Origin of the sequence: Bythopirellula polymerisocia, assembly GCF_007860015.1 — a bacterium.
Lineage (GTDB): Bacteria > Planctomycetota > Planctomycetia > Pirellulales > Lacipirellulaceae > Bythopirellula > Bythopirellula polymerisocia.
The window spans coordinates 173,015-230,685 of the sequence record NZ_SJPS01000006.1 but is presented as its reverse complement, the minus strand read 5'-3'; the positions used below and the strand labels follow the sequence as shown (position 1 = coordinate 230,685).

The 57,671-nt window shown below is 52.6% G+C and carries 53 protein-coding genes (2 of these 53 running past the window's edge); 26 read left to right on the top strand and 27 right to left on the bottom strand.

The window, feature by feature from the left end:
* The 4 genes from Pla144_RS18560 to Pla144_RS18545 all read right to left on the bottom strand — a co-directional run.
* On the bottom strand, positions 1–587 hold the 5' end (the start) of the coding sequence (locus Pla144_RS18560; protein ID WP_146452204.1) for a PVC-type heme-binding CxxCH protein. It extends 1,732 nt beyond the left edge of the window; 587 of the gene's 2,319 nt are visible here — the first part of the coding sequence; it begins with the start codon at positions 585–587; its stop codon lies off the left edge, out of view.
* Positions 584–1,369, bottom strand: coding sequence for a serine hydrolase (locus tag Pla144_RS18555; RefSeq protein WP_197530814.1), 786 nt, complete (start codon positions 1,367–1,369; stop codon positions 584–586). The genes Pla144_RS18560 and Pla144_RS18555 overlap by 4 nt, the downstream gene beginning before the upstream one ends.
* Positions 1,370–1,467: 98 nt before the next feature.
* Positions 1,468–2,238, bottom strand: coding sequence for a DUF2817 domain-containing protein (locus Pla144_RS18550; protein WP_146452202.1), 771 nt, complete (start codon positions 2,236–2,238; stop codon positions 1,468–1,470).
* A 15-nt stretch (positions 2,239–2,253) separates the two neighbouring features.
* The gene (locus Pla144_RS18545; RefSeq protein ID WP_146452201.1) at positions 2,254–2,637 is read right to left on the bottom strand and encodes a DUF2237 family protein; all 384 of its coding nucleotides are present in this window, start codon (positions 2,635–2,637) and stop codon (positions 2,254–2,256) included.
* A 180-nt stretch (positions 2,638–2,817) separates the two neighbouring features.
* Between Pla144_RS18545 and Pla144_RS18540 the strand changes: the two genes are divergently transcribed.
* Positions 2,818–3,843, top strand: coding sequence for an SAM-dependent methyltransferase (locus tag Pla144_RS18540; RefSeq protein ID WP_146452200.1), 1,026 nt, complete (start codon positions 2,818–2,820; stop codon positions 3,841–3,843).
* Between the two features lie 66 nt (positions 3,844–3,909).
* Here the strand turns inward: Pla144_RS18540 and Pla144_RS18535 are convergent, their stop codons facing one another.
* Positions 3,910–4,620 carry an ABC transporter permease gene (locus tag Pla144_RS18535; protein WP_146452199.1) on the bottom strand — a complete coding sequence of 237 codons (711 nt, stop codon included), beginning with the start codon at positions 4,618–4,620 and terminating at the stop codon, positions 3,910–3,912.
* 154 nt (positions 4,621–4,774) lie between these two features.
* On the opposite strand from Pla144_RS18535, the gene ppnP reads away from it, so the two are divergent.
* Positions 4,775–5,056, top strand: a complete 282-nt coding sequence (gene ppnP / locus Pla144_RS18530) for a pyrimidine/purine nucleoside phosphorylase (protein ID WP_146452198.1) — start codon at positions 4,775–4,777, stop codon at positions 5,054–5,056.
* Between the two features lie 64 nt (positions 5,057–5,120).
* Entirely contained in the window at positions 5,121–5,399 is a 279-nt protein-coding gene (locus Pla144_RS18525) for a SelT/SelW/SelH family protein (RefSeq protein WP_146452197.1), read from the top strand.
* A gap of 626 nt (positions 5,400–6,025) precedes the next feature.
* Here Pla144_RS18525 and Pla144_RS18520 read toward each other — a convergent pair.
* Positions 6,026–6,730: a hypothetical protein gene (locus Pla144_RS18520; protein WP_146452196.1), complete on the bottom strand. Its 705-nt coding sequence runs from the start codon at positions 6,728–6,730 to the stop codon at positions 6,026–6,028.
* 217 nt (positions 6,731–6,947) lie between these two features.
* Complete coding sequence (locus tag Pla144_RS18515; protein WP_197530813.1) at positions 6,948–8,567, bottom strand: diacylglycerol/lipid kinase family protein; 1,620 nt, start codon at positions 8,565–8,567, stop codon at positions 6,948–6,950.
* 462 nt (positions 8,568–9,029) lie between these two features.
* On the opposite strand from Pla144_RS18515, the gene Pla144_RS18510 reads away from it, so the two are divergent.
* Entirely contained in the window at positions 9,030–9,452 is a 423-nt protein-coding gene (locus Pla144_RS18510; RefSeq protein ID WP_146452194.1) for a hypothetical protein, read from the top strand.
* A 795-nt stretch (positions 9,453–10,247) separates the two neighbouring features.
* Here Pla144_RS18510 and Pla144_RS18505 read toward each other — a convergent pair.
* Positions 10,248–12,149 carry a sigma-54-dependent Fis family transcriptional regulator gene (locus tag Pla144_RS18505; RefSeq protein WP_146452193.1) on the bottom strand — a complete coding sequence of 634 codons (1,902 nt, stop codon included), beginning with the start codon at positions 12,147–12,149 and terminating at the stop codon, positions 10,248–10,250.
* Positions 12,150–12,481: 332 nt separating this feature from the next.
* On the opposite strand from Pla144_RS18505, the gene Pla144_RS18500 reads away from it, so the two are divergent.
* Positions 12,482–13,309, top strand: coding sequence for an enoyl-ACP reductase FabI (locus tag Pla144_RS18500; RefSeq protein WP_146452192.1), 828 nt, complete (start codon positions 12,482–12,484; stop codon positions 13,307–13,309).
* A 280-nt stretch (positions 13,310–13,589) separates the two neighbouring features.
* On the top strand, positions 13,590–14,627 hold the full coding sequence (locus Pla144_RS18495) for a hypothetical protein (RefSeq protein ID WP_146452191.1): 1,038 nt from the start codon (positions 13,590–13,592) through the stop codon (positions 14,625–14,627).
* A gap of 7 nt (positions 14,628–14,634) precedes the next feature.
* On the opposite strand, the gene Pla144_RS18490 is transcribed toward Pla144_RS18495, so the two are convergent.
* Together Pla144_RS18490 and Pla144_RS18485 are read right to left on the bottom strand one after the other, a co-directional pair.
* Complete coding sequence (locus Pla144_RS18490; RefSeq protein ID WP_146452190.1) at positions 14,635–16,389, bottom strand: AAA family ATPase; 1,755 nt, start codon at positions 16,387–16,389, stop codon at positions 14,635–14,637.
* An 81-nt stretch (positions 16,390–16,470) separates the two neighbouring features.
* Positions 16,471–17,103 (bottom strand): response regulator, encoded by a 633-nt coding sequence (locus Pla144_RS18485; RefSeq protein ID WP_146452189.1) that lies wholly within the window; start codon positions 17,101–17,103, stop codon positions 16,471–16,473.
* Between the two features lie 724 nt (positions 17,104–17,827).
* Here Pla144_RS18485 and Pla144_RS18480 point away from each other — a divergent pair.
* The 5 genes from Pla144_RS18480 to Pla144_RS18460 all read left to right on the top strand — a co-directional run bounded on the left by Pla144_RS18480 (position 17,828) and on the right by Pla144_RS18460 (position 21,539).
* Positions 17,828–18,676 (top strand): sugar phosphate isomerase/epimerase family protein, encoded by an 849-nt coding sequence (locus tag Pla144_RS18480; RefSeq protein WP_146452188.1) that lies wholly within the window; start codon positions 17,828–17,830, stop codon positions 18,674–18,676.
* Positions 18,677–18,801: 125 nt separating this feature from the next.
* Entirely contained in the window at positions 18,802–19,233 is a 432-nt protein-coding gene (gene arfB, locus Pla144_RS18475) for an alternative ribosome rescue aminoacyl-tRNA hydrolase ArfB (protein WP_146452187.1), read from the top strand.
* A 335-nt stretch (positions 19,234–19,568) separates the two neighbouring features.
* Positions 19,569–20,033 carry a hemerythrin domain-containing protein gene (locus tag Pla144_RS18470; protein WP_197530812.1) on the top strand — a complete coding sequence of 155 codons (465 nt, stop codon included), beginning with the start codon at positions 19,569–19,571 and terminating at the stop codon, positions 20,031–20,033.
* 169 nt (positions 20,034–20,202) lie between these two features.
* Complete coding sequence (locus Pla144_RS18465; protein WP_146452185.1) at positions 20,203–20,943, top strand: UvrB/UvrC motif-containing protein; 741 nt, start codon at positions 20,203–20,205, stop codon at positions 20,941–20,943.
* A gap of 275 nt (positions 20,944–21,218) precedes the next feature.
* Positions 21,219–21,539 (top strand): carbon storage regulator, encoded by a 321-nt coding sequence (locus Pla144_RS18460; RefSeq protein WP_146452184.1) that lies wholly within the window; start codon positions 21,219–21,221, stop codon positions 21,537–21,539.
* Here Pla144_RS18460 and Pla144_RS18455 read toward each other — a convergent pair.
* The 5 genes from Pla144_RS18455 to Pla144_RS18435 all read right to left on the bottom strand — a co-directional run bounded on the left by Pla144_RS18455 (position 21,536) and on the right by Pla144_RS18435 (position 26,219).
* Positions 21,536–23,602, bottom strand: coding sequence for an esterase/lipase family protein (locus Pla144_RS18455; RefSeq protein WP_146452183.1), 2,067 nt, complete (start codon positions 23,600–23,602; stop codon positions 21,536–21,538). The two genes, Pla144_RS18460 and Pla144_RS18455, sit on opposite strands and share 4 nt — an antisense overlap.
* A gap of 1,298 nt (positions 23,603–24,900) precedes the next feature.
* Positions 24,901–25,140: a toxin-antitoxin system HicB family antitoxin gene (locus tag Pla144_RS18450; RefSeq protein ID WP_146452182.1), complete on the bottom strand. Its 240-nt coding sequence runs from the start codon at positions 25,138–25,140 to the stop codon at positions 24,901–24,903.
* 39 nt (positions 25,141–25,179) lie between these two features.
* On the bottom strand, positions 25,180–25,386 hold the full coding sequence (locus Pla144_RS18445) for a hypothetical protein (protein WP_146452181.1): 207 nt from the start codon (positions 25,384–25,386) through the stop codon (positions 25,180–25,182).
* On the bottom strand, positions 25,367–25,681 hold the full coding sequence (locus tag Pla144_RS18440) for a hypothetical protein (protein ID WP_146452180.1): 315 nt from the start codon (positions 25,679–25,681) through the stop codon (positions 25,367–25,369). The genes Pla144_RS18445 and Pla144_RS18440 overlap by 20 nt, the downstream gene beginning before the upstream one ends.
* A 133-nt stretch (positions 25,682–25,814) precedes the next feature.
* Entirely contained in the window at positions 25,815–26,219 is a 405-nt protein-coding gene (locus Pla144_RS18435) for a PGPGW domain-containing protein (protein ID WP_197530811.1), read from the bottom strand.
* Positions 26,220–26,818: 599 nt separating this feature from the next.
* Here Pla144_RS18435 and Pla144_RS18430 point away from each other — a divergent pair.
* From Pla144_RS18430 to Pla144_RS18420, 3 genes are all read left to right on the top strand, one after another.
* Complete coding sequence (locus Pla144_RS18430) at positions 26,819–27,997, top strand: alpha/beta hydrolase family protein (protein ID WP_146452179.1); 1,179 nt, start codon at positions 26,819–26,821, stop codon at positions 27,995–27,997.
* Between the two features lie 301 nt (positions 27,998–28,298).
* On the top strand, positions 28,299–30,599 hold the full coding sequence (locus tag Pla144_RS18425) for a DUF1592 domain-containing protein (RefSeq protein ID WP_197530810.1): 2,301 nt from the start codon (positions 28,299–28,301) through the stop codon (positions 30,597–30,599).
* A 310-nt stretch (positions 30,600–30,909) separates the two neighbouring features.
* On the top strand, positions 30,910–32,226 hold the full coding sequence (locus Pla144_RS18420; RefSeq protein WP_146452177.1) for a DUF1552 domain-containing protein: 1,317 nt from the start codon (positions 30,910–30,912) through the stop codon (positions 32,224–32,226).
* 58 nt (positions 32,227–32,284) lie between these two features.
* Here the strand turns inward: Pla144_RS18420 and Pla144_RS18415 are convergent, their stop codons facing one another.
* On the bottom strand, positions 32,285–32,593 hold the full coding sequence (locus Pla144_RS18415; RefSeq protein WP_146452176.1) for a carbon storage regulator: 309 nt from the start codon (positions 32,591–32,593) through the stop codon (positions 32,285–32,287).
* Between the two features lie 371 nt (positions 32,594–32,964).
* Between Pla144_RS18415 and Pla144_RS18410 the strand changes: the two genes are divergently transcribed.
* From Pla144_RS18410 to Pla144_RS18390, 5 genes are all read left to right on the top strand, one after another.
* Entirely contained in the window at positions 32,965–34,074 is a 1,110-nt protein-coding gene (locus Pla144_RS18410; protein ID WP_146452175.1) for a M24 family metallopeptidase, read from the top strand.
* 191 nt (positions 34,075–34,265) lie between these two features.
* A complete protein-coding gene (locus Pla144_RS18405; protein ID WP_146452174.1) occupies positions 34,266–35,060 on the top strand; it encodes a tyrosine-protein phosphatase in 795 nt (264 codons plus the stop codon).
* Positions 35,060–35,860, top strand: a complete 801-nt coding sequence (locus Pla144_RS18400; protein WP_146452173.1) for a hypothetical protein — start codon at positions 35,060–35,062, stop codon at positions 35,858–35,860. Before Pla144_RS18405 ends, Pla144_RS18400 begins: the two co-directional genes overlap by 1 nt.
* Positions 35,861–36,223: 363 nt before the next feature.
* Complete coding sequence (locus tag Pla144_RS18395; protein ID WP_146452172.1) at positions 36,224–36,787, top strand: carboxypeptidase-like regulatory domain-containing protein; 564 nt, start codon at positions 36,224–36,226, stop codon at positions 36,785–36,787.
* A gap of 173 nt (positions 36,788–36,960) precedes the next feature.
* Positions 36,961–37,536 (top strand): carboxypeptidase-like regulatory domain-containing protein, encoded by a 576-nt coding sequence (locus Pla144_RS18390; protein ID WP_146452171.1) that lies wholly within the window; start codon positions 36,961–36,963, stop codon positions 37,534–37,536.
* Between the two features lie 451 nt (positions 37,537–37,987).
* Here Pla144_RS18390 and Pla144_RS18385 read toward each other — a convergent pair whose 3' ends face one another.
* On the bottom strand, positions 37,988–39,472 hold the full coding sequence (locus Pla144_RS18385; RefSeq protein WP_146452170.1) for a sulfatase family protein: 1,485 nt from the start codon (positions 39,470–39,472) through the stop codon (positions 37,988–37,990).
* A 603-nt stretch (positions 39,473–40,075) separates the two neighbouring features.
* Here Pla144_RS18385 and Pla144_RS18380 point away from each other — a divergent pair.
* Entirely contained in the window at positions 40,076–41,446 is a 1,371-nt protein-coding gene (locus Pla144_RS18380; RefSeq protein ID WP_146452169.1) for an IS4 family transposase, read from the top strand.
* A 698-nt stretch (positions 41,447–42,144) separates the two neighbouring features.
* Here Pla144_RS18380 and Pla144_RS18375 read toward each other — a convergent pair.
* From Pla144_RS18375 to Pla144_RS18360, 4 genes are all read right to left on the bottom strand, one after another.
* Positions 42,145–42,963, bottom strand: a complete 819-nt coding sequence (locus tag Pla144_RS18375) for an SHOCT domain-containing protein (protein ID WP_146452168.1) — start codon at positions 42,961–42,963, stop codon at positions 42,145–42,147.
* Positions 42,964–43,322: 359 nt separating this feature from the next.
* Positions 43,323–44,165: a transglutaminase-like domain-containing protein gene (locus tag Pla144_RS18370; protein ID WP_146452167.1), complete on the bottom strand. Its 843-nt coding sequence runs from the start codon at positions 44,163–44,165 to the stop codon at positions 43,323–43,325.
* A gap of 56 nt (positions 44,166–44,221) precedes the next feature.
* Positions 44,222–44,947: a proteasome-type protease gene (locus tag Pla144_RS18365; protein WP_146452166.1), complete on the bottom strand. Its 726-nt coding sequence runs from the start codon at positions 44,945–44,947 to the stop codon at positions 44,222–44,224.
* Positions 44,948–45,326: 379 nt separating this feature from the next.
* Positions 45,327–46,190 (bottom strand): hypothetical protein, encoded by an 864-nt coding sequence (locus Pla144_RS18360; protein ID WP_146452165.1) that lies wholly within the window; start codon positions 46,188–46,190, stop codon positions 45,327–45,329.
* 256 nt (positions 46,191–46,446) lie between these two features.
* Between Pla144_RS18360 and Pla144_RS18355 the strand changes: the two genes are divergently transcribed.
* From Pla144_RS18355 to Pla144_RS18340, 4 genes are all read left to right on the top strand, one after another.
* Positions 46,447–47,064: a hypothetical protein gene (locus Pla144_RS18355; RefSeq protein ID WP_146452164.1), complete on the top strand. Its 618-nt coding sequence runs from the start codon at positions 46,447–46,449 to the stop codon at positions 47,062–47,064.
* 287 nt (positions 47,065–47,351) lie between these two features.
* Positions 47,352–47,582: a hypothetical protein gene (locus tag Pla144_RS18350; protein WP_146452163.1), complete on the top strand. Its 231-nt coding sequence runs from the start codon at positions 47,352–47,354 to the stop codon at positions 47,580–47,582.
* A 388-nt stretch (positions 47,583–47,970) separates the two neighbouring features.
* Positions 47,971–50,253: a PQQ-like beta-propeller repeat protein gene (locus Pla144_RS18345; protein WP_146452162.1), complete on the top strand. Its 2,283-nt coding sequence runs from the start codon at positions 47,971–47,973 to the stop codon at positions 50,251–50,253.
* A gap of 9 nt (positions 50,254–50,262) precedes the next feature.
* Positions 50,263–52,002, top strand: coding sequence for an outer membrane protein assembly factor BamB family protein (locus Pla144_RS18340; RefSeq protein WP_146452161.1), 1,740 nt, complete (start codon positions 50,263–50,265; stop codon positions 52,000–52,002).
* Positions 52,003–52,250: 248 nt separating this feature from the next.
* Here the strand turns inward: Pla144_RS18340 and Pla144_RS18335 are convergent, their stop codons facing one another.
* The 5 genes from Pla144_RS18335 to Pla144_RS25600 form a co-directional block, all read right to left on the bottom strand.
* The gene (locus Pla144_RS18335) at positions 52,251–52,925 is read right to left on the bottom strand and encodes a DUF2293 domain-containing protein (RefSeq protein ID WP_146452160.1); all 675 of its coding nucleotides are present in this window, start codon (positions 52,923–52,925) and stop codon (positions 52,251–52,253) included.
* A gap of 26 nt (positions 52,926–52,951) precedes the next feature.
* On the bottom strand, positions 52,952–53,176 hold the full coding sequence (locus Pla144_RS18330; RefSeq protein WP_197530809.1) for a TfoX/Sxy family DNA transformation protein: 225 nt from the start codon (positions 53,174–53,176) through the stop codon (positions 52,952–52,954).
* Entirely contained in the window at positions 53,173–53,517 is a 345-nt protein-coding gene (locus Pla144_RS18325) for a cupin domain-containing protein (protein ID WP_146452158.1), read from the bottom strand. The genes Pla144_RS18330 and Pla144_RS18325 overlap by 4 nt, the downstream gene beginning before the upstream one ends.
* A gap of 184 nt (positions 53,518–53,701) precedes the next feature.
* Positions 53,702–54,025 (bottom strand): hypothetical protein, encoded by a 324-nt coding sequence (locus Pla144_RS18320; protein ID WP_146452157.1) that lies wholly within the window; start codon positions 54,023–54,025, stop codon positions 53,702–53,704.
* 115 nt (positions 54,026–54,140) lie between these two features.
* The gene (locus tag Pla144_RS25600; protein ID WP_391580975.1) at positions 54,141–54,326 is read right to left on the bottom strand and encodes a transposase family protein; all 186 of its coding nucleotides are present in this window, start codon (positions 54,324–54,326) and stop codon (positions 54,141–54,143) included.
* A gap of 206 nt (positions 54,327–54,532) precedes the next feature.
* Between Pla144_RS25600 and Pla144_RS18310 the strand changes: the two genes are divergently transcribed.
* Together Pla144_RS18310 and Pla144_RS18305 are read left to right on the top strand one after the other, a co-directional pair.
* On the top strand, positions 54,533–55,804 hold the full coding sequence (locus Pla144_RS18310; protein WP_146452155.1) for a Gfo/Idh/MocA family oxidoreductase: 1,272 nt from the start codon (positions 54,533–54,535) through the stop codon (positions 55,802–55,804).
* A 69-nt stretch (positions 55,805–55,873) separates the two neighbouring features.
* Complete coding sequence (locus Pla144_RS18305) at positions 55,874–56,734, top strand: sugar phosphate isomerase/epimerase family protein (RefSeq protein WP_146452154.1); 861 nt, start codon at positions 55,874–55,876, stop codon at positions 56,732–56,734.
* A 347-nt stretch (positions 56,735–57,081) separates the two neighbouring features.
* On the opposite strand, the gene Pla144_RS18300 is transcribed toward Pla144_RS18305, so the two are convergent.
* Positions 57,082–57,671, bottom strand: partial view of a glycoside hydrolase family 10 protein gene (locus Pla144_RS18300; protein WP_146452153.1) — the 3' portion only. The gene runs 553 nt beyond the window's last position; the window shows 590 of its 1,143 coding nt (coding positions 554–1,143); its start codon lies beyond the right edge, outside the window; it ends in the stop codon at positions 57,082–57,084.

Genomic DNA, 57,671 nt, shown 5'->3' with positions numbered 1-57,671 from the left:
CCAACGCCACCCGTGTTCTTGATGCGCCGACCATCGCTGCCGACAAGTTCATAGTCACCGCCAAAGTTTTCACCAACCCCGAGATAAAGCGAATCTCCTGCGATGTAGATGCCGCTGAGTGCATTGTGCGGATAATCGATATCGGTTTCGAGCTTGACGATCCGATCATTCACATCGGCGATTCCGTCCCCGTCAGTATCCCTCAGTAGATGCACATCACTGCGAGTGACGAGGTAGACCGCATTGTCTGCCCTCGCTGCCACGTTCATCGCATGGCGAAATCCGTCTGCAAAGGTTTGCCATTGATCCAGGTGGCCATCGCCGTCCGAATCACTCAGCATCCGCAACCGATCAGTCGCAGGGCCTTCATAATCTTCACTTCTCTGGTGCGTGTGCGATTCGACGATTAGCAATCGGCCTTGGTTGTCGAAGGCAATTCCAATTGGTGTGACTAATGCAGGCTCAGAAGCGACAAGTTCCAAGGTACATCCATCTATGAGCGATCGTGGCTCTGCTCCAATGGATTGCATTTCTGGTAATAAGGCAAAAATAAGACACGACAGATTTAGCAAGCGAGGGAACTTCATTCTTTCTTGTCGATACTTTCGTGAATGCACCGGGTCATCTCTGTAAACACTTCATTGAACTCTTTCTCAGAGCCTTCCTTGCCCATGAATACCGCGACATAGGGCTGCTTTGGGTACTCGATCAGCGCCCATTCGGTGGCGACCCCAGGAATGGCACCCGGTTTGGTAGCCACTGCTATCTCGGCAGGAATGCCATTGCGGATAGCTGTAGATTTGGGTTTGCGGAGAATCCCAAGAAGCTCATCGCTAATCTCTTGATTGATAAACTTCCCTTGGGCAAGCAAACACATGATTTGACAAGCCTCTCGGGGAGTAGAAACATTCTCTTCGCCTCGCGCTCTGGCATCCATATCCATCATGACCCGCTGCAATCGAGTTTGCGTTAACCCCAGCGACTCCATCCGTTGATTCACACTCGCCATTCCTACCAGTTCAATCAGCATGTTAGTGGCCGTGTTGTCGCTCAACACGATCATTAAAGTACAAAGATCTTGTGTACAGATTTGAGAGCAGCCATCAGAGAATTCGAAGAGAACGCCACTCCCTCCCGCCTGATGCTTCTTCAAAATTGGATGGGCTGCATTCCAATCGATCTTAGCTTCCTCGCGTTGGGCTAGCACTTCCATCAACAAAGGGACCTTGATCGCACTGGCTTGAGGGAACACTTCATCACTCAACTGCGAATAAAGCACCTCTCCGTCCACTCGGGCGATCTGATATCCAATTTTCCCTGGGACACTGCCTGCCAGTTCTTGCAGACGCTGTGCAATTGGCGATTGCATGATTGATTCCTTTCCAGAAGTGGAGGCTAAGACCGATAGGCAACTGAGTATCACGTAAAGCGGAAGTCGCTTATGGTGAAAGAAATTAACCGAAGAAGTCATTCGGCTTCCTCAGAGCTCTGAAACTGCAAAGCAGCAATGAGAGATTTGCCATAGACGTTCCACAACTCTTGAGGATCATTGCTGGCATCTCTGGGCAATTCCCAAGTGATAATCGGCTTTTTCATCGATTCACCAATAAAGGAGCCAAGTGAACCGGGAAGTCCTCCCAGCTTCTTTACCGGTAATGGGCCATCGCCTGCCATCGCGACGGCCAATTCGTGAGCCGGTCCATCGTAGTCGACACATGCCAGAGGCTGGTGAATGCTAACTATCCTGTCTGGGAAGTAATGAGCAATTGCCTGCAACAAAGCGCGGGACTCTGGCTCGGATAGCGGCGCCTGGCCGTGGAGCTTCACTTTAGCTTCGTCCCAGTTGCCGGCAGGAAAGTTGCGATTAAGATCCACTCCTCGAGAGTTGAATCGCTCTTTGGCCGTCATGCCATCTGGATTTGCCACGGGGATGAGCACCACCGTGTGTCCCTCAAGTTCTGCCTCGTGAGACTTTAGCCAATCGGCAAACGCAGCCAACAGAGGAGTACCAGCAGCCTCGTTGCCGTGGATCGTGGCAATCACCATCAAGACGTCCGAGCCTTCTCCGTATACCTCACAAGAAATCGGTTTACCCAATACGGAGTGGCCAATGGTCGTACGCTGGACATTTTCCTGTTCAGCATGCTGAACTCCGAATGATAGATCGGTGAAGAGGGCAAACGCCCAGCAGCAACAACTGGAGAGGAAAAAACACTTTGCGGCTTGGTGTATGGTCATGAAAGTTCCAATAACTCACTCGCCTTGTGCGGGAGCTTCAACTGAGTGTTCTTGAAGGTCCTCAAGATCGGCAAATTCAAGCGTCGATATGTGCGTCGACTCAAGCACCACCTGCGGAGCCATCCCAGCATCCAAGGCTTCTTTCCACCGCAGAGCACAGAGGCACCAGCGATCGCCTGGTGAGAGACCAGCAAAATCATAAAACGGATTGGGCGTACTGAGATCGTTGCCCACTGCCTTCGAGAATTCGAGGAATTCTTCCGTGACTTGTACACAAACTGTGTGGAGCCCCATGTCGTCCCGTCCGGTACGGCAGCAGCCATCGCGATAGAAACCGGTGAGCGGATCAAGCGAACAGGGTTGCAATTCGGTGCCGAGAACATTTTTGGGCTGAGACATGGTTGATTTCCTGGTAAGTCGGAAGAATTGTGAATACAAAGTTGGCGATCCTGCTAATTTACTCACCCAGAGCAGCCAAAGCCAGTGTTTATTCCATTCAGGGGCGATTTCATTTCAAGACAAACTGACTATGATGAGGGCCTAATTGGCTACCATCGAGTCTCAAAAAGGACCCGCATTGTGAATTTTTTGGCACGCAAGTTTCTGAATGTCTTCGAAGCAATTCCTTATGGAGTCTCCTATGCCTGGCTGAATGACAAGATTCGCTCTCCTGAGCCGCTCAACGAGGAAGCTATTTGGCAGGAAATCACTGGCCCTCTCCCGCCGGCGGTGCAATTCGTCCGCGATCATTGGCCCCTGCGGCCGCTGCGTTGGGCACTTCTCGCCACCAAAATGAAGCAGGACCATCTTCTCGGAATCTCTGAACACTATGACGTATCGAACGAATTCTACGAATTATTCCTCGACAAAAAGTACATGTTCTACACATGTGCCGATTTCAATCGAGAAGGCGAAACCATTGAAGACGCTCAGCAAAACAAAGCCGATTATATCTTGCGCCTGATCGACCCGCAGCCCGGAGAGAAAATCCTGGAACTCGGCTGTGGCTGGGGAGCCATGCTCAAGCGACTGTACGAGCACACAGGGGAGAAAGAAAATCTCTACGGGCTTACCCTCTCGCAAGAACAGGTCGTCTACAACCAACAGCATAATGGGTTTAATGTATCGTTCGACAATTTCATTACCCGCGACTACCAGCCCAATGAATTCGACGTGATCTATTCCATAGGATCCTTTGAACATGTACGGCCCAAGGAGATCGCTCCCCTCAGCAAAAAAATCTACGACGCACTTAAACCGGGTGGTCGAGCAGTCCACCATTTTTTCTGTCGCGTACCACCAAATCTCTTCGCGACTGCAATTTGCTCCCAGATTTATTTTCCCGGTTCAATCGGCAGCACCTACAACGAATGGCTCCATGCCTTTGAGGGTGCCGGCTTCCGCATTTCGCACCGCTCGATTCACGACTACCGCCCTACCCTGCGGGCATGGTTCGACAATCTCGTGGCAAACCGCGAACGGGCACTGCAGTTGGTCGATGTGCAAACGTACAATCGCTACGTGACATTCTTTCCCTCGTCCTATCGCTACTTCAACGACGGAAACGGAATGCTCATCCGCTGGGTCATGCACAAACCGAAATAAGATTTTAGGAACGGGAGGAACGAGGGAATCTGAGGAAAACTTGGATTCATGCGTTTCCCCCATTCCTTAAATCCCTTCATTCCGCTCATTTCCTCCACGAAGCATCGCCAAGAAACAAGCCGCGGAAATCCCCCCTGCCCCGAACACCATGCACATCACCATGATCTGATAACGGGCGGCAATCAGCGGCGATTCCCCGGCGAGGATCTGCCCTGTCATCATGCCCGGAAACGAGACAATGCCGACCGCCAAGAGCGAATTGGTCAAGGGAATCAGAGCTGCCTTCATCGCTCGGTGTCGGGCAGTCTCGTAATCGATTTCCAGCTTACACTCGGCCAAAAACCGCTCGGCGGCAATGCTGACTGTATTCATCGAGTTGGCGAAGATCATTCCTCCGAGTGGAATCAATTGGCGTGGCTCGAACCAGGGATCACTGTCGAGCACTCCTTGGGTAATCAAAGCGAGCGTCGCGACACTCCCCAGAACAATCGCCGCAAATGCTTTGCCGAATAGTCGTCCACGGTCTTGTTCCACAGGCCCGAGTGCAATCCAACTTGCAGCAGAAATCATTAGCGCCAAGGTGACCATCACGATGGTTGCGTGTTCTGTCTCGAATATGTAGGCGAGCACGTAGCCAACTAGCAGGAGTTGCACCAACATCCGCAGGACGGCTACCATGGTCCTCCCCGCAGGAATTGCCCAGTAGGCCATGATGCCCAGCACGACAAACACAGGAAAAAAAGAAAGGGCCAAGCGAGCGTAAGAAATGCTTTGCATAGTAGTTTTCCGATAGTACCAGGGTCCCTCACCAATGTACCCCGGACTGGTCGCTTCAGCGACCAGTAACCCCAGCGCTCAGTTGTCCCACCCATTCCCTTTCAGCTAGACTTTAGCTCTAATCACGAACCCAAAGAACTGGAGGTCCCCCCTCATGCTAAAAGTAAACGAATACTTCGACGGCAAAGTAAAGTCCATCGCCTTTCAAACCAAGACCCTCCCCGCCACCGTTGGCGTCATGGCGGTCGGTGAATACGAATTCGGCACGTCCCAAAAAGAAACCGTCACCGTAGTGAGCGGCACATTGACCGTAAAACTCCCCGGAGAATCTACCTGGAAGGACTTCTCCCCCGGCCAGACATTCGTCGTTGCCGCCAACGAAAAGTTTCAGCTAAAAGTCGCCGAACAAACCGCCTACCTCTGCACCTACGAATAAGCCCCGGACTGGTCGCTGCAGCAATCAGTTCCCTTCACACCGAAAAGCCCAGAATACGTCCCCTATGCCCACCCACCAAATCGAAATCCACTACTGCAAACAATGCCGCTGGCTGCTAAGGGCAGCCTGGATGGCACAGGAACTACTGACAACCTTCGACGAAGAAATCACCACCCTCACCCTCAAGCCGGGCACCGGCGGCATCTTCGAGGTGCGAGTCAACAGTACCCTTATCTGGTCGCGTGCCGACGAAGGCCGCTTCCCCGACATCAAAGAACTCAAGCAACGAGTGCGCGACCAGGTTGCCCCCGAGAAAGACCTCGGTCACTCCGAGCGAAGTTAATATCAGTCTTCAATTCACCTCTCCCGCTTGCGGGAGAGGGTCTTCAAGGGCGTGGCCTATTTGTTGTGCGTGCTCTCGGTAGCAGCTACTAGCGAGAAGATCTCACCCTAAAACTGGCGACTGTTAGAGCGGGACGTGCAAAAGGTCCACGCCATCGCAGGACGTGTGCAAGACATAGAGCGGGAACCGACCCCAAAAGCGCCAGCTTGAAGTCCCGCCACTCTCGCGAGAAATAAAACTTTTTCAGCTCCCCCAATCAGCGTTCGCTGGGCGTCGTCTCGTGCGGCTATAAACCAGTCGTTAACTGTGGCGGGCAGATTCCCCGACCGCACTTACGGTAGGCACCAACTGACACAGGTCACACTGTCCTGGGTTCGCCAAGATACAATCAGAGGGCGGCCCAGGGACTGTTATGTCATCCATTCGATAACGCAGCTGTGGCGGTCTGACTCACCGCACGCAGTTTCTCGAAAGGCTAACTCGCTGAAGCTGGTTCAGCCTCAGTCAGTTCGAGAAGTGGCTCATTGACAGCGGTGGCGCGTCCTCTTCGGGATAATCTGCTCCGCTTTGAACTTCGTTACTTTAGGCATTGCTGCACTACTTGTATCTGTGCCCAACCGCCGAAATTATCCATTCAACGGCAGCCTCGATTGAAGGGGGCAGGTCAAAGCCTTGTATTCCAAATGCTTTCGTAGCAATTGTCCTACAACTCCTGCTACAGCGCCACCAAGCATCAAAACACACAGCGGCCACACGAAGATGATAGAGAGAAATAGCCCAAGCCCGATCTCATTAAAATTTCTTAACCCAGGCCCGATCGCGGCAACAATATAGGAAGATTTGCTACCGATCAGCAAAAGGTACAAGATCCAACTTACGATGCAGCTGACAATCGACATGGCTGCGCCTCTTTTGGCTGCCGCTGCAGTTGTCGGGAATGGGCCAACCATCAATACGACCACGAAAGGAGCAGCGAACGTCAGCAGAAACGCAGCAATGGTTGCGGTCCAACGCAATCCCAAGACAGCATAGACTGCCGCCACAGCCGCAACTGCGGTGGTAATGATCAGCATGTCCTTTATTCGATAGCGAAATAGTCCTTTCCCAACCGAGCAGAGTAACGCAACGCCTGAGCCGATTGTAATGAGTACACTTCCAATTGCGAGCGTTGTTGCTAACAACTGCTGGATGAAACGAGCCGCATTGTTTGGTAAGAGGAACTCAACAATAAAACCGGCGAGAATCGTAAGTACGATATAGCGCAAGCTACTCAGAAGGGCTCGGTCAAGTATTTCTATTCGTCCAGGAGCATCTGTTTTCGGAGCCCTCATGTGCAACTCGCATTGTTGTGATTAGAAGAAAGACGATACATCCTACGAAAGCGTGGAAGGAGTGTCGGGGCGCGATGGGCCGGCGACGCAAGCAAGGCAGCAGTATATGAACAGCTAATGCCCAAGCCAATCGACAACACATTGATCGCTGCGGTCCACCTACCATTGGCATCGTCGAACGAAGAGCCACGCAATCGCCGACGACACACTTAGGTATCTAGGATTTCAATTCAAGCACCCACCTAATGTAATTCAAGTTGCCGGGCAACAGCAAGATGAGAATTGTGCTCCACATTAGAAGCGACTCCAGGCCAAAGTGAGTCATTCCATTTGGAGCAAAATGACGAGATCGGCTTTTTCTGAACAGAATCCAGAGAATCCATCTTCCTATCAGAAATGTTGGTAGAGCGAGCAAGACGAAAACTATAGCTGCATGGAATAGTTTGTACATGCTTCCGGTAAAAAGTAACAAGTACACAATCAACCCAAGCGGAATCGCTATGAGTGAGATGTAGAAAAGCAAGAATGCGATTGGCACCCACTGTTTTCGGTATCTCACGCCCAGTGCCAGAATTCCCGCTACTAGGGCATACCAAAAGTAGAAGTGATTGTTATTCCAGAAGGCAGTCTCGGTAAACCAGTATCCAGAACAAAATGACAACCCCAATGAAAGCGTCACATGCAACCAAAATAGACACTCGACCCAGAGCTGTCGCTCAGCGGCAGGTGAAGGAAGATTTTTGATTGTCAACGCCAGTGAGCAGAGAAGAATTAAGCTTGCTAACCCAGCGTTAAGAAAAGAGCCAGTTGAGAGATAGAACCCCAGAGCCGCGGCAGAGGAGAAGGCTATGCTAGGCGCTGTCCAGCACAATAACTTCCGTATTATCGCCTCTTTATTGGGCTCGGACATAAACAGATTCACGCACTCGTGGGTTTTAAGATTATCTACATGGATAGAGATCGCTGCAGGAATCACCTCGACCGAGAAAGGAGTCGATCCTTTCACCTCTCCATCAATATCCAATGGCTGACCGTCGTCCGCGAGAATTTGAAGCGAACGGGTTTGAAAATACTCGACGCATTCTACCTTGATATGCGAGCCATCAAAGATTTTTCTGAACAAACTGAGCAACTGCCATCTGCTGGCTTCGCGGACAACAACGACATCGAGCATTCCATCATCTGTTTTTGCCCTGGGAGCAAAACGCATCCCGGAACCTACGAAGGAAGTGTTGCAAGCAGTCACAAGTAGAAAATCGTCCTCAGTCGAGTGATCGTCAAAAATGACTTTCGCTCTCCGTCGTTTAGAGAGCAGGACTTGAGAAAGTCCTGCTAATGCGTAACGAGGTGGTCCAAGGGACCGTAGTTTTTCCGCGACACGATTCACCTCGGCGACGACATTCCAGCCAACCAGTGTTGTGCAGTAGTCAACCTGATCGCCTGAAATCACCTTAGCGACATCGAAGGGTTGCACTTCTCCTGAAAGAATGTGACCGATCGCATCCTCAACATCCTTGATCCCAAGGTGTCGCGCGACATCGTTTCCAGTTCCTCCGGGAATAATTCCCACTGGAATTGAGAGTTTCTGCTTTCGCTCCATGATTCCACTTACGACCTCGTGGAACGTGCCGTCGCCCCCGATTGCACAAATCCCCGCGTAGCCTTCCAGACAAGATTCTTGAGCGATCTGTCGGGCATGGCTTTCTCGCTCGGTCATGCGAACATCCAATTCTATTCTCCGAGGATGGAGTTGAGACTGCACCTGCTCCAGTACTGAGGAACCACGCTTTTTTCCGCTGTGCGGATTTACTATTGCGAGATATTTTTGTGAGTTCATTCTTGAGCATTCTCCTGGGAAATAAGACTTCTCCGCACTCGGCAGAAGGGTCTGGCCTGGTTTCTTGTACTCAAGCCTTGCCGTCGCGAGTCTACTCAGTTCCTTAAAGACCGATGGCATGTGCTGCTTGGAATCAGAGGGATTACCCCTGCTCGATCTGTGACATGGTTTGCGTGCCGTGGCCATGCGACTATAGCAGATATTTGGCTATGGTCTCAATGTTGCCTGACGCTAAAATCATGGCGTCGCCATGCCGAAAGGCCGTAAGAAAGCAATCTTCCTGGTCCTTCAAACGACTGAGGTATTCAGACGGACGCGAGTTGCGCCTATTTCTTATTGCTGTCGGTTGCATCATCCGATCGCAGATGCGATTCGGAGTTCGGCGCAGCGGTGGTTCCCACCGACCGTAGTTCCAGGCTGCGTAAAGCGCAGTCACACCGATGACGCTTAGCCGCTAAATTCGTGTCCAATGACGAACCGTCATGGGGATCGCTCGACCGCCGGTTAACTTCCTTCGCTGCACAGTTCCAACCAAACTCCCGCTTCCGCCGCGCGGTCGCCTTTGGTCCTCGACCCGCTGTTGGGACCGACGACGACTGCGCCGGCGGGTACACCAGTTCTCCTCCTACTTTTGTCGCTCAAGAGTTAGCAGATCCTCGTCACGAGAGCCAGCACACAAACCACGCTCGTTGCTCAATGATACTCCACCTCGTCTCAGGCAAACGTCTCCTCATCGCAGCCAGAGACGATGCCCACAAAGTGGGCCATCAACTGCAATACGCCACTGACGAAGAACCGAATTTCGGACTCCATCTGGTCCGCCAACTCCAATTGCTTGAGCAGACTACACCATACCACCTCGTCGTACTCCTCCCGCCAAATTAATGCAGCACAAAAGTCGCATGCCAGCGGACGAACCCAGCGAGGTCAAAGGCCACAACAAAAACATGGAACAGGAGCAAACGAAGGCAACAGAGAATAGGGGAACTTATTGAGAGGAACACTAATCTTCACTGATCTTCTCTAATCAGATCAGCGCAGATTAGAGAAGATTAGTGTTCAACTCTTTTTTATTGCCTCCGTTATTGTCTTGGATAACAGTTCAACTAATTTGCGGACGCTGAGAAGATTTGAATCGTTAATAGCACAATTGTCCTAGCTAGCAGCTTGCGACTCGGAACTCGAAACTACGTTGGCCCAAAAATCGTTGTAGAACCCCACCCTTCAAATCGAGATAATGGTGGTCGCAGCACAGTCTGACCGATCTTTGACATTTGAATCCATTTCCCAATGGGCCAAGTCATAGGCCCACTTCAGCGACGCTGCTGGAGATCCGTCTATGATCGACTGGCCTTCGATTGCGCGAAGCGATTTCTTTTTGTCACGAGAAGCCATAGTTTTGTGTTACAAAACTATAGGACAAACTCTATAAAACAAGGGGTATGACGAGGGTTATTTAATAAAAAAAACGGCTTTCGATAAAAAAGGCGTGACAAAACCCCCGCCGCGGTGCGCAGAAGCGAGCAAAGATGGTCGGCTTTTTGCAGCTTTCGGTGCCTTAGTCTACAGTCCGACAGGTTTGGTCATTGGGCATTGGAAATTGAACATTAAGCCAGGGCAGATGGACAACATTGCAGTTCTCCTAGCCAGTATTGAATGATGTTGGTGGAGAGAGTGACTTTAAGAATCTTCGTCGTCGTCTTCGTCTCCAATTCCCATCTCAAGTTGTTTGATCTTGCGATACAGATTCGAGCGATGGAGGTTAAGGCGTTTGGCCGCCTTGCTCATGTTGCCACCTGCATTTTCGATCGTTTGTTTGATGTATTTCTGCTGGAAGTCGCGAGTCGCGTCGGCGAGCGAAGCGTTGAAATCGAAATGCAGCGCGTCACCCCCTGCCCCGGCGTTGATAAATGCCAGGTCGTCGGCCTCGATCCGATCTCCTGATGTAAGGTAGGCCAAGCGTTCCATGAGATTGCGGAGTTCGCGGATGTTGCCGGGCCAGGGATGTTCGAGTAGTTTCTTCTTGGCCGCGGTTGAGAACTGCGGCTTGTTGCGTCCCATGTTGCGGCAAAAGTTTTCTAGAAAATGTTCGGAGAGCAAGAACACATCCTCCCCGCGTTCACGCAAGGGTGGTAACTCCAGGCTGACCACGTTGAGGCGGAAAAACAGGTCTTCGCGAAATCGCTTCTCACGCACCATTTTGCCCAGGTCTTGATTCGTGGCGGCCAGTATCCGAACTTCGGTATGGATCGATTGCGACCCACCGACTCGCACGATGGTCTTGTCCTCTAGCACCCGGAGCATTTTGGCCTGCCCGCTGAGGCTCATGTCACCGATTTCGTCCAGAAACAATGTCCCTCCCGTGGCGAGTTCAAACTTGCCGGCGCGGGTTTCATGGGCATCAGTGAAAGCACCTTTTTCATGGCCGAACAACTCGCTTTCGAGCAATGTCTCCGTGAGTGCCGCGCAATTGACGGCGATGAAGGGTTGGTCCCGGCGACGGCTGAGATAGTGAATTGAACGGGCAACAATTTCCTTGCCCGTGCCGTTCTCTCCCAGTACCAGAATCGCGAGATCCGTGTCGGCGATACGCCGAATCGTCGAGCGCACGGCCCCAATCACCGCACTTTCGCCGATGAGTTGTAAACCTTCCGCAGCTTCTTCAACTAGAAGTTGATGTTTGGAAAGTAGTTCCTGCCACTGTTGCGTGTTTTCCAAGGCGACTGCCGCGTGAGCTGCCAATTCAATCAGGCCTTGTTCATCTTCGTCGGTAAAGAGTCCTTCTTTCTTATTGAGAACTTCAAATGCTCCCATGCACTGGCCCTGGGGGCCAATCAACGGAACGCATAGCAGTGTGCGAGTATGGTAGCCAGTTTCCTGATCAATTTTGCGAGCGATCTGGTTATCGTCCATCCCGCCACCAACTCGCCGTGGTTCGCGTGTTTGGACCACTTGGCCGACGATGCCCGTGTTGTCTGCGATGCGGAGCTCCCCGTCGGCTTTAATTCCCAACGCCGGTCGGCCCACCAACATTTTGTTCGCCTTGTCCCAGAGAAAAATACTGGCTCGGTCGGCGGCCAACAGCTCGGTTGCAGCCTCGGCCATTGCCTCAAGCAGCGACTGCATACATTCGGATTGCCCCCAGGCATGAGTGATTTCCAGTATTTTTTCCAGTCGTCGAATCCGGCGAGCACGTTGCTGTTGCCCTTCGACGATCTGATGGATTGAAGCAAGCATAACTTGCAGCCCTTGGAGTCGGTCGTCGCTCAAGGAACCGTTCATGAGAATTACTTGCTTTTGATCGAGCGGCAGAGCAATCCAGGTTCCGGATCGCGAGGGCGCGAATTTGTCGAGGGCCTCGGCAGCGAGTTGGATCGGTGGGTCTTTGGGGAGTTCGCCGGCATGTCCCACACGTTTCCACTCAGGAGGCACGGATTGCAAAACGACCAAAGATTCGAGTTTGAAAAATTGCTGCACTATCGGTAGCGACTTCTCCCAGAACTTCGCCGAGGAGGATGAGTTTTCGACCTGCTCGAGGATTAGTAGTGCTAAATCTTTGTTGGAAGCAGAAGATGTCATCATCGTTAGGTCATTTTCAAATATGAATTAGAGTACAATCGACCGCGAGTCCATGAGTGATATCTTTATGATTCAAATAGGGTGCGATTATCGTAATCATATATACCACATGTTCGAGAGTCAAATAATCGGATCTCTTGGTTAAAGTGACCGCAAAATGATACGTTTAGGAGGTAAACACGGCAAAATACTAGAAATACTGGGTGTCAAGACACTTCCGCCCCTATTGGTGAACAGGCTTGGGGTGTTATCTTGCTTCCGAAGAGTGTCGGGCAGTTAAAAAGCAGCCCAAATCTCATTTGCCAAGCAGAAAATCGATTTTAGAGGAGTTCGGAATGGGAGTATTTGCGGGAAAAAAAGGACTAATTACCGGGGTTTTCAACAAACAGTCGATAGCCTGGGCGATTGCCGACCGCATTATGAGCGAGGGGGGGGAGTGTGGATTCTCCTATATGCCCGACAAGCCTGACGATACACGGCAAAAAAACCTTAATCGCGTTCAGAAGCTCACTGACGGGAATTCCCAGGTTCGATTTCTGCAGCCCATGGATGTAACCAACGACGAGCACATTCAGGCTGTGATGGAGCGATGCGGCAGCGAGCTGGGAAAAATCGACTTCCTGCTCCACGCCATCGCCTTTGCCCTGCCGGATGATCTAAAGGGGGAAACCGTCGCCACCAGTAGAGCGGGTTTCAAATTGGCAATGGATATCAGCGCCTTCAGTTTGATCGCCTTGGCCAATGCAGCGCAGGGGGTTCTCAATGATGGAGCTAGCATTCTCACGCTTACCTACTTCGGCGGCGAGAAAACTGTCCCAGGGTACAACGTGATGGGGATCTGCAAGGCGGCCCTCGATTCGATCGTCAAATACTTAGCTTATGATCTGGGTCCGCGCGGAGTCCGGGTCAATGCCTTGAGTGCAGGGCCCTTGCAAACCATCTCTGGTCGAGGTGCCGGCGTCGATGCGATGCTTGGGCTTTACGAAGCGATGGCACCCCTGGGACGCAATATTACCCATGAAGAAGCGGGCAACAGCGGCTGCTTTCTACTATCGGAGATGTCCTCGGGAATCACCGGCGAGATCCTCCACCTTGATGGGGGGTACAACTCCATGGGATCTCCAGGTCGTCTCATCGATAAGTTTCGTGCATCGCAATCGTAAAATGCCGTTTGCTAGCTCCTCGGTGCTCCTTACGTTTATTCGCCCTGGATGAATCAGGGGGCACTTAGTAAAGTTCTCCGACCGTCGTGGTAGTTCAGTACTCCGATGGTACCCCCGTATTCCCTACTAGTCCTCTTGATCCAGGTTCTTAGCTACACGCGCAGTGAATAGATTAAGGCAGCGCGCACCTGGCATGATGCCGGTGCCACGCCTTGTCGAAGCTAGTCACTTGGTTCATTGATCAGGACCTATTGAAGTCCTCCTAACCCAAGGTGTGAGCATGGAAGCTCGTTCCCATGGGGCCATCTGGTCCGCAGCTTTAGTTGTTGCCTGCTTTATCCAAACTTCGCTCTTTGGTGCTGCCGGGTATCGAACTGCCAATTTCACCGTCGATGCACCCACGCCGCAGCTAGCCCGTGAGATTGGCGATGCGGCTGAGCAATTTCGTCGGCAACTTGCCGTTGAATGGCTCGGCCAGGAATTGCCGAATTGGCCTCAGCCTTGTCCGATCAAGGCCCAAGTCTCCCCTGACCTGGGAGCTGGAGGCGCAACCAGTTTCGTTTTCGACGGGGGCAACGTGTTTGGTTGGAGAATGAATATCCAGGGTTCCCGGGAACGCGTCCTTGATTCCGTATTGCCTCACGAGATCACGCATACGATTTTCGCAAGCCATTTTAGGCAGCCATTACCCCGCTGGGCCGACGAAGGGGCCTGTACAACAGTCGAACATCACAGTGAAATCGCCAAGCAGGAACGCATGCTGATCGATTTTCTGCAACATAATCGGGGTATTGCTTTTGACCGCATGTTTGCCATGACCGAATACCCTCAAGACGTGCTTCCCCTATATGCACAAGGACATTCGCTCGCCAAGTTTCTCATCTATCAACGGGGCAAACGAGAATTTCTGGCATTTATTGCAGACGGTCTCCAAGACGGTAATTGGCCCAGGGCTCTACACAAACACTATGAGTATCGCAATTTGGTTGTTCTGCAAAGCACTTGGCTAGACTGGGTAAAACAAGGCCGCCCACCTCTGGAGTTGGCTAGCATTGTCCAGCCTACAATGAATACAGCAATTGTCCGCGGACAAGATCCAGCCGCTTCGCGCAATGGGACTGCAGAGCCTTCAAGCAGTCTTCATACGAATCCTTGGGCGTCAACCGCACAAGCCTCACCTGGGACACCTGAAGCGAAATCTGAAAGTACACCGCAGGATTGGCCTGTTCAGCAAGGCGAAGTAGCTTCCGTCAATCAGTCGCCAGCTACTGAACCCAGCATCTACGAAGCACTGAGCCGTGGCGCACTGCGCCGTTAAGGCAATATTAGCTCGCGGCAGGTTCTACGCCTGAATCTTCTTTGGTAGGAGAAACAAGGCTTCCCCATTCGGCTGAGAAATTGTGCTCACACTTGGGGCACCGCACGCTCCTACCGAGAAATTTAGTTGGTACGTCTTTGCCGTGCGAACATTCAGGACAGCTAATGTGAAACCTCAGCGGACCATCCTCCGTAAGCTCTGCAAAGATTTCGACCGGAACCCCTTCGAACTCGATATCTCCTGGTTCCAATGTGGATAACTGCTCTACTGTCAGTTCAGCAATGCCCACGATGCGATTGGCCATCAATCGGATGGATTGTTCAAAGAGGTTTCTCGCGGTTCGACCGTTGCCAAAGAAGCGAGTGCGATGTGCGTACAAGTATTCGAAACCCACTATAACTTTGGCACGGGTAAGTGGTTCAAGAGAATAGCGATTTTTGTTGCACATCAGCCCGAATATCTGGGAGAGTTCTAGGGCGGTATAATCCACGAACTCCAGATTCCGGCTGAAGCGAGAAGAGAGCCCTGGGTTCGAGTGCAGCAGGATCGACATTTCGACCGGATATCCTGCCAGGATAACTACCAGTCGCTCGCGATCATCTTCCATACGTTTGAGGAGAGTCTGCACTGCTTCATGACCAAAAGGGTCTTCTCCGGAAGCGGCAATCAGCGTGTAAGCCTCGTCAATAAACAATACGCCGTCGAGGGCTTCGTCGATGCGTTGATTGGTTTTTGGGCCAGTCTGTCCAGCATACTCGGCCACCAGTCCGGAGCGATCAGTCTCAACGAGATGACCCTTTTTGAGGATTCCCATCGCGCCGAATATTTTACCAACGATTCGGGCGACTGTTGTTTTTCCGGTTCCTGGGTTACCGCCGAAAACCATGTGCAGACTTAGGTTGGACGCTGGAAGCCCTGCCTGCTCGCGTTGTTTCTGGATTTTAAGAAAGTTCGTCAGCGTGCGGACTTCCTCTTTGATGTTCTCCAGACCGATAAGCTGGTCTAAATCGGCCAAGGCGTCTTGAAGTTGTTCCTCGGGAGACTTCTGAGATTCCTTCGGTTGGGCGATTTCTTCAGATATTGCAACCTTGTTCCTGCCAGGAAGAGTTTCCTGTTGGGACGTTTGGGCCTTCGTTGTGCCGTATGTTATCTCAGGCAGTTTCTTAGTGTCTCGAAGGATCTTTTCAACCGCTTCGATACGTGCTTCTCGCTCCCCCTCATGTTGAGTAGGTTCGTCGATGGGAATCTGTCTGAGGTGACGCTGAAGTTCGTCCTGAATCAGTTTCACTCGGGCCGCTTCCTTCGGCTTCAAGGGACCATCGGCTCTGGCGACGATATTTGCCAGGCGCGTGACAATCGTTTCGAGTTCTCCGACTCGTTCACGCAGCGGTACGATCTGGTCAAAAGGTCTCACGAGTGCGTACCACTTGAGTGAAGATGCTTTGTCCGCCATTTCCTGGAGGGCGGTCTTGAGTTGGTCATCCTTAAGCCACTCGCTCCACAGGTGGAATAAAAGAACCTCGCCCAAGAATTTCTCGTTCGCACTCCATCGCCGATCTGCTTCACAGACGGTTACAAATACTTTCACTACTAGGGCGCGGTGGAGGTCGTCCATCAATTGGACGAATCCAGTCCCAGTCTTAGGTACCAGATCGGGAAACTCGCGGACACAGAGTTCCCCACTTGAGATATAGAGTTCGCGGCATTGGCCCAGAATTTGGCGAAACTGTGAGGGGAGATCAGGGAAATCGAAGTTTGGCATCCCGATATTATCCGGCTCTCAGAAAGCTAGGCAAGGTGCCAGGAAGAAAACGGATTGTTTTCCGGCAGGGGCTGCGGGTGGTCAAACGAGTCCATTGCGCACTGCCCAGACGGCAGCCTGAGTTCGGTCCGAGACACCAAGCTTTCGCAGTACGTGTTGGACGTGTTCCTTAACGGTTTCGTAGCTGATCGATAAGGCTTGAGCGATCTCTTTATTGCTTAGTCCTAAGGCCAGTTGTTTGAGTACTTCGCCTTCGCGTTTAGTGAGCGGAACATCAAACACACTTTCCAGTCGTGCACTAGTCAGTGATCCCGAGACTGCCCGCAGCTCATCACTACTCCATAGCGATTCCCCGGCGGCTCCTGATCTGATGGCTTCAATTAATTCTTGACCCGTTACGGACTTCGTAACGTAGCCAGTTGCACCAAGAGCAACTGCCCGGGCAATGTAAGTGGGATTCTTGTAGGCACTGAACATGATAATGGGGGTATCAGGAAACTCGACGCGCAACTTCGAGAGGCAGGCCATGCCGTCGAACTCGGGCATGCGAACGTCTAGCAGAACGACATCGGGACGTTGCTTACGGGCCATTTGCAAAGCTTCGGCACCATTACAGGCAGCGGCGACAACTGCAATATCGGTCTCACACAACAATGCAGTGATACCTGCCCTTACAACCGCGTGATCGTCGGCAATCAGCAAGCGTATCGACATTTCATTCACTCCGACTACTTGGGCGGAGATTCACAACAATTCAAAAGGTATTCACAACAAGTTGCTAAAAGGCCACCGGTGCAGTGAACCTCCTTGCATGAAATACGACCCTCCTCCCTGCCAGTCGCAACTGTCGTTTAGAGTAATTTTCTATAGGAACCCAACACAAAAAAACTTGTACTACCGATTACCAATAATGAACAAGCATTCGTTGATTTGCATTCAGTCAGAAAGTTCCAACTAGTTGTAAAAGCTATTAAGCATTTTTAGTCTAGCTCAAATCGATTGATTTTCTACGGATGCTGATAACCAATCAAAAGCTAGCAAAGTACGTTTTCCAATGGGGAAGGAGCGTCCCCTGTCTGGATATTAGTTTAGCACGAATTGAGGAGTGACAATACCCTGTGACTAGTAGTGCAATAAAACGCTTCTAAGCAGATGAACGATTGAGATTTATACTTTCCGGCACTGACTACGCTTGGCAATCTGCCTGCCAGAGGTACGGGTTGCAAGGAAATTTTCAGTTAGCTCCGGATACTGATGGCATTGCTGGCCAGCGGCCTATTTCAGTGCAGTTCAAGCTTTACATCAATCGGCCGATCTTGCATACTCAGCCGCCTAACGACTTCAATTGCTGAATCGATCGAGTATTTGAGTCTGGGTGGCGAAGGGTTATCTTGGCAAACAGAGTTGACATAATTGAGACCTTGGAGACAGTAGCAACATGAATCTCAGCAGCTCCCACAAGGTTTCCCAATTATCAATGAGCGAAGTGACTACTTATCGGTGGTCACTCGAAGAGGATATCGAACACTATCTGGCGGCAGGCTTTGAGTCGATAGGAGTGTGGCGACAGAAGCTCAATGACTATGGTGAAGAGGAAGGAATCGATCTTCTAGCAGCAAGCGGCTTGGCGGTTTCTAATCTTTTGTGGGCCGGTGGATTCACTGGTAGTGATGGCCGATCCTTTCAGGAAGCTGTTAGAGATGGCTGTCATGCGGTGCGCCTGGCTGGTGCCACGCGTGCTGGATGTTTAATTGTTTATCCGGGAGGCCGCAATCATCACACCTTCCGCCATGCAGAGAGGTTATTCCTTTCGGCACTCGACAGTTTGCTCTCACTGGCAGAGGCAGCTGACGTGACGCTGGCTATCGAACCTATGCATCCAGCTTGTGCTCGCGAGTGGACTTTCTTGACGGATATCGAATCGACCATTGCACTCATCGAACGAATCAATTCTCCTAATCTTAAATTAGTCTTTGATACGTATCATTTTGGTCACGATTTGGCTTTGTTATCCAATCTGCGCGAGATCGTTCCACACATCGCACTGGTGCAACTTGGCGATCGCAGAGTGCCCCACTGCCCTGATCGACAACGCTGTTCATTGGGTACAGGCTCTGTGCCATTGCGTACTGTCCTCTCTGAGTTGCTTCACGCCGGATACATGGGCGACTTCGATATTGAACTAGCAGGCCTAGGATTTGGACCTGATAACTACCAGCACTTGCTGGAAGATAGCCGACTGCGATTCGAAAGACTTTTGCCTTCTCTAAGTGAAGCCAATTCGTAAACAAGGATTTCGGCTGTACAATAGATTAATGGGCGTTTGGATTTGCCTGGCACTCAGAATCAGATGGTCAGGCGCCGCATAGGGTTGCTTGTTGAAGAGTTCTTGATTTCTTAATACGCAGGTTCATGCCACGATCACTAATTGTCAATTCCTCTACATCGATTCCTGCGGCTGAGCTTTCGGTTTCCTTTGCCAGAAGCTCCGGACCCGGAGGGCAGAACGTCAACAAGGTCAACAGTAAGGTGACTCTGCGTTGGAATGTATCAGAGTCGAACGCCGTTTCCCTTGAGGTGAGAACCCGTTTCCTCGAAAGATTTTCTTCTCGAATCAACCAGGCTGGCGAGATACTAATTTCGAGCGAAAGATATCGTGACCAGCCTCGGAATCTGTCTGATTGCTATGAAAAGCTTCGCCAGCTTGTGCAAACCACCCTCGCTCCCCAGCGCAAGCGAAAAAAAACAAAGCCAACCAAAGCATCTATTGAAAGGCGGTTGGCGGGCAAAAGGGAAAAATCAATGCGAAAACAAAATCGTCGGCTGCATCCTGGCGAAGAATAGCCCGCCTAGTTCTGTCGTAAACCTTTTTTCTCAAAGGATTTAGGTTTCATAGAACTGAATTTCTCTATGCTAGGTGTTTCGTATACTTGCCCGATCTAGCCAGTTGTCGTTAGAATCGAGAAGTTGCTCGCACGGGAGTAGCATGATTTGCGCTTAGACTGCGATTTCCGTCCTAGTATCTCGCCGGCAGTTCACTGCCGAGATATCCTAGGCGAACTTTTCTGCTCTGCCTCGTAGTTTCATTCAGGTCTAAAGGGAGAATTTTAGATACGAACCCTTGCGCACTTCTGTTTAGAAATAGAACAACTCGCCTGTAGTGAATGGAGAATTCAGCAATGCACTTGATCGATTCAAAAGCCCAGGCCAATGCAGCTTGGATGGAACACCAGATTTTGGACCATGTCAAACAGGCATTGCGCGTCACCCTAGGTTGGAAAGTGCCTTCCGAAGGAGTACCCCGCAAGCTTTCTAGCGTCCAGTTCACACTAAAGTCTTTCCAAAGGCATTTGGAAAGATTGATGAATCTTGAAGAGCAGGATGGCTACATGGTGATGGTTGGCGAGATCAAACCCAACATGCAGTCTCGCGTTGATCGGCTGGAAAGTGAGCACGACCAGTTCCGCCTGGCTATCGACGAACTATTCCCGCGATGTGACGAAATCAGCGAATATGATCCTGATTCGATGGATCGATTGTGTGAAGATATTTACCTGCTGTTGGAGGAAATTGACCGCCACGACAAGGAAGAAACTGATCTGCTGCAGGAATCACTATTGTTTGACGAAGGTGGAGAGGGCTGACGCACTGCGGACTTTCTCACACCACTCCATGTTAGCTGTCCAGTTCTAGAAACACACAAGTCAGATAGGTTGGATTTTTCAACGCTGATTGGCTAGGCGAGAGATTTTTAGGTATAATTCAAGAGGTGGCGATGCATTCCTCTCCAGAAATTACCGGTTTTCTCAAACGATGCCTAAACGCATCCAACATCTTGATCGATACCTCTCCGATTGGCCATTTGTTCCAGGGCAAGTGATGGTACGAGAGGTGAAGGGTTCCGACAAGCGGCCGCTCCTGCAATTGCGCGTCGATATGGGAATCGTTCAAATGGAGGTTGTGGGCCGTCCTGATGGAGAGAAGCCCGAGGGTTTCGATACTTACTACGATAATTTGTTGTCCCAGTCGTTTGCCGATGGCCCCGCTTTTCAGTTAGATCGTGAGCGATGCCGAGAAATCGATCGTGAATTTTATCAGTACTACCATCGTCGAGTTTGTTGGTTGACTCTCAACCGATATGCCGAGGCAGTTCGTGATGCTGAGCACACTTTAGCCTTGATGGATTTTAGTACTGCAAATTCTCCGGACCCCCAGTGGTCCCTCATGCACGAACAATACCGTCCGTTCGTCATGTTTCATAAGATTCAGGCATTGACTTTGATCCAACTAGAGAAATCTAACCACCGTGGTGCTGTCGAGGCCATTGATCAGGGAATAGCGTCCATGCAAAAACTTTTTGAGGCCCATGCTGCAGAAGATGTGAGTGACGAGGATACGTTGCTGGAGAAACTGCAAGATATGAAAGCCTCTATCGCCAAGCACTATGACGTTGGACCTTCCTTGGCTGAGCAGTTGGCACAGGCAATTGCTTCGGAACAGTATGAACTGGCGGCAAAACTCCGTGATCGGATGGATGGAAGCCCGAAAAACTAACCCTTTTTATTCCTGTATGGCTTGCGGGTGGCTTTCTAGGGACAAACGACTTTCTAACCGCCAGAATTACAAATTCCTTGCAGAGTTTGTCACCTGCAAGGGCAATGTAAGAAATGCTAGCAGGCGGAAATCTTTATCAGGCGGCCATTTGAGGCCATTCAGTGCTTTGCGACGCACAAGTGGCATGGACTATGCGTATAACTGCTGGTGTGTCTAACGGACACCAACTTTTCAATGGAACAGAAGCTTTTCTAATCAAGTGAATGGAGTGCATCATGCTAGTTCTCACACGGAAGCAAAACGAGAAGATCAAGATTGGCGAGAATATTACCATTACCGTCTTGCGGATGAAGGGCAAGGGTGTCCGACTAGGGATCCAGGCACCCGAGGATATGAATGTCTTGCGGGGCGAATTGGTATTCGACATTGAGAATGAAGAAGGGGCCCAAGGCTCCGATCAAGAAGCAACTCGAACCCGTAAGTTGTCTCAGGAGATGCGGAATGCGGGACGCTGGTCGAACGACTCTCGTCCGGATAGCAAGATGAGTTCTTTGGAGAATTCAGCCGCAGGTTGCCAGGTTGGCTGGTGTATTTAACGGGAGAGTACAGCCGTTGCACCTCGGGCTACTTCCATTTGCTCATCGGGTAGCAATGCGGGCATAGTTTGCAGTGGTTCACGGACCGCTTCCCTAGGAACACCAGAAGGATTGGAGACTTGCTCAATGCGATCTCCATAGGTGTAACTGCGTAGCTCGGCCACTTGTTGCAATAGAATGCGTCGGACTTCGAGAATGCTCTGGGGATGGCGATGTACCAAGGAGTGATCGGCGGGCACGACAATCTGCGATTCTGCGTTTTCCAATCGAGCGCTATCGAGGGTTACGACGCCGTCCCCTTTGCCGCTGGTAAACCAGCTTGCGATCCCTTTGGCGGGTATCTCGCCCATGATGTTGTTGTACTTCACCCATGAACTGCAGTGGGCAGTCAACAGCACCGGTAAAAGAGGCGAATTGGGTTCAAGGGAGTCGATGCTGGTGTTGATGTCCAGAGGGGCATCCTTGCGAAAGAAGCCTGGATTGCGCGCGATAAGTTGATGTTTTCCTTGCATGAGTTTGGTGGGAATGCGTATCAACTTTCTTCCCAGCCACTTGGTAGTGTCATTGGCAAATTCACTCCCGCGATGAGGCGTACCAATTGTGATTACGCGACGAATCGAGGGATTGGGGTCAAAGAAGAACGTTTGCGCCAGCCCTTCCCGCAATTCCTCGTCTGCTTCTAATTCCGAGAAAGGGTGTTCGCTTAGTGTGGCCCAGAAGTCGTTGCCGCTGTCCACCGTCTGTAACTTGGAAACAAGCCCGCCCATGCTGTGGCCGACTAGGATCGTTTGATCCAGTGCCGGGTAACGACCTTCAGGATCGACTTTCTGCCGCATGCTGGCGAGGTCTTCCCGCATTTGGGCGGCGCTGTACCAAAATGGCTGTCCTGTGGGATACAGATAGAACCAGAACTGGTAATGCTTTCTAATCTGAGGATCACTCCGCAGGTCGTTGAACATTTCCATCCAAGTGACAGGACTAGACCATAGGCCGTGGACCATTAGCACGGGAATCTTGTCGTCCTGGAACGGTTCCAGCATATACAGCCCTTGGACTTGTTTAACCTTGTCAGGTTTCAAGAGTCCTAAGGTTGAGAGGCGATTGTCGTCCAATGCCGGCTGGCTTAGAGTATGCGCTAGTGGGGTGCTTAGGTCGGTTTCCAGCGGAACGTTTTGGTTGGCCACTAGGACCGTCGGTTGGTTGAGGGGGTCAAAGAGTTCCAACACGGCTGTTTGATCGGCGTTCCTGCTAGCGGCAGCCAGATCTACGCGGAGAAATGCCGTGACAGGGAAAGAGAGATCGGCGGGATAGTATTCTTCTCGGGGATCCTCCCCCTCGTGCTTGCGGCGAACCGCAATCAATGGCACGCCTAGACCGAAATTGTGATAGTGATTTCTCAGGCCATGCACTTCATAGTCAGTGACGAATTCGAAATGGTCGATGTCCTCGGCATGCCAATCATTGCTTTCGAGACGTACTTCGATTTGGCAGTCATGATTCGCTGTCCTAATGTGTTGCGTCGTGCCGGGCCTCAGGGAGTCTTTGGCCTGGACGATTCGAAGTGCCCCTTCTAGGGCGGCATTGTACAAGTCACAAGCCCTGCGAAATTCTGGATCGTAGGGGTTAGAGGCGGTGGCATACTGTTCGTCGAACAAGTACCGATAGGAATGCAAGACGGCCGCGCCATAGTATTCCAAGGCCTGTTTCGGATGTTTGCCTCTTTCCGACCGTTTCCCCGAGACGTAGGCTAGCTCGGCTTGGGCGTAGACATTTTCCCGATTCGGGTTGCGGGATTCGATCTCGTCCAACTTGGCAAGTAGTTCCCGGCGGTCCCCCTCCAGGGATTCGTGAAGATTATAGCGGCGGAGCAGTTGGATCGTCCGCTCGGTCGGCTTGGGGCCCTGCTTGGTTAGCAAGCCGAGCGACTCGGTGAGTGGATTCCGAGGAGTGGAACGTAGTGCAACCCACTTGTTGGTAGATGTGGCACACCCGACAACCAGACATGACAGCAACAACAATGCGACCATCGAGCGAAACCGCTCTTTAGCTCTTCGAGTCGTCATGTGCGGGTTGAAAGGTTCTTGCTGCAAGGGAATCTACCGCGGTGAAGGTTGGCGAAGTCGGTGCGCAGAATGGCTGCGCAGACCTAGAATCCGGGGCGAAGACTAGGGGGATCGCCGGAGGGCGTCAAGGCACACGAGTTGGACCCTCCGCAGTGGGGGCTAGCACCGGGGAACCATGGTCCGCTTGTGGTGAAATCCTCGTACGGGACTCAAGAACCACAAGATGTTGGGTCTGATGAAAAGTGGATTTTTTTTGTGAGGGGCCAGTTACTAGACGCGAGACGCTAGTCAGACGAACGGTAGCCGGGGGACAGTAAGAAGGGATGAGTTGAATGTTGAGAAATGGGAAGACGGAGCACGAATGGTAATATGGAGAGAGCCCCTGCGCATTGGTAGATCAAGGAGGTGGGGATCTATGGAGAGAGTAGCCACAGAGAACACCGAGTGCACAGAGAATTCTTTGTTTTCTGAGCTCTGAGATCTCTGTGGCCATTTTTAATTGGCTAAGTTTACGACCTTGCAATTCTCCTGGTTGTCCACTCACCTCACCCATCCATGCAGATAGCCCCAGCCTGACTATTGCCAGGGGGGGAACAACATGGCCACCGAGGACACAGAGTTCACAGAAGAAGGGTGAAGTCCGTAACCTTCTCTCAGTATTTTCTGAGTGCTCGGTGGCTAAATCTATTTCAACAAGAATCCAAGAGGGGGAAATTAGACGCGGATGAACGCGGATTCAACGGATTTTCGCCGATCCGAACCAAGACAATCAATTCTAATCCGCGCAACATCCGCCCAATCAGCGTTTATCCGCGTTCTATTTCTTCCCTAAACGTTTGAACCGGTGTGAACTTCTCAGCTCGATGGATAGTAGGAAAACCCGTGCCTTGCGATAGTCATTATAAGGATTTGGCGTGGGAATCTAAGAGACAATTTTTGGCCACCTGGGAAGTAGGCGCGAGGCGCTAGTTGCTAGGCGCTGGTCAGAAAGATACTTCTCTACGCCGAGGGGGAAATGACAGAAATCATGCTGCAAACTGTATTCCCCCTAGCCTCTGCCCTCTAGCATCTTGCCTCTATTTTGCTGGGGGAAGATTTATGAGTGATGAATGATGATGTTAAGATCCTCGATCTGCAATCTAAATCCCTAGTTCCCCCCTAGCCTCTAACCTCCAACCTCTAGTCACTCTCCCCTTTCCATCTCATCCCCGCAGGGTCGGCAGTCACTAGCCAGGGGTGGGAACCCCTGGAACATGTCACTCGACAGCTTAGCCCTGAATGGGCGATAGTATGCTAATTCAATCAATTCGATCATTCTTCGCTGGTGCAACGTCAATCACAGCGGATAGATAGCGATCGAAATCTTCGCGGCGCCCTGCCTGAGCTTCTTGTTTCAAATAATCAGCGGTCATGAGTACCGACAATTTCTCGCCGGCTGCGCTCGCCAGAAATTGACTGACGGAGTACCCTTCCTTTGCCGCCAAGGCTTCGATGCGGATCTTGAGTGATTCGGGTAATTCGATGGTTAGCGTACTCATGAACTGGCTCAGAATAGTTTGCTATAATCAGTCGTTTTCTCAACTGCCATTTGCTTCGCCATGCTGACCAGTTACACGCTCAATGTCTTCGAGATTGTGGCCATCGACCCAGTCATGGCGCTCCTGGGCATAATCTCCGCTTCCATTCTCAAATTGCTGTAGGAATCGCACCATATCGGCGCGCCCCAATCGCTCACGTAACGCCTGCAAACCTTCTTGCCGGACTTCATCCAATGTTCTTTGCATCGTATTGCTCCTTGAGCCATTCTACAGGATTGGCCACGCGTATTTTAATTTCATCTGCAAGCTGACGCGACTTCCGCAACCAGCGATCATCACAAGTTAACAACACATCAACCTGCAAGCTTTCAGCCGCTGCCAGATGGACGGCATCTGCAGCTCCGAAGCCACGAGTTACAAGCTGCCGAGCCCGCACGAATATGAGTCCCTTCAACTCTATTCTACTCTCTGGGAACTGGTAGTGCCTTTTAGTAATATAGGCCTTGTTTGTTTCGTCCTCGGCGATGTTCTTGCGGTACACAACGGTAATTTCTCGGACGAATTTCTATTTGCGATTCCCACCCAGGGTAGCAGCAAAGATCGTGGAACTCACTTTGCGGCAACCCTGGGCTATGGTGAGAACCCCGTTGGGGTAGAGGGGCAGGGACAGATATTTAACTCTTCTGAATGATCAGGGGGTCCTTGTTGACTCGGCTGCGAAGCCAATTGATTGAGCGCAGTAGTGGGGGATGGCTGATTAGCCAGCGCTCTAGCCGGAACTTGCCGGGGAAATCTAGGAGGGTGATTCCTACTAGAATGGTCAGAAGACCTTGGCCTGGAATGACGAGCATTACGAGTCCGAGCAGAACTAGGAGAATTCCTCCGGCATTTTTTGCCACGAGGATTGTCGCTCGCAGTACAGGATGTTGGCCGGACCATCGTAGGGAGGGACGTTGCTCGTGTAGAAAGTAATCGCTCGGGATGCGGGCTACGACCACTGGAATCAGGATCAAGCTCGCCAAGAATGTCAGCAACGATAACCCCGTCAGACACCACAGGGCTGTCTGATGAGATTCCATCCATTGTAACGATTGAGATATCATGAGGGGGGGGAAGTGGTCAGTGACGGGATAGTGTAGTGGTAAATTATAGTCAGTGGTTGGAGGAGAAAAGTGATGAATGATCATTGATGAGTTTTGGGGGAGAACTGGTAGTGCCTTTTAGTAATATGGGCCTTGTTTGTTTCGTCCTCGGTAATGTTCTTGCGGTACACGACGGCAACTCCTCGGACAAATTTCTATTTGCGATCCTTACCCAGGGTAGCAGCAAAGTTCGTGAAACTCTCTTTGCGGCAACCCCGGGCTATGGTGTTATACCCCTTTGGGGTAGGGATTGTTTGTCTTTACGCCGAATCGGTTAGGTGAATTCAATGCGGTTTCCCGAAGGCGAGAGCCTCTAAGTCGCGCTCTACTGGACTCGCTGGTAAATCTGTCGTAACCTTTTGCAAGGTGTACTCCTTCGTGCCTTTGTCGGGCCACTGATGGAACACAAAAAAATCACCAGCAGGTTACGCAAACATTTTCTCCTCTCCTAGCACACAACTTTTGGTTATCTCTCTTTACTTGAGGGTGTCGAATATCTCCAGTTGTTTCAGTTAGAGTAAACAAAGGGTTTTTCAATGGTGTCAACGTTGAATATTCTGCTGCTTTGGTGGGCGTCATGCGCTCAGTCTGATCAAGCATTTGACTTGCCGGAACTTCTGGTCGCCGAAAGCGGGGAAGTTATTGACACTGTGCAGGAGTGGCAGTCGCAACGAAGACCTGAGGTGATCGAACTTTTTCGTGAAAATGTCTACGGTTGCAATCCGATTGATAAACCGCACAACTTGAAATTCGAAGTCAAGGAAATCAACCCAGAAGCAATGTCGGGGAAGGCGACGCTCAAGTTGGTCGATATTTCCTACGGAGGTCCCGGGGGGAATGGCTGCATTCACCTGGCCGTCTTCCTGCCCAATGATCGCCCAAGTCCCGCGCCCGGTTTTCTGCTGATTTGCAACAGGCCTCGCGAAGAGAATATTGATCCCACACGAGTAACCAAGAGTCCCTTCTGGCCCACCGAGGAAATTGTCGATCGTGGGTATGTTGCGGCAACATTTCACATTGAAGACGTTGATCCAGATGAGCACGACCAATTTAAGAATGGAGTCCACGGCATTTTCGATCCTCTCGATTCTCCTCGCGGGCCCGACGCCTGGGGGTCCATTGCCGCGTGGGCTTGGGGCGCAAGTCGGTGTATGGACTACTTTGAAGCAGACAATGACATCGATCACACAAAAATGGCGGTTGTTGGCCATTCGCGGGGCGGCAAGACTGCTCTCTGGTGCGGGGCCACCGACGAACGTTTTGCTTTAGTGATCAGCAACGAGTCGGGCTGTACGGGAGCTGCACTAGCTCGGCGAAAATCTGGCGAGGACATCCAGGCAATCAACAATCGCTTTCCTCACTGGTTCTGTGAGAACTACAAGAAATATGACGGCAAAGAGGACGAGCTGCCGATCGACCAACATATGCTCCTAGCCCTGATGGCACCTCGGCTGGTTTACGTTTCGAGTGCAACGGAAGACAAGTGGGCAGACCCTCTCGGCGAGTTTCTTTCCTGTGTGTATGCAGAACCCGTATTCGATTTGTATGGAGTAAAGGGATTGGGGACTTCGACAATGCCTGCCGCAAATTCACCTCTTCACGAAGGGCAGATTGGGTATCACTTGCGGAGGGGATCGCACGATTTGACACGCTATGATTGGAACTGCTTTATGGACTTTGCCGACAAGCATTGGGAAACAGCAACCAGGACGTAAGACGGCAGTAGTACTGCGTCAAATCTTGAATCAGAATTGAGCGGTTCGGCGCTCTCCGCCAGTAGTGTTGCAATACCGGCGGATAGCGCCGACCCGCTCACGGGACGTGGAGAAAGGTGAGGCTAGAGGTTGGAGGCTAGTGGTTAGTGAATGGTGCTTGGTGGTGTGGAGAACTAGATTCGCGTCGCGATGAGCAAAAAGTGCTGAAGTTGTTGGATTGTTGGCTGTGATTTAGAATTAGAGTCTAGGAATACACGACTCGGAGCGTCGTATTTCAACCATGCATTGCAGAGAATTGCGCATGCTGCGTTTTAGTTTGATACTTGCCATTTGGTGGGGCGGTGTGTCTGCCTGGGGGGAAGAACTTCCTGGTAAAGTGATGTTTGCTTCGCAGTGTGCGCGCTGCCATGGAGATGAGGGGAACGGGACCGAGGACTATCCTGACGCCTTGCGGGGAGATCTTTCGGCCCTGCAGTTGGCTGAGGTGATTAGGCTGACCATGCCGGAGGATGATCCTGAGACGCTTTCGGTGGAGGAGGCGCAGGCAATTGCTGAATACATTCACCAGTCGTTCTATTCGCCGGTGGCCGTGGCCCGGAATAAGCCTCCTCGGATTGAGTTGGCTCGGCTTACTGTCAAGCAACATCGGCGTGCGCTGGCGGACTTGATCGGCAGCTTTGGTCCCGAGGTGGAATGGAATGGTGGCGGAGGTCTCGCTGGCGAGTATTTCCATGGACGCAATGGCTTTCGGGAGAATCAGCTGTCCCTATCACGAGTGGATGAAACCGTTGATTTCAATTTCACGGGGACTCCTCCCGTCGAAGGGGAGGAAGATAAGGGACACTACTTGATTCGCTGGTCGGGCTCGCTCTATGCCGCCGAGACGGGGTGGTACCGATTTGTGGTGCGGACCGATAACGGGGCTCGGTTGTGGGTGAATGACAGCAGCGTGGCAGCGATCGATGCCTGGGTGAAGTCGGGCGAGGGGACCGAGTATGAAGCGAAGTGTTTCCTGATCGGGGGACGGTGCTATCCAGTACGGCTGGAGTTTTCCAACAGCAATCAAGGGGTGCAGGATAAGAAGTTCGACAAGGAAGAATTCCTCTCCCAGGTAGCGACGATTCGGCTCCTGTGGGAACCGCCGCATGGGACCCTGCAGACAATCCCCCAGCGGGTACTTTCTCCACAATTTGCGGCGGAGTCATTTGTTTGCACGACCCCTTTCCCACCCGACGACCGCAGCTATGGCTGGGAGCGAGGCACGACCATCTCCCAGGCATGGGAAGAGGCGACCACCGCCGCCGCGATTGAGGCAGCCAATTATGTCGATGCGCACCTGACCGAATTGACGGGTGCCAAGGGCTCCTCGAAGAAGCTTGCAGGATTCGCAACTGAATTGGCAAAACGTGCGTTTCGCCAGCCGCTGACTCCGAAAATGCAGCAGACGTATGTGACGCAACATTTTGAGGCAATCGAGGAGCCGGATCTTGCTTTGCGGCGGGCGGTATTGATGATCTTGATGAGTCCGCGGTTTTTATATCGCGAAGTTGCTGCCGAGCCAACTCAGTATGACGTCGCCTCTCGATTGGCGTTTACTCTGTGGGATAGCCAGCCTGATGAGGTACTGCTCCTTGCGGCAGAAAACGGTGAGCTTGAAACCAAAGACCAGGTTCGCGAGCAGGCCGAGCGAATGCTGGGAGACATGCGTGCCCGGTCAAAATTACATGAGTTCTTGCTGACGTGGCTTGACGTTGATTCGCACGTCGACCTAACGAAGAATCCAGATCGGTTTCCTGAGTTTGATGCGGAGACGATTGCCGATTTGCGAACTTCTCTGGAGGTGTTTCTCGATGAGGTCGTCTGGTCTGAAGAGTCCGACTATCGACGACTGTTCTTAGCGGATGAGGTGTTCTTGAACAAGCGGCTGGCGCAGTTTTACGGGGAAGCGGAACTGGTCGACTCCGAGGCGATCGACGAGGAGTTTTCCAAGGCGAAACTCGATGAGGGGCGACGGGCTGGGGTGTTGACGCATCCTTATGTACTTGCGCGGTTTGCTCACCCGGAGGATACGTCTCCGATTCTGCGCGGTGTGTTCTTAGTGCGCCGCGTGTTGGGTCAAGCCTTGAAACCGCCTCCAGAGGCCGTGCCACCACTGGCCGCGAGATTGCATCCGGAACTTACCACCCGCGAACGGGTCACCTTGCAGACCAAGCCTGCGAGTTGCATGACCTGCCATCATTTGATCAATCCTCTGGGTTTCACGCTGGAACGATTCGATGCGGTGGGGCGTTATCGGGATAACGAGGACGACAAAGCGATCGATGACGTGGGAGTTTATCAGGCTCGTGAAGGAGTGGCAGTAACGCTCGCCGGGGCACGCGCTCTAGCGGAATATCTCGCTTCAAGCGAAGAGGTGCACAATGCCTTTGTGCAACAGCTGTTCCACTACCTGGTGCAGCAATCGATCCAGGCCTATGGACCGGAAATGCAGCAGAAATTGTTACTTGGTTTTGTGAAAGAGAACTATAATATACGGAAACTGGTGATCGAGATTGCGGTAGCGTCGAGCATGAGAAGTCGCGACGGCGGTGTCGTTGAATAGGGTATGTGTGGCCCGTAGCAGCAACTTAATTTTAGAACATGAGTAAACTGAGCTAACTGAGTTGGATTTAATCAGCTCAACGAATGCTGGAAAAAGGAAGAAATTGGACACAGATGAACGCCGATTGGACGGACTTTCACGGATTTTCGAACAAACTGTCTGTTTATGATCCGCGCTTCATCCGCTTAATCTGTGTTTGTCCGCGTCAAATTACCTCTCTTCGATTCCTGCTGAAATGAATTTACGCACCCTCCGGAAACTTGAATCGTAAGTAGCACGGATACGATAGATCGTTTGAAAGGAAGATTTGATGGCTCGCTTTAAGAATCGACGAGAATTCCTGCGGAAGCTGGGGTTGAGCGCAGCAGCGATTCCATTTGTATCCAATGCGACCAGCCTGGGGTTTGCCAATAAGGTTGGGCGAATGCAGCGATTGGTGATCGTGTTTACGCCGAATGGGGTTGTGCCGGATACTTTTTGGCCGGATGAGGAAGGGACCGACTTCAAGTTCAAAGAAAGCCTTTCACCGTTGGAACCCTACAAGGATCGCACACTTGTGCTGCATGGTGTTCATGATCGTCTGCGCGGCGATGGTGACAGCCACATGCGCGGTATGGGTTGCTTATTGACGGGTAGCGAACTGTTTCCTGGCAATATTCAAGGTGGTGGCAATACGCCCGCAGGTTGGTCCAGCGGGCTTTCGATCGATCAGGAAATCAAAAACTTCTTACAAGCGAACGAGGCGACTCGCACTCGCTTCGGTTCACTAGAGTTTGGGGTGCTTATCCCCGAGCGAGCCGACACGTGGACTCGCATGGTTTATGCTGGTCCTAATCGACCGATTGCGCCGATTGACGATCCTTATCAGATGTTCTCCAAGCTGTATGGTGAGATGAAGGATCGCGAGAATGTCACGAGCATCCTGGACGACCTCCAAGCCGACCTTCAGCAAATTCGCGGTCAAATGAATGCGGAGGACAAACGGCTGCTTGACCAACACGCCACGTTTGTGCGTGAATTTGAAAAGTCGCTGCAAGCGACAGGCGATAACCAACTAGCTCACGCCGAGCCGGAACTTGATTCGGGTGTGGAGCACAAGCAGGAAAACATGCCGACGTTGAGCAGAATGCAGATCGAGCTGATGGTCAACGCGTTTCAGAATGATTTTTCACGCGTTGCGACTTTGCAGTACACCAACTCAGTGGGCCAGGCGAAGATGAGTTGGCTGGGAATCGAAGAAGGACACCACACAATTTCCCACGAGCCGGATGACAACACCGAGGCTGGGGAGCAATTAACGCAGATCAATAAGTGGTTCTGCGAGCAACTTGCATTGCTGGTGAAGAAGCTTGACGAAACACCAGAGCCAGGAGGCCCGGGATCGTTGCTGGATAATACCTTGATCGTTTGGACGAACGAGTTGGGCAAAGGGAATTCCCACACACTCGACAACATCCCGTTTGTGTTAGTCGGTGGTGGGCTCGACTTCGCCATGGGGCGATCAGTGAGGTTCGACAAAGTGAACCACAATCGGCTATTGATGTCGCTCGCCCATGGCTTTGGGCACCACATAGAGACCTTTGGTAACCCCGATTACTGCGGCGGCGGTGCAATCTCGCTCTCGTGAAAACGCAACGCGGCAAGCGGCTGCCAACCGGCAGCTTGATGCTGCCGGTTAACGCACGTTAGATCGAGGCTGCGGTGAACTCTTTGAGAATTGGCTGCTTCTCAGCCTCTGCGGCTGGTAGCTTTTCCGGCTCTGAAGTCGGTTCACACTTCATGATGACGGTTTCCGCTTCTGATTGCGAGGTTTCAGGCTCGTCGAGCACACTGAACGAGTCCACAGCGTCGAACAGCTCTCCTCGCAAAATGCGGACATTTTGGGGGGCACAAACGGCCAAGGTGACCCGATTACCGGCCACTCTGCGGACCTCGACAAAGACATCTTCGCCGATGTGAATTCGTTCACCAATTTTTCTACTTAATACGAGCATCCTTACTTCCCTCCGGTATAAGACCTGATGTGATATCGGCGTAACTCTATTGCAGAGCTGCCATCGCGGGTTGCGATGCCCTCTAATACGAGCAAGGAGCGTGCCGTGGATGTAACGTATTGTGGCTTGAAGTCATCTTCACTACGTAAAGCACTTTGTAATAAGGAGTTGCGTGGATGCCAGCTGCTGGGGAAATTGGCACGAGGTGGCAGAAATGCATCCCAAACAGGGTATTTTGATCCCGATTTGAGACGTTTGTCCGGAATCGAGACGTGCCGGGATTGGGTGGGCTAATTTGCCTACTCGTTTCAATTGGCTAAGCTGATAGCCGATGTGTCCCCCTCGCCTATCGCAGATATGAGAGTAATGGAATGAGTGACGATCCCTACGGAGTTGATGTGGTTGCCTGCAAATCGCGGCAACAGCGGTTACTCGCCGAAATGGTGGAGCACGGGCTGGAGTGGGTGGTGCTTACACGGCGGGAATCGGTCCAATGGTTGACGGGGGCATACGTCGGCCCGTTGTTCGCGCCTGCTGCTGCGATGAACACCGAGGGGCGGGTAACCCTGGTGCTTCCCTCGCGGAAGACCTCTTTGACAGTAGCAGCAGACGAGGTTTTGCCTTACGAAGAGAAGTGGTGTTCGACGCTAAGGGACGAACAGCGAGCGGCCAGTAATACGGTGATGATGAGTGCTTTGCCAATCAAGTTGCGGCATGTCGGAGGAGAATGGTCTCAGTTAGGGCCAGACTTGCTAGCGGACTGCGAAGGGAATGTTATCAACATCGAGCCGACGATCTTTCGCCTGCGCCGTCAAAAAGACAACGACGAATTGCGGATGCTCAGGCGGGCCAATGATGCGAACCGGGCGATGTACAAGCTGGCGCGCGAAATCGTCGAGCCTGGCGTGAATGAGCTGGATGTCTACAACGAACTGCATGCCGTAGCCGTACAGAAGCTGGGAGAGGCTTTGACGTACTTTGGGCAGGATTTTCGCAGCAATGCGCGTGGCGGCTTACCTCGGGACCGCAAGATCGAGGCAGGCGAACTCTACATCCTCGACTTGGGCGTCGGGTTTCGTGGCTACTACTCTGACAATGCGCGGACGCTTGCCGTGGGGGGGGAGCCGAGTGCTAAGCAGGTGCTAGCATGGGAACGGGTGAGCGAAGTGTTTCCTTTGGTGGAGTCAACTGTGCGACCGGGGGCGAGTTGCAAGCAACTCTTTGAGGAAGTGCAGTCACTCTTGGATAAGAGCAAACCCTGGGTTTTCAATCATCATCTGGGGCACGGCGTGGGGCTTGCCCCGCACGAAGGGCCGCATCTGAATCCCAGTTGGGACGACACCTTCGCCGAGGGTGAATTCTTCACCGCTGAACCGGGGCTGTACCACGAGGAGCTGCGTGCTGGGGTTCGGCTAGAGGAGAACTATGTAGTGACAGCAACCGGGTGTGAGAAACTGACGGATTATCCGCTGGGACTTTGATGAAATGCGGGAATGGAAGGAATACCAAGAATAGAAGCAATTGGGGAATGGATCGAGCGCTATCTCATTCCCCCATTTCTTCATCCCCTATATCTCCCGAGTCGCCTTGACCGGAGGTGGGGGGATTTCTATTCTCCTCGCCATCTTTCACCATTCATTCTTCGGTATTTTCTGCTTATTGCGGAGCACCCATGCACGGTTCTTATGCGGATATTCATTGTCACCTTCTTCCCGGAATCGATGATGGGGCAAGTGACTTGGCGACTACCCTGGCAATGGCCCAAATGGCGGTCGAGGATGGCATTCACACAATGGTAGTCACTCCCCATCAGTTGGGGAATTTCTCTCGAAACTCAGGGGAAGACATTCGTCGAGAGACAATACTTCTCCAACGAGTGCTCGCTGAGCGACGCATACCGCTAGAAATATTGCCCGGCGGAGATGTTCGCATTGAAGACGGGATGGTCGAAAAAATCATCAGCGGCGAAGTGCTTTCGTTGGGAGATCATCGGCGGCATGTACTCTTGGAGCTTCCTCACGAATTGTTTTTTCCTCTGGATGCGATTCTAAAATCGCTTGAGCGCGAAGGAATGACTGGAATTCTCTCACATCCAGAACGCAATCAGGGGATCATGCGGAATCCAGGTTTGCTGGAGCCGCTCGTCGAGAGAGGTTGCCTGATGCAGATCACGGCGGGTAGTTTGATGGGGACCTTTGGATCGCGAAGCCAGGAACTAGCCGAGTGGATGCTTGAGCATGGTTTGGTCCATTTTGTGGCGACTGATGCCCATGGTGTGAAGGCGCGACGACCGCTGATGACCCGCGCCTACGACCGGATTGCCGAACTGGTCGGCGAAACCGTGGCAGGAGATCTATGCACGATCAATCCTGAGTTGGTTGCCTGCGGGAAACCCGTGGAGGGTGGAGTGCGTTCGAAGCCCCGGCGAAGTTGGTCAGGATTCTTTTCCGCTAAAAAGGTTGGTTGATGCCTGAGTTATCTCGGCGGATATTCCTGGCCGGTTGTGGCTCTGCGCTTATGGCGCAGTGGGCTACGCGGGGAATCCCCTGCTCTGCCGCGCCGGCTTGGCAAGACTCTCGCAGCCACGGGCCTTTTCAATTACAAGCGACCTTTCCCCTGGGTGAGCTCACGCCCCTGTTTCAGGATCTCTCTGCCCTGGAACTCGAATTGCAACGCACCCTGGCGGTTTTGCCTGCTCAACACGGGATTGATGTCTTCTTGCTGAATGACCAGACAGCACACAAAGAGATTCTGACTCAGCTTTACCCTCGGGTCCCGTACCGTCGCGCCCTGTACGTGCAGCGAGGTGGGCAGTCGAGCGTCTACGCCTACAGCAATCCTGATTTGCCGATTGATTTGCGACATGAATGCACCCATGCCTTGCTCCATGCGAGTTTGCCGATGGTGCCGTTGTGGCTCGATGAGGGTTTGGCTGAGTATTTCGAGGTGCCGGCGGGAGAACGGGCCTACGGTAATCCCCATATGGCAAAGCTACGCTGGAATTTCCGGCTCGGGATGATTCGCAACATTGAATCTCTGGAAGCCTGCGGAGATCTCGAGTCGATGGGGGCCGTGGAATATCGCTTCGCGTGGGCCTGGGTTCATTTCATGCTTCACGGACCCCTGGCGGCACATCGTGAATTGGTCCATTTTCTTGCGGACATTCGTCGCGGCAATCCACCCGGACAGCTATCACAACGGTTGAACGAAAAAATCCCTGACTTGGAAAACCAATTCGTCGGACATTTCAGGGCGTGGTCAAAGTGAATTTGGGAATGAAGGAATTTGGGAAAGGGGCGAGGCATATTCATTCCCCCATTCCTTCATTCCTCCATTGCTTCCTATTCCTCTCAGGCGATTTTGATGGTCGGGCAAACTTTGACGGCCATGGTGATAATTCTGCCAGCAGAGGTAGCACTTCTACCATCTGTGCCGTTTTTGTGAATTTGCTTTTGAGAGAGCCATCAAACTGAGCCGATAGCCCTAAAAGTAAGTCTCGCCCAGGCCGCCGATTCATCAATCGCATTCGGTCGGGTGATCCGTGTTCGTGATGTGCCTTTCGGAGACGGCAATCTTCGTGTCTTGGAGTGGCATCATTCAGGTCGCGCTTTTCTTGTAAATGAGGATAAAATGAAAACCAAATCAATTAGAGTGCTGTCAGTTGCACTATGGGCGTTGAGTGTAGTGCTCTCGCCTTGTGCTTCTGCAGCAGAGGCGACTGCGGTTCGAACGCTCGATATCTCGCTGCAAAACGGAGGTGTTCTGTCGGGACAGGTGGCAGATGCCGCTGGCAATGGGCGAAAAGGTGTTCCCGTTTCGGTCATTGAAAGTGGCAAGGAAATCGGTCGCAGCACAACGGATGAAGCTGGCAAGTTCCAGATTGCGGGTCTCTCGGGTGGCGTGGTTACCATCGCTGCCGCAGACACGCAGGGGAATTGCCGCTTGTGGTCACCTGGCACGGCACCTCCAGCCTCTCAGAAGGGAGTGTTGGTGGTATCGCAGGACCAGGTCGCCTGTGGACAAGACTGTGGTTCGTGTGTGGGTTGCGGTAGCGGAGTGTGTGGAAGTCGTCACGGTGGTGGATTGTTCGGCATGATGCTCGATCATCCGCTGTTGACGGCTGGTATAATCGGGGCGGCTATCGCTATCCCGCTAGCACTGGATGACGATGATGATCCCCCGGCATCCCCATAGTTGTGGACCAGAATAGGACGTGACGGGGTTGGCCTTCTCGTGGGTCAACGAAGTCGCTACGATTCGCCGACTCTTTCGCTAACGCGAGAGGCAAGAATAATATTCGAGGATTGTCCTCCGCAGACTAAAGGGCTTTTAGCTGGCTTAGAGGGGTAGAAAGGGAGATAGATTTGATGTCAAGTTTTTGTTCTAAGTCTTTCCAGAGGAAGGTTACCTGGGTTGCCAGTGTAGCGTTGGTTGCACAACCACAACTTCTCACTGCCGCTCAACCGGCAGCCATTACGCCTACTGCCAACACACGTCAGGTGATTGAGGCCCCTCACGATGTAGCCCTGGCTGATGGCGGAACCGTCACAGGCCAAGTCGTTGATACTGCGGGAAAACCCCAGGCCAACATGCCGGTGACCCTGAACAGCTCCAACAAGGAAATCGCCCGTGTTCATACCGATGCGGAAGGCAACTTCCGTGTCGCGAGCCTGCAAGGTGGCGTGTATCACGTCGCCACGAATGGCAACGAAGGGGTTTATCGCTTCTGGGCTCCACGCACAGCACCTCCAGGATCGCAAACTGGTTTGAACCTCGTGTCAGGCCAAAACGTCTATCGCGGTCAAGTCGGCGGTGGTCCTTTCACCTCGATCGGCCAGTGGATTGCCGAACATCCGATCATGACAGCCGCTGGCGTTGCGACGGCGATAGCCGTGCCTCTGGCCCTGCAAGATGATGACGACGATCCTCCAGCGAGCCCTTAGTCACTTGCTGAGAGACTAAACATTCACACAAAACCACGCGGCAGCTTCAGCCGCGTGGTTTTTTTGCTATACCAGGCATGTTTGCCAACTTGAGGGGGCAAGTCCCGTAAGCTCGGCCATCCCAGCGGCGTGGGTTCGTCCTATTTCAGCAAATTGACTCCCAACTCGAACTGCAGCAGTCCATCGACATTAGTCGGTTCGTATGCGCCCAGGACACGCCCTCATTCCGCTCCAATTCTCGTCCGCGCAAACGATCCGTGACCTAACGTTCGCCAGTTATCGATGTGATGACGCTACTGCGGAGGTCTCCGTCACCGCCATCAGTATCTGCGGGCCGAAAGTCGCTGAAGTTTGTCCACCTTCTGCGAGCAAGCGAGTTGGCGGGGTCGCGTCAGTGTGCTCAAGCGAAGCCGAACGAGGCTCAGAGGTATCTGCATTAACCGCGAAGATGTTACTCGTATTGCCACTTCAAGATCCATGGATCATTCGTGCGGCGCTGATACTCCTTTAGTTTCACCTTCATCCGCTCAAGGGTGTCTGCGTACCTGTGGTCGTCGGCCAAGTTCTTCGATTCATGGGGATCGGCCTGGATGTCAAACAACTCAAACGCGGGGCGATGAATGTAACTGTCGACAGTCCAAGGACCGTAGGGTGCCTCGGGACCTTGTTTGAATTGTTCCTGCCATGTCGAAGCAGCCCACAGATCGGAGGCGAATGGGAACGGGAGCCCACAAGCGATATTCCAAATGAGTTTGTATTTCCGTTCGCGGACCGCTCGCATTGGGTAGTACATCTGGATTTCGTGAAAAGTATGAGAGGCAAATACCTCGTCCCACCCAGCAGGGTCGGTCTTCTCGAGAATGGATAGGAACGAGCGACCGTGAAGTGTGCCCGGGGAAGCATAGTCCTTTTTTAGTCCATCGGATTGCTGCGCCTTTTGCTCAAGCTTAGCGACAACACCCTGCTCGACTTTTGTAGTGTTGGCATCAAGGATTCCAGCGAAGTCCAACATCGTGGGGGTAATGTCAACCCAACTAATCATGGCGTTGTTCTCGATGCCACGCGTTTTCGCATAGGGATTGCGTACAACGAGAGGTGAATGCATTCCCCCTTCATAAAGTGTTGTTTTGGCGCCTGGCATAGCAATCCCATGATCCGACATATAGATGACCAAAGTGCGATCGTAGACGCCTGCGTCCTTAAGATGCTGAAGGAGTCTCCCGATGGCGGCGTCAAATCGAGTGACTGCCTGGTAGTACTCAGCAAGTTCCTCTCGACAGGCGGGGGTATCAGGAAGGAACCCGGGTACGACGATCTTTTCTGGAGAATACTCATTGCGGACGTCGGCGACCGAGGCTGTTTCGTTTCCAAATTGGTTCGGACTGTGGGGTTTGGAGTGGTCAACACCTCCGCCTCGGTGGGGATCGCTAAAGCAGAAGTATAAGAAGAAAGGTCGCTCGTCGGGTTGCGAGATGAAGCCAGCACAATTGTCGGCCATCTCTTCGTCGTTCCGACCTCCACCAGGGATGATTTTCTCAAAGCCATAGACACTCTCCGGGTCAACATGAAACTTACCACAACGCGCTGTACGGTAGCCCGCGTACTTAAGATAAACGGGAAGGCTAGCCGCATTCACCCAAGTGCTAAACTTGTGGTAATCGTGTGCGTGGCCATACTGCCCATTCGCGTGGTTGTGCATGCCAGTAAGAATCACGGAGCGACTTGCCGAACAACTGGCAGTGGTACAGAAGGAGTGCGTAAACAGCGTTCCATCTAAGGCTAACGCATCGATACTGGGAGTATTGACGACTGAATTACCATAGCATCCTGCGTCGCAACCGTGATCATCCGCGATAATGAGCAAAATATTCCGCTCAGCTCCTGTCGCAGCATTGGTTGCGAGCAAGGCTAGAAAGAAGAAAAATAGGTTTCGCATAGCAGAGAACTCCGCTCACTATTCTCGGTTTAATGGTGCGACTTCTGGTCTGCTGGAGTCGACTAGGGGCAGGAGCTAGGTAGTAATGACTGGATCTTTCTGCACGAGGCGAGAAAAGGGTCGCATGACGATGGCCATAATGTCGAGTATAGCGAACTCTTTGGAGAATTGTTACTAACCAGAAGCAAAGAGGGCTATTGAGATTTCCAGGACTCGTTGGAAAACCATTGCAGCCCGCCAAATGGCGGACGTGACCTAGAGTTTTGCGAGTTTCGCGGTTTCCCAACTGCTTTCGGTTGTATCAACGAATGTCGCTTGTTTAAGCGAGTTGCTGGTTCTCCTGTGGCGCGATCGCATTGGTTATGCAGTGCTAGCGATGCCGCCAAATTATCTGGGCCGAATTAGCGAACGAATCCATCGCTAGCACGCGTAGAAGTAGATGATGTCTGCTGGTCATGACGACGAGTAGCCAAACCCTATGGAGGCAGTTGCTTCCGCTGAGGGCATCAACTCATTCCTAGGCGTTTCCGCCTAAGAAAGAACTTCGTCTGCATCGTACTCTGATCAGACGGCAGGAATCGCTGTCAATTTGAAAGCGATTCCATGTCGAACTTGGACGCGGTGCGCGCTCGCTTTGCGCGGAACGAGGGCCTTCCATTCGCGAATATCTTGACGGAGGCTAGCATCCGTGACGTTCTTGGGGCCCATGGCCTCAAGTATCGGGACCGAGTGTTCAGCCCAGTTACGACCATCTGGGGTTTTCTGAGCCAAGTACTTAGTGAAGACCACAGCTGCCGAGATGCTGTGTTGCGAGTCATCGCGCACCGCGTGGCCCGGGGTGATACGGCTTGCTCGCCATGCACTTCCAGCTACTGCAATGCGCGGAGTCGTATCAACACGGGCGTTCTTTCCACATTGGCCAAGCGAACTGCGGAAGAACTACAGACGAGCATTGCCGACGGGTGGAAGTGGAATGGTCGCTCTGTGTTCATCTTTGATGGCTCCACGGTATCGATGCCGGATACGCCAATGAATCAATCGATGTATCCACAGCCGCCAAAGCAAAAGCCAGGGTTGGGCGTTCCCCTAGCCCGGATCGCTGTGCTACTATCGCTCGCCACTGGCGCTTGTCACAATTTGGCCATCGCCTCATACAGTGGCAAAGGCACCGGAGAAACAAGTCTCTTTCGACGCATGTACGATACCCTCAAAGCTGGTGATGTGGTCGTTGCCGATGCCTTATTCGACAATTACTTCATCGCTTGCGAACTGCGCGATCGCGGTATCGATATCGTCACTCGCGTTCAGCACGAGCGCGCGGATAGTTGGGCAAAGGAAATCAGGCCCGACGGCGACATCCTCGTTTGGCAGCGTTCCTGCAAGCCGCGCGGAATGACCGCAGCGCAGTATCGACGCTACCCAAAACAATTGACGATGCGGCAGGTAGTCGTTGATGCGCGCGACAAGAACAACCGCGCGAAGCAGTTCAAAGTCGTTACCACGATTCTCGATGTGTCGATCGATGGCAAGCAGATTGGCGATTTGTACGAGCGACGGTGGAACGGAGAAGTCGATATCCGGTCGATCAAGTCAACCATGCAGATGGACATCCTTCGTTGCAAGACACCGGACATGGTTCACAAAGAGATATGGACACATCTGTTGGCTTACAACTTACTCCGCACGGTGATGGCTGTTGCCGCCAACGAGAACGACATCGACCCTCGCAAGATAAGTTTCAAAGGAGCCAAGCAAGCTTTGACTGCCTTCAGTCCAAAGATAGAAGCTGCCCGGCCAGAGAATCGCGCGCTGTTGATCGATGCGATGCTCACGACCATTGCTTATCACCGTGTGGGTGATCGTCCTGGTCGATGGGAACCGCGGGCGCGCAAACGACGACCGAAGTGGTCCACGCCGCTCAAGCAACCTCGACAAATTGCCAAACTGCCACACAACCGTTCAAAATGGTTCTAGGCCGCAAACTAGAAAGTCGTCAGCGTCATCTGGCGGCCTTGTTTATCTATACGAAGCCCGCGATGTGATCGTAGCCAACAACATAACATCTTCTCGCTTTATGATCGCTTTTTGGTGGTGCAGAATGCTCGCCTCACTACTGAAGAGGCGATCAAATAGACCGTTGGCTGCTACCCTGCCCAGCGATTGGTGGCAATCGAGAGCGAAAAACTCTTAAACTAGCGACATTCGTTGTATCAACCGAGGCGGTTTAGGACTTTTGCGAACTGCTGGAGCTGTCTCGCGTCGGCAGACGCCTCAGCGAGTTCGGGTGAGTGAAAATCGCAGTCAAAGCGATCGCACCTGGCAGCGTTTGGTGGCCTGAAAGCGGCTGCTTTCGTGACACAGGACTAACCGTGATTGTACCCAGACATTTACGAGCTAAATGACACGCCCTCATTGGCAGTTCGGTGCGGATCAATCAGGCACGGGAGTCGGGAACAGGTGAGGCCAGCGAAACGATTAAGCTACTTTTTGCACATGTCCGCTCTAGATCTAGCTGATGCCGATTTTATTAATCACTAAAGGATGATTAATGCAAGCAAGAGACGAGACTCTAGTGATGGATTTTGTTCGCAGAGTGCTAGTCCTCTCTGGCAAGCCCCTGGGAGTCCTACGATTTCATGTTTGGCGTCAACGCATTGTTGTGATTATGCAGCCTACAAGCGGCTCAACAAGTCGGCCTTCTTATTGTTGAACTCTTCCTCGCTTACGATGCCCTTGTCGCGCAGCTCGCCCAGTCGTTCGAGAGATGCGAATACGTCACCTCCGATCAGAGCATTTCCGGAGGAAGTTATGGGGGAACTGACATGTGGCGAGGCAGGGGGTGAAGATGCTTGAACCGGCTGCCCGTGACGCGACAATACTGGTAGGCTGCACAGGTCGACCGTGCCAAATTGACTTGAGAACGTAATTGAACTTCCCGATCCTTGCTGCTGTGAAAAACCGCCGATTTGATGGTTGAGCGTGTCGTAAACCCACACCTGGCCCCCTGTTTTTACGGCCAGACGGCGGCTGTTCGCGAAGTAGGCGTATCGCACATTGTTCTGGTTGCCCGTTGCACTAGGTACGCCCAAGTCGGTTGGCCACCAGTTATCTTCGGGATCGGGGACAAATAGGCTTGAATGCCCCATCGGTGCGCCGGCGGCTTGGTTTTGTTGTCCGCCTCCGCTCTGGCTTTGTGATTGGAAGCTGCCCGATTGCAGTAGTCCCGGTTGATTGGCGAGGATTCCTGAGATGTCCTGACAGAGCGCATCGACGCGACTCTTGAGCCCAAGATTAAACATGTCGCCCAGCATCATCATGCCGCCTCGCATCCATTGTCCCGAACCTCCGAACTCGGGATGACTGAACTGTGCCATGCTGCCATTGCCGTTGAGCACAGCAAGCATCATGTGCGTGACGGCATCCTGGCTAAAACCGTGCCGCTGAGAAAGGTCATTGACGATTTGCTGGCCTTGCGGCGAAAGTTGTCTCATTTTGCTAGTTCCTGATGCTCATTGGTAACTCTTGACACACTTTTATAGCTTAGCCGCAAAAGAGAGCGACCAAAAGTGTCCTAAGATTCAATTCCGTTTGGGTGAGTAAGCTGTTTCGCAGCCGTAGGTGGTTGTTATGGCGCACTCCGGACCGATTTGAGCTGATCGCATGCCTGGGGCGTCGCAACAAGCGGTTCAAGCTGATTTATTGTGTCTCAACTCGCATGCTCAAACGGAATTGCTGATAGACTCAGCAATTGGGCCGAGGACTGCCACTTTCGATCGACCCGAGTTTCTCAAACACCAGGATCCTGCTAGTTGCCCTCTGGCTATGGATTTCAGTTGACGCAATAAGAAACTCACGCCGTGGAGACGGCGGGCGGATCGCCACTGAACGAGTCGGGCGGGTTCGCGTAGTCGGAATGGTTTGCCCACACAGTTTTCTCGATCAGCAGCGCATCACCCGTGAGTGTTGCGAACGAGACGTCGGCAGCATCTCGCCCAACTCCGATTCGCACCAATCCGCTCACGGGCGCCAATCTTGTGGGGTCGAAAAGATACCATTGACCTTCCAGGAAGGCTTCCATGAAGCCGTGGAAGTCTGGAGGTTGCAGACCGACCGCGTACCCCGCCACATAGCGTGCAGGGATGCCCACGCCGCGACAGAGCGTGATCGCCAGATGGGCGTAGTCACGACAGACCCCGGTCCGCTGCAGCAGAACATCGGCAGCAGTCGTCCACGAGTTAGTGCTGCCGGGCGTGTAGTCGAGTTGCACAAAAACCCAATCACAAATTGCCTGCACACGACTATAGCCGCGCGACATCTGGCCGAATTCTTCAAACGCGAACCTCGCCAACAGGTCACTCTGGCAGTAGCGGCTCGGGTTAAGATAGGTGAGCACCTCGGGGGGCATTTCCGACGTGTTCGATTCGCCCACAGAGGTCGGCCGGTTAACTTCCGGAGCCAATTCGACATTGGCTTTATAAGATATCTGCAGCTCACATGGCTGTACCACCAGCCGGTGCAATTGGTTTCCCTCGAGCCCCACCTGGTAAGTTTCCATGTTCAGCTGCGGGTCGATCTCCAGTTGTTCCCAGATCACCTGTTGATGCTCTGTGTGCGCAGCCGCAATCTGAAACAAGAACACTGTATCGAAACGGACCTCGTACTTCAGATCAGCACGGACATCAATCTTGGACATGTGTCAAGCTTCTTTGTAGTTTCGCGATAAAAGTAATTCGCGGCGTTGGAATCGCGTCAGCCATCGCTTTGAAAAAGGTTTGCGGCCCAGTCCATAGGCATCGAAGCTAGTGACTGGGATAACGTTTGCGACCACCAATGGGTCGCGCCGCTAATTTCGTCTCCGGAGTATCGCTGAAATCTGGCGTGGCGATTCCCCTCGGCAATGACCGCAACATCAACCGGACAATCCACATCGTTGACGCTCGTCCGCGTGGAATCGAAGGCCAACAGCGCGAGGGCCACAGCGGATCGCAAGGGAGTTTCATAGGTGAGCAATCGATCGAGAATTGGCTTGCCGTAATGGGTTCGCCCAATGATGAAATAGGGTGAATCGGAGGCCGATTCAATCCAATTGCCTTCTGGATAAACGTAAAACATTTGCGGTGAAAGATCTTGATGAAGGCGGCCGCCTATGATTGCGTGCGGGTTCCATGAGAATCCACCGGCCGCGAGCGACGCGGCATCCTCTTCATGAACCCTGCGAAGCTGCTCTCCGAACAGGTTTACGACTTTGAAGAGTCGATCAATCGGCTCCGGTTGCTGATCGAGTTGTTCGCTCAGATAGGTCAATGATTTGTCCCGGACCGACCGCAGCCCGCTTGTCATCACGAACAGCGAATCGTCGGCGTGATTCAAGATCGAAAGCTTTTGCTTGCTCACCTGCTCGCTGCCACGAACTATCTGAGTATCCGCAAGCGATACGACTCCTTGACGAACCTTAATACCAACACAAAACGTCATGATTTAACCCGTGAGCTTTCAAACCTTCGGGCTCATGCTAACATGAACGGCTCGTCTCAACCATACTCGGTTGGACAAAGTGACTAGGTCGCCAAGAACCGGCTTGGGGTCTCACTTGTGTAGCCACATTCAAGAACGATATCCACCTTGTCGTTGGTCGACGGCATCTGTGCCATTGATTAAATTTCAGGTCCCCAGATTCGCGTCGATTACGCCACCAAATTGTGAAAAATGGTGCCGTCAGGCGTCGCCGGACGTCCCCCCGACAGCCCTCGAGAATGATTTTAGTCCTTGTGCCTGAGTCCGATTGTGTCTAGGCCTAGGTGCAAAAGCCATCACAGATTTGTGTTCTTTGTCGCAGAAAAACGCCCCCTCGTTGCTATCTGATCGCTGTTGCCACATCCGGCAACTCCGCCAAGGGCCACCAGGAAGAATCAAGCAACTGGCTGGGACTGAGCCGAAGTGAATCGCGGCGCTTGTCGATGGACTTGTTGAGCTTCTCGACGAGCTTGGGCCCGCGGAGTTCGTCTTCGATCCAATTCTCAATCGTGTTACTTAGTTCTTTGACTACGGGGCCATGGGCATTGCTCACGCGCTCGAGGCGAAAGTTGGAGAGACCCAACTGGGCATCGGTGACGCGTGGGTCGATGTCTAGCGCGGGAAGCAAGTCTTGAGTTTCGATCTGCACGCCGATTTCACAGTCGAGCGAGAGGTCCATCGTCGTGCGGCCAACGATTTCTAGTGCGATCAGATGCACGCCTCGTTCATAGACTTTGGCTCGACCCCAAAGCGAGAGGTCGGCGTGGACGGTGAGCGTGAATGCCACGCGGCTCCCATCCAGGGCTCGCAGTTGCTCGATGCGGACTTGGAGTTTGTTGTCTGGATCGGTGAGCTTGACCTTGTAGTGCTTCCAGACTCCGTGCTTGACGGCCTTGTGGCGCCGCTTGATATCGAAGTCCTCAAACTTCAGTCCCGAGATGATCTCCTTGGTCCGGCCCCAGTCTTTACGCTTTTCGTACTCGATAGGGATCGAAGCACTGACCAGGTTGGCAAAGGCATTGGCGAGTGCTGCGCTGGTGGTGGAAGGGGCGGCGATGGAGACTACAACTGCTGGGGCTTCGGGCTGCTGAGCTTGAACTGGGCCAGTTATTGCTAGGATGGCGAGAGCCGAAGAGGCCAAGTATGTGAAAATGACCAATGAGCAATGAACAAGTTTTGGAAATAAAGCAAACTCATCGGACATTGGTCATTGGGCCTTGTGCATTAAACGAGGCTTTGTATCACACGAATCTTTACGTACAGCGCCCCCCTCGGTGTTCAGGTCAATGCAAAAAAAGAACCTGCCCCGAGCCCGAAAGCCCGAGACAGGTCCTCAGAGGGGGACTCATCGTGCTCGCTAGGGACTAGCGAACGAAGCTGGCACTTACGACCTTGCGAGGCTGGGCAATCCGGGCACTTGGATCGGCAGCTGGTGCAGGTGGGATAGGAGCAGCTTCTTCTTGCGATTCAGCAACTGCAGGCTCAGAGGCTGGCATTGCAGCCTTGGAACCACCGCCACAGCATCCGCTGTCGCAGCAGCCACCTTTGCCACAGCAACCGCTATCGCAGCAGCCGTTACCAGAACCATTGCCGCAGCAAGGGTCGGCACAACCACAACCTGGATCGCAGCAGCCACAACCTGGGTCGCAGCAAGGATCTTCGCAGCCACAACCTGGATCGCAGCATTTGCTGTGCTTACGCTTGAACAAACGATCAAGCAGGCATTCCTTCTTGCACTTGCACTTGCAGCAACCGCTGTCGCAGCAGCCATTGTCACAGCAACCGTTGTCGCAGCAGTTATCGCCACAGCAAGGGTCGGCACAACCGCAACCTGGATCGCAGCAGCCACAACCTGGGTCGCAGCAAGGATCTTCGCAGCCACAACCTGGATCGCAGCATTTGCTGTGCTTACGCTTGAACAATCCGCTCAAGCAACCCTTCTTCTTGCCACAGCAGCCGCTATTGCAGCAGCCGTTGTCACAGCAACCGTTGTCGCAGCAGTTATCGCCACAGCAAGGGTCGGCACAACCGCAACCTGGATCGCAGCATCCGCAACCTGGGTCGCAGCAGCCACATGATTTCTCACAACACGACTGCGATGCACAATTGTCGCATCCACAGCCACATCCCAGCATGACGTCGAGCAGGCCATAGCCGAAGCCTTGGCTAGCAAGACATACACTGAAAACGAGTGCTCCCAACATGTTCCATCTCATTGAATGACATCTCCTATGCGTAGGGGACGTACGTACAAACGCGCCTGACGTGATCGATCCTGCTGAGTTCGCCACACCCTCCCTGGGTAAGTCGTTGCGACTTTGGCGTGGGCGTGTGCCCGTGTGCGGTATGAAGGCGGGAGTGTGAGGTGACCCTGCTGGGTCGGGGGGGGTCGGGGTGGGTCTTTACGGTGGGTCCCCACGGTCAGGCATCTACACTAGTCGAGCCAATCCATGACTCGAAAAAACAGACCGGTGCAGACGCTTCCAACTATGGTGTGTCGAGCAAGCGATACTCTGGGTTTCGCCTCCGACATGAAGACGTATCGGCGAGCTATCAGGTAACCCTTGAGTCGACCGAAGTAATTTTCACGAACTGAGTTAGAACACTTATTAGGTAAACTTTGCCGTCCAAGTAGACCTTCTTACTAGTAACGATTTTGCCTTGTCATAAGCGGAGTTCGACCACCTTGGAAGTTGGCAGGAATCTGCTATCCTATAGGGGGTTGGGAGAAAAATAGGCTTCGTCAGCTCCCCCTTCGACTACGGGATCAGGGCTGAATTGTAAGGGTCTACGTAATCGGCACTGTTACCCAAAACGTCATACTCGTGTGGTAGCGTTCGATTCCTCCCGACGACAAGATTCCCTGAGATGCCCTCCCCTTGACCCCCCCCCTCCCCGAATATCCTTCCAAAACTCGATTCAGCGGGAGAACCAATTCAAGCAATTGGTCCTGCCCAGCAATCAAGTAAATCGTGAGCCTACGCATGAATAATCAATGGCGGACTGTTAAAGTACTTTGGCTCAGGTTAGCGACCTGTTTGGCAGTCTTGTTCGGGGTTTTAGCTTCGAGTGGGATCGAGGCTGGCGATGATCCGCTCGATTGGCCAAATTGGCGCGGACCGCAGAAGAACAATGTTTCCATGGAGAAGGGGCTTGTCGAGTCCTGGGATCCCGAAGGAGGCCCCGGCAGCAATCTTTTATGGAAGAACGACGAACTCGGTGGTCGTTCGACTCCGATCGTGATGAACGGCTTGCTCTACACAATTGTACGCGATCAGCCGGGCACAGAATTCGAGGCGGAAAAAGTCGTTTGTGTCGACGCGGCCACTGGTGAGAAGCATTGGGAGTATCGCATGAACCTCTACCTTTGTGAGGTTCCTGACACACGCGTCGGCTGGTCCTGCTGTACCGGCGACCCTGAAACGGATCGAATATATGTACAAAGTGTGAGTGGATATTTTTGCTGTCTCGAGGGTAAGACCGGCAAACTTGTCTGGGATCGTAGTCTGCTTGAAGAATTTGGTTTGATCAACACCTATGGTGGACGCACCAATGTCCCTGTGATTTTTGAAGATCAGGTACTTATTAGTGCTGTGGTCGTAGGATGGGGGGATGCACCGAAATTCGGTTTCCTGGCACGGCCTGCCCACCGCTTTATGAGTCTCGACAAGGCCACCGGCGTTATCCGCTGGATGAATGGGACAGGCATCTCACCTTATGACACTACTTACAGCACGCCAGTCGTGACCGTACTCGGCGGCCAGGCGGCTTTGGTTTTTGGATCGGGTGATGGTGAAGTCTGGGCCCTCCAACCCCGCACAGGACAGCCAATTTGGCACTACCCACTCTCTCGCCGCGGCTTGAATACATCTCCGCTGGTTGAGGGAAATACGGTCTACTATTCGCAAAGCGAAGAGAATGTCATCGGCAGTACAATGGGGGCACTGGTCGCGATTGACGGCGCGATGACCGGCGACTTGAGCGGTAAGGAAAAATGGTTCGTACCCCAAATCATGTCCGGAAAAAGTTCGCCAGTGATGGTCGATGGCAAACTCTGGACTGTGGACGATCGCGCAAAGTTGTATGTGTTCGACCCGGAAACCGGTGAGCAACTTGATAAGCAGGCCTTGGGTACTGCCATGCGAAGCACCCCCTTGGTGGCGGATGGCAAGGTTTATACCTGCACTAACGCCGGCAGATGGTACATTCTCAAGCCCACGGGCGATGGAGTTGAGATCGTCCACAAGCTCCGACTAGGAGGGGACAATGACGGGTCGCCGATTGTCTCACATGGCCGGATTTATCTTCCCACTTCCGATACACTCTATTGCATCGGTGACACGAGGGTGACACCTTCGGCTGATCCGCTACCTCCCCAACCGCAGGAAACACCGGTCGACGATGATTCTCAGACCGCGCTAGTGCAGGTGGAACCGTATGATGTCCTCTTGGCACCTGGCGGCAAGCAGTCGTATCACGTACGGCTCTACAACTCACGTGGCCAATTCTTGCGCAAGGCGGCCGCCAGCGAAGTGAGCTTTGGAGTCGATGGCCCCGGCTCAGTTAGTGCGGACGGCACATACACTGCTCCTGCAGGAAATGAACATCAGGTAGCCTTGGTGACTTGCAAGGTGGGCGAGCTCATGGGCACGGCACGCATCCGAGTCGTCCCCCCCCTCCCCTGGAGTTTTGATTTCAACGACGACGAGGACGTGCCACTTACCTGGATTGGTGGCCGGGTGCGGTATGTGTTGCGGGATGAGGATGGAGAGCGATTTGCCGTCAAACGCGATGTACTTCCCACACCAAAGGATCCCCACAATAAGCTAGGCACCCGCAGCCAGCTCACAATGGGGCCTGTCGATATGGCCAACTACACCATCGAGGCAGACTTCGCCCTCGACGAACAGGATGGCAAGTTGCCCGATTTCGGACTGACCAATAGCCGTTATTCGATGACCGTGCGACCCATGAACGAAGAACTACGTATTTATAGTTGGAGCCCGCACGACTACCGCACGAACGCCTCGGTAGAATTCAAGCCACAAGCGCACAAGTGGTATACAATGAAAATGCGAGTAGACCCTGTAGGGAGCAAGGCGATCGTGCGCGGCAAACTCTGGCCACGCGGGGAAGCCGAACCTGAGGATTGGACCGTCGAGATGGAGGATTTTGCTCCCAATCTGTTCGGCAGTCCCGGGCTATTCGGCAAGGCAGAGGTTGCCGAAATATTTGTCGACAATATCAAAGTTTATCCCAACCAGTAGGGAATCTTTATGAAGAAGTTTAGGAAAGCTACTTGTTTCGTAGTCGCGGCAGTCTTGGGCTGGTGGGCCAGCGCTAGTTTGGACTACTTGGCAACTCATGCAGCCCAGGAACGTGCTTCCAATCAACACACCAAGGATTGGCCGCAATGGGGCGGCTCTGCCGAGCGCAACAACACTCCCATCGGGCACAACATCCCAACCGAATGGAAAGTAGGTAAGTTCAACTACACTACGGGTGAATGGGATCCCACTACGGCCAAGAACATCAAATGGGTCTCTCGGCTCGGCTCGCAAACGTATGGCAACGCAGTGGTTGCCGATGGCCAAATCTATGTCGGCACAAACAATAGTGGCGGTTGGATTGAGCGTTATCCGAGCGAAGTGGATCTCGGCTGTTTGATTGCATTCGACATCAAAGACGGCAAATTCCTGTGGCAACATAGCAGCGAAAAACTCCCGACGGGTCGCGTTCACGACTGGCCGTTGCAAGGGATTTGTTGCGCTCCGTTGGTCGAAGGGGATCGACTATGGTTTGTCACGAGTCGTGGCGAGGTCCGCTGCCTCGATACCAAAGGATTCCGCGACGGTGAAAATGACGGGCCCTACACTGAGGAAGAGGACCTGATCAAGGAGTCGAAGCAGCCCTACGACATGCAGCAAGAGGCGGATGTAGTTTGGGTGTTCGACATGATGAAAGAACTGGGCATCTCGCAGCACAACATGTGTAGCTGCTCCGTGACCGCGGCGGGGGACCTGTTGTTTGTCAACACTTCGAATGGCGTCGACGTGGAGCACAACTATATCCCCGCCCCCGACGCCCCAAGCTTTTTCGTGATGGACAAGAACAGTGGGAAGGTACTTTGGACGGACAATTCGCCAGGACTGAATATCCTCCATGGACAGTGGTCTTCGCCAACTTACTTCGAACAGGAAGGTCAGGCCCAGGTGATCTTTGCCGGCGGTGATGGCTGGGTCTATAGCTTTGATCCAGCGGGTGACGGCAAAGGCAATGCCAAGCTCCTGTGGAAATTCGATGCCAACCCCAAAACTTCCAAGTGGGAACTCGGAGGCCGGGGAACTCGGAACAACATCATTGCCACCCCTGTTTTTCATAAGGGGAAACTATACGTAGCAGTCGGACAAGACCCCGAACACGGCGAGGGGATTGGCCACCTGTGGTGCATCGATCCCACCAAGCGTGGCAATGTAAGCCCTGAGCTGGCATTTAACTCGGAAGATCCCAAAAAAGAAATCCCGCACAAACGCGTGCAGGCAGTCATTCCCGAAGAGGGGGATCTCACCCGGCCCAATCCGAATTCTGCGGCCATTTGGCACTACAACGAATTCGACCAAAATGGGAATGGGAAGATCGATTTCGAGGAAACCATGCACCGCAGTTGTGGGACCGTGGCCATTCGGGATGGGATTCTTTATATCTCCGATTTCAGCGGCCTGTTCCACTGCCTGGACGCGGAAACTGGCAAGGTGAATTGGACCTATGACCTGCTCTCAGCGGCCTGGGGTTCTCCCCTCATTGTCGAAGACAAGGTATACATCGGCGACGAAGACGGCGAAGTGGCTATCTTCCGTCACTCGGCAGATCCAGAAGTAGCGATGGAAGACGGCGAACCTGCTTTTGGAACTCAAGACATGGGCAACAGCGTTTATAGCACTCCCATAGTGGCGGACAATGTGTTGTACATCAGCAATCGCACGCATCTGTTTGCGATCACCCCCGAGGGGAAGTAGAAAGCTGTTAGCGGTTAGTCGTTAGCAGTTAGTAATAAAGGGAAGTTCTGACTAAATTGATTTTATGGCCAAGTCGCCAGTCGCCTGCTACAGCAACGCGTCAGCTCGACTATGTATTTGCCTCGAAGTGTCTGTCGGAACGAATTCGGGTGAGAGCACTCAACGAACCAGATCAATGGGGGCCGAGTGACCACTGCTGCGTAGAGATTGAAATCGATTGATTGCAAGCAACCCGTAATGCGAGATAACTATGGAATGGCTAACAACGCCTTCGCCAATGGGCAATCATCTTTACCTGCTTCGCCTAGGCGATAACCTGCCAGCAGTTCTTTAGATCGCTGAGCCAGCATTCTACGAACTTCCCGTCGCTTACCCTTCACACGAGGGATTTTCATGGAGTCGTAACCGGTCGTTGTGTGACGCATCCAGGCAATGACCGCTGCTTCGGCACGTTGCTCCACAGGGATTCGTTTCGTTCGAGCCACTGTTCCACTTCCAACTGGCGTAGCATGATCGGCTACCTGTCGAGCAAGCTTGTGGGCAAGATCGCCATGAGCGGGATGAAACGCAAGAAATTTTACTACTGCAGCAGTAAAATCTTCAACGTATTCGCTCTGAGCTTTTTCCCGTCGGTTAGCATTGGTTTTCTTTTTCTTGGCATAACTTTCGGTGGATCTTTCAGCTTCGAGCTCGGTACGAATTCGCTCGATGGTTGATGCCGGTGCCCATACTCCTCGCGAGAAAACCTTGCGACCCTTCTTCTCAGCAACGACCCAATGATCGCCATCGGCTTTCACTCGCCTGGTTAGAGCCGCATCCCCTGGAGGAAGTAGAATCCAGGTATCCGGGACATCGAGGACTTTGCCATCAACACTTCGCACAGTGTTTGGAGTTGGGCCGGGTGTGTAAGTCTGATTGCTCATTCTTCTTCAGCTTCCTTGCTTAGTTGCTATTTCGTGATCTCTTCTAGTTCACGCCAATCCTTTCCTTCAAGACCAGCTGCTAATGCCCATAGAAGGTTGAGGCTAGCCGTGGGTTGGCGTCGCTTAACAATTCTGAAGGCTACGACTGCTCCAAGTCTTTCGAGTTCGGCAATCGTGGTGATGCCAGCCTCCCGCAGCCAATGACCGCTCTTAGGACCAAGGTTGGGAAGTGTTTCAATAGGGAGTCTCACTTTGCATCCCCGTAATAAATCGCCAACCAAATGGTCGGTTCGTCAACCGTGATCCAAGCAACACGATGTTTCGTATGAGCCGGTATATTCACAAATTCGCCCGCATTCAATGTCATGATGTTGTCTTCGAATTGCAGCTTCGCGGCACCCTTGAGGACGAGAACCCATTCGTTTTGATCTTGGTCGTACCAAAAGTCTTCCGGGGATGCGTGCCCATGGGAAACGATTCGCTCGATCCGGAACTGATCTGCTTCAAGAAGTGTCGTGAAAAGTTCGTTCGGCAAATTGCTGGGGAGATTAGCGAGAACGTTGATAGAGGTGGGCCTTTGAATGTGGTTCATTTAGTTCCCTCCCAAAGAGAATGACTGATTATCATTTACTTTCTGACTGAAAGTCAATGATTTATCAGCAGTTGTTCAAACTGGTCAGCATGGCCGTGAATGTAGCCGATTAAGTCATTCATCCCTGCCATACCATTTGTTGCTGTAAGCGGTACATGGTGGACCAGACATCGTGCAGCGAACGCTAGTAGGCCACCGCCGCTTTGTCCTGATGCTGGGCGACTTCTGATTTGAAATTATCGTAGTCTGTCTCATCGGCGAGTCCCGCAACCACTTCAACCCAGGTGACCTTTGGCAGGAACAGACGGAAGGCATAGTCGGTATCCGCAGACTCTTGAATCTGGCAGTCAGCGAGCAGCTCTGGGAACCGTTTTTGAAGGGTTTCGAGATCGTCTCGCACCCGTGCCCGAACCATGATGCGATTGAGGTCAATGGGTTGACCGTGTTCCCCATTGCCCTGTCGCGAGCAGACGGCACTGAAGAATCCATGCTTGGTAAATATCCACATAATTAGAGCTCGTTACAAAACACTTTCTGACCAAAGGCCAACCAGGTTTATCCTATTTCAGAACCTCGTGAACACTGACCTCCCAGTTTCTCCAGTACCCAAATTAGTGCTGAGTTCATTTGTGTGCAACAGATCCCTGGCAGGCAACGTTTGTGGTCTTCACTCCGCACGCCTTGCATTTGGCCCTGGGGGTGCGTGCTCGCAGCAGTGTTTCAAACGGCATCGTGTCCAAATGCCTCCACGTTCGCTCTGGCGAATGGTCGGTGATCACACACTGGGCGCCACACTCGGGGCACGTCACCGGATCGCCGCAATGAACCAATCTGATCTCCACCCGCTTCTGCTATAGTGAAAGAGAAACCTCCCACACTTCTCAGGAAGCTTGCAAACCTAACAACTGACAGTAATGTTCTGTAAGTTTGCTCATCCCGAACATTCTCCACAAAGAACACCTTCCCTAGCAATATTCAGCCACTAAAATCACGGAAGATCCAAAAGAGGAATACTATGTCTCGCCAAATTTCACGACGCGGCTTTTTGCATAATACAAGTGCAGCCGGGGCAGCCCTCGGCCTGTTTCACTATTTACCATCCCGCCTATTAGGTCGTGAGGGAAATCCGGGGCCGAATTCGGAGATTCGCATCGGTGTCATTGGCACGGGCGGCCGGTCACGACAACTTATCAGTCAAGTCCCCGCGCCGGGGCGAGTTGTCGCGATTGCTGATTGCTATCGAGAACAGATGCTCGATACGCTGCGAATTTGCAAAGGGAACTGGCCAATCTACGACGACTACCATGTCATGCTCGACAAGGAGCAACTCGACGCAGTTATCGTCGGTACGCCAGATCATGCCCGTACCCTTCCCTGCATGTTCGCCGTGCAGGCGGGACTTGATGTCTATGCCGAGAAGCCGCTGACGGCATACATTCAAGAAGGTAGGGTCCTGGTCGACGCAGTTCGCAAGCACAATCGCATATTTCAAGTCGGCACGCAGCAACGCACCATGGAAGTCAACCGTTTCTGCTGCGATTTGTTGCGTGACGGAAAGCTGGGAAAGATCAAAAAGGTTCTCGGCGTTCAATATCCAGGTCCAAATAGGTACGAGGGTTTGCCGGAAGAAGAGATTCCCGAGGGGGACAACTGGGATCTCTGGTGTGGGCCGACCGAGCTGCGCCCCTACAACGCTGCATTGCAGCGTAATTGGATGCGTTTTCGCGCCTATTCTGGTGGCGAAATGACTAACTGGGGCGCTCACGGTGTTGATCAGATCCAGTCTGCCCTCGGCAAGAGCCATACCGGACCGACCGAACTTTGGCCCCTATCACCCGGTACAAATGGCAAAGTCGCCATGAAATATGACGATGGTACCGAAGTCCGCTTTGAACTCGAACCGGGCAAGGGACCTGAAGGCGGCGGGATTTTTGTTGGCACGGAATGCAAGATGGAAATCAACCGGAACCGCTTCGCTACCAACCCCGCCGACTTCGTCAAAGATGCCCCCAGGCCGGCAGTCGCTGAAAAGTGGGAGGGAGAAGGTTGGATCGCTCGGCCGCACATCAAGAACTGGCTCGATTGTATGCAGTCACGCGTGCTACCTAACGCGGACGTAGAAATCGGCCACCGTTCCGTCTCGGTATGTCATCTGCTCAACATTACCCGCGAACTTGGCAGAAAGCTCCAGTGGGATCCCGAGAATGAGAAGTTCGTCGACGACACCGAGGCCAACGAATTGCTGATTCGCCCCCGGAGACAGGGCTACGAATTGCCTGAAGCCTGATATGATAGAGACAATGAAATCTTCCTGACCTTATGGACACAAGTTCCCCACTGAGGAGATCGCAAATCGATGAAATACGGCCTGAACCTGCTGTTGTGGACTGACCATCTCGATGATTCGAGCTTGCCAGTTCTGGAAAGCCTCAAGAAGATGGGCTACGATGGCGTGGAAGTGCCGGTATTTCAACTCGATGAGGCCCACTACCAAGCCTGGGGCAAGCGACTGGCCGACCTAGGCCTTGAGTGTACTGCCGTCACCGTTCGCGGCGCCGACGAAAATTGCATCAGTGACGATCCGGCCGTACGGTCCGCGGGAGTTGCGGCCAACAAGCGAACTCTGGATTGCTGTCAGGCCTTGGGGGCCCAAGTGCTCTGCGGGCCATACCACTCTGCCCTGGGTGAGTTCAGCGGTGCCGGTCCCACTCCTCAGGAGTGGGCTTGGGGTGTCGAGAGCATGCGCGAGGTCGCCGACCACGCAGGCAAAGTGAATGTGTTGTTGGCCGTCGAGGCACTCAATCGATTCGAATGTTATTTCGTCAATTGCATGACCGACTTGACTCGCTTTGTGGCGGAAGTGAATCACCCCAGTTGCAAACTGATGTACGATACTTTTCATTCCAACATTGAAGAAAAACAGATCGAAAATGCAATTCGCACTTGCGCTCCGCACTTGGCCCATGTGCATATCTCAGAAAACGATCGCAGCACGCCCGGAACAGGGAACGTCCGCTGGGACGCAACATTTAACGTACTAGCTGAGACAGGCTACGACGGTTGGCTCACCGTCGAAGCCTTTGGCCTCTTTTTACCTGGCATCGCAGCCGCGACAAAAATTTGGCGTTCCATGTACGAAAGCGAAGACCAACTTGCTCGAGATGCTTTGCAGTTCATGAAATCGAATGTCTCCAAAAGAAAATCGGCAAACCTATGAGGGTCTGTACGATGATTTATTTTTGCGGTAAGGATGCGGCCATCTGCTTTGCGCACTCTCAGTGGCAATATGCTTTGAAAATGTCACTCTGGTATTGTCAACATGATGCCAGCAACCGATTGCGTTACGCAAAATCGATTTGTAGCCCTGTTCAATTTCCGGGACTCTCCGGCATAAGTTGGGTTTTTTTCTCGGAAAGTAACACTCCAAGACGATTTCGCAGTGTGCAATCTTTGGACTCGTACCGAGGATGCCATCCTGGAAGCATTTCTCAAGCAAACTCTGCCAGTGTACGAATAGGGTCCTTATCGACTTAAGGTATCCAAAGTACCACACCGCAGTCGGACTCATTTGTACAACGATTCGAAAAACTCCCGGTTTTCGTTTAACGCGGCATCGTAAAAGAAGACTTCGCCTTCTATGCCAACCGCGCGGTTCGCTTCGACCATTCCTTGAACACGTTCGGTATCGTTGTAATCACCATCCGCCGTGAGTACCAAGATTCCGGGACTCAATAAGTGATAATTCTCAGGTGCGACGAACTGGTCCACAATCTTCTTCAGTTCCGCCTCGTAAACCGCCACCTCGCTGCGATATATCTGTGGGCAGATTTCGTCGACCCAACCGTTTTCGATCCAAATAGGCCAATCCTGTAAATACTGCTGCTTGCACCAGGGATAGATACTCGGAGCCGCCGAAACGACTGCATCTGGTCGAGTCGCCTTCATCTCTCGATACATCCGGCCCATGAATTCATTCAGTAGGTTAGCTCGCCATTCGATCCAGTCTGGATCAAGGTGGTCAGCGGGTGGTTCACGACCAGCGTGTTGTTCTTTGTAGAGTTTTACGGTCCAGGGATCGTAACCACCCGTGCTCGGGCACCCAGGTAGGCGATCGTCACCCTGTACGCCATCCACGTCGTAATTGGTAAGAATCT

What these genes read in the sequence shown, in the direction of transcription:
- Pla144_RS18555 (WP_197530814.1), bottom strand. Translation starts at nt 1,369, where the DNA reads ATGCAATCGCCAATTGCACAGCGTCTGCAAGAACTGGCAGGCAGTGTC.
- Pla144_RS18550 (WP_146452202.1), bottom strand. Translation starts at nt 2,238, where the DNA reads ATGACCATACACCAAGCCGCAAAGTGTTTTTTCCTCTCCAGTTGTTGC.
- Pla144_RS18545 (WP_146452201.1), bottom strand. Translation starts at nt 2,637, where the DNA reads ATGTCTCAGCCCAAAAATGTTCTCGGCACCGAATTGCAACCCTGTTCG.
- Pla144_RS18535 (WP_146452199.1), bottom strand. Translation starts at nt 4,620, where the DNA reads ATGCAAAGCATTTCTTACGCTCGCTTGGCCCTTTCTTTTTTTCCTGTG.
- ppnP (WP_146452198.1), top strand. Translation starts at nt 4,775, where the DNA reads ATGCTAAAAGTAAACGAATACTTCGACGGCAAAGTAAAGTCCATCGCC.
- Pla144_RS18525 (WP_146452197.1), top strand. Translation starts at nt 5,121, where the DNA reads ATGCCCACCCACCAAATCGAAATCCACTACTGCAAACAATGCCGCTGG.
- Pla144_RS18520 (WP_146452196.1), bottom strand. Translation starts at nt 6,730, where the DNA reads ATGAGGGCTCCGAAAACAGATGCTCCTGGACGAATAGAAATACTTGAC.
- Pla144_RS18515 (WP_197530813.1), bottom strand. Translation starts at nt 8,567, where the DNA reads ATGAACTCACAAAAATATCTCGCAATAGTAAATCCGCACAGCGGAAAA.
- Pla144_RS18505 (WP_146452193.1), bottom strand. Translation starts at nt 12,149, where the DNA reads ATGATGACATCTTCTGCTTCCAACAAAGATTTAGCACTACTAATCCTC.
- Pla144_RS18500 (WP_146452192.1), top strand. Translation starts at nt 12,482, where the DNA reads ATGGGAGTATTTGCGGGAAAAAAAGGACTAATTACCGGGGTTTTCAAC.
- Pla144_RS18495 (WP_146452191.1), top strand. Translation starts at nt 13,590, where the DNA reads ATGGAAGCTCGTTCCCATGGGGCCATCTGGTCCGCAGCTTTAGTTGTT.
- Pla144_RS18490 (WP_146452190.1), bottom strand. Translation starts at nt 16,389, where the DNA reads ATGCCAAACTTCGATTTCCCTGATCTCCCCTCACAGTTTCGCCAAATT.
- Pla144_RS18485 (WP_146452189.1), bottom strand. Translation starts at nt 17,103, where the DNA reads ATGTCGATACGCTTGCTGATTGCCGACGATCACGCGGTTGTAAGGGCA.
- Pla144_RS18480 (WP_146452188.1), top strand. Translation starts at nt 17,828, where the DNA reads ATGAATCTCAGCAGCTCCCACAAGGTTTCCCAATTATCAATGAGCGAA.
- arfB (WP_146452187.1), top strand. Translation starts at nt 18,802, where the DNA reads ATGCCACGATCACTAATTGTCAATTCCTCTACATCGATTCCTGCGGCT.
- Pla144_RS18470 (WP_197530812.1), top strand. Translation starts at nt 19,569, where the DNA reads ATGCACTTGATCGATTCAAAAGCCCAGGCCAATGCAGCTTGGATGGAA.
- Pla144_RS18465 (WP_146452185.1), top strand. Translation starts at nt 20,203, where the DNA reads ATGCCTAAACGCATCCAACATCTTGATCGATACCTCTCCGATTGGCCA.
- Pla144_RS18460 (WP_146452184.1), top strand. Translation starts at nt 21,219, where the DNA reads ATGCTAGTTCTCACACGGAAGCAAAACGAGAAGATCAAGATTGGCGAG.
- Pla144_RS18455 (WP_146452183.1), bottom strand. Translation starts at nt 23,602, where the DNA reads ATGACGACTCGAAGAGCTAAAGAGCGGTTTCGCTCGATGGTCGCATTG.
- Pla144_RS18450 (WP_146452182.1), bottom strand. Translation starts at nt 25,140, where the DNA reads ATGAGTACGCTAACCATCGAATTACCCGAATCACTCAAGATCCGCATC.
- Pla144_RS18445 (WP_146452181.1), bottom strand. Translation starts at nt 25,386, where the DNA reads ATGCAAAGAACATTGGATGAAGTCCGGCAAGAAGGTTTGCAGGCGTTA.
- Pla144_RS18435 (WP_197530811.1), bottom strand. Translation starts at nt 26,219, where the DNA reads ATGGAATCTCATCAGACAGCCCTGTGGTGTCTGACGGGGTTATCGTTG.
- Pla144_RS18430 (WP_146452179.1), top strand. Translation starts at nt 26,819, where the DNA reads ATGGTGTCAACGTTGAATATTCTGCTGCTTTGGTGGGCGTCATGCGCT.
- Pla144_RS18425 (WP_197530810.1), top strand. Translation starts at nt 28,299, where the DNA reads ATGCTGCGTTTTAGTTTGATACTTGCCATTTGGTGGGGCGGTGTGTCT.
- Pla144_RS18420 (WP_146452177.1), top strand. Translation starts at nt 30,910, where the DNA reads ATGGCTCGCTTTAAGAATCGACGAGAATTCCTGCGGAAGCTGGGGTTG.
- Pla144_RS18415 (WP_146452176.1), bottom strand. Translation starts at nt 32,593, where the DNA reads ATGCTCGTATTAAGTAGAAAAATTGGTGAACGAATTCACATCGGCGAA.
- Pla144_RS18410 (WP_146452175.1), top strand. Translation starts at nt 32,965, where the DNA reads ATGAGTGACGATCCCTACGGAGTTGATGTGGTTGCCTGCAAATCGCGG.
- Pla144_RS18405 (WP_146452174.1), top strand. Translation starts at nt 34,266, where the DNA reads ATGCACGGTTCTTATGCGGATATTCATTGTCACCTTCTTCCCGGAATC.
- Pla144_RS18400 (WP_146452173.1), top strand. Translation starts at nt 35,060, where the DNA reads ATGCCTGAGTTATCTCGGCGGATATTCCTGGCCGGTTGTGGCTCTGCG.
- Pla144_RS18395 (WP_146452172.1), top strand. Translation starts at nt 36,224, where the DNA reads ATGAAAACCAAATCAATTAGAGTGCTGTCAGTTGCACTATGGGCGTTG.
- Pla144_RS18390 (WP_146452171.1), top strand. Translation starts at nt 36,961, where the DNA reads ATGTCAAGTTTTTGTTCTAAGTCTTTCCAGAGGAAGGTTACCTGGGTT.
- Pla144_RS18385 (WP_146452170.1), bottom strand. Translation starts at nt 39,472, where the DNA reads ATGCGAAACCTATTTTTCTTCTTTCTAGCCTTGCTCGCAACCAATGCT.
- Pla144_RS18380 (WP_146452169.1), top strand. Translation starts at nt 40,076, where the DNA reads ATGTCGAACTTGGACGCGGTGCGCGCTCGCTTTGCGCGGAACGAGGGC.
- Pla144_RS18375 (WP_146452168.1), bottom strand. Translation starts at nt 42,963, where the DNA reads ATGAGACAACTTTCGCCGCAAGGCCAGCAAATCGTCAATGACCTTTCT.
- Pla144_RS18370 (WP_146452167.1), bottom strand. Translation starts at nt 44,165, where the DNA reads ATGTCCAAGATTGATGTCCGTGCTGATCTGAAGTACGAGGTCCGTTTC.
- Pla144_RS18365 (WP_146452166.1), bottom strand. Translation starts at nt 44,947, where the DNA reads ATGACGTTTTGTGTTGGTATTAAGGTTCGTCAAGGAGTCGTATCGCTT.
- Pla144_RS18360 (WP_146452165.1), bottom strand. Translation starts at nt 46,190, where the DNA reads ATGTCCGATGAGTTTGCTTTATTTCCAAAACTTGTTCATTGCTCATTG.
- Pla144_RS18345 (WP_146452162.1), top strand. Translation starts at nt 47,971, where the DNA reads ATGAATAATCAATGGCGGACTGTTAAAGTACTTTGGCTCAGGTTAGCG.
- Pla144_RS18340 (WP_146452161.1), top strand. Translation starts at nt 50,263, where the DNA reads ATGAAGAAGTTTAGGAAAGCTACTTGTTTCGTAGTCGCGGCAGTCTTG.
- Pla144_RS18335 (WP_146452160.1), bottom strand. Translation starts at nt 52,925, where the DNA reads ATGAGCAATCAGACTTACACACCCGGCCCAACTCCAAACACTGTGCGA.
- Pla144_RS18325 (WP_146452158.1), bottom strand. Translation starts at nt 53,517, where the DNA reads ATGAACCACATTCAAAGGCCCACCTCTATCAACGTTCTCGCTAATCTC.
- Pla144_RS18320 (WP_146452157.1), bottom strand. Translation starts at nt 54,025, where the DNA reads ATGTGGATATTTACCAAGCATGGATTCTTCAGTGCCGTCTGCTCGCGA.
- Pla144_RS18310 (WP_146452155.1), top strand. Translation starts at nt 54,533, where the DNA reads ATGTCTCGCCAAATTTCACGACGCGGCTTTTTGCATAATACAAGTGCA.
- Pla144_RS18305 (WP_146452154.1), top strand. Translation starts at nt 55,874, where the DNA reads ATGAAATACGGCCTGAACCTGCTGTTGTGGACTGACCATCTCGATGAT.